Origin of the sequence: Flammeovirga pacifica (assembly GCF_000807855.2) — a bacterium.
Lineage (GTDB): Bacteria > Bacteroidota > Bacteroidia > Cytophagales > Flammeovirgaceae > Flammeovirga > Flammeovirga pacifica.
The window spans coordinates 3,859,961-3,917,631 of sequence record NZ_JRYR02000001.1; the positions used below are offsets into that span (position 1 = coordinate 3,859,961).

The window sequence follows — 57,671 nt, forward strand, 5'->3', positions numbered from 1 at the left end:
CAATGGAAGAGATCGGAAATATCTGAAAGAACACCTTGGAGATTTTAAAGGTTATGCCCAAACCGATGGTTATAAAGGGTATGATTATTTTGAAAACACTACAGCAATTACACATTTAAATTGTTGGGCACACGCACGTCGATACTTTTTTAAGGCCTATAAAGGGGGCTATAAACCCGCTTCCGAAGTAGTTAACCTTATCTCAAAGCTCTATGAATTAGAAAAAACGTTTCAACCAGATACAAAAGCAGAAGAAATTCAATTAGAGAGAGAAAAATATGCTACTCCAATTATTAATAAGCTCTTCCAATGGGCAAAGGAGCAAAAGGTATTACCTAAAACTGATATTGGTGTAGCTATTACTTACTTTCTCAATCATGAAAAAGGATTACGTGAATATCTCAAGAACGGTGAACTTCTCATTGATAATAACCCTATCGAAAATAAAATCCGACCACTTGCAATAGGTCGAAAAAACTATATGTTTGCAGGTAATGAACAAGGTGCTGCACAAATTGCAATGTTTTATTCCTTTTTCGCTACAGCAAAAATGCATGACGTAGAACCCTATCAATGGCTGAAAAATACACTTGAGATTATTGATGATTACCCTATCAATAAACTAGAGGAACTACTGCCTGTTAAATAGTTGGTGTAGACAAGTGCGGGTTTGCCGACTGCTTACGATAAAGAAGAAGTAGTAGCTGCAACAACTTCAACTACGGATGAAACACCTCAAGAAGACAATGGATTAAAAGGAACTTCAATAACTCCTATAAAGGAAAAGCAAGATATAAAGAAAACTATGTCTACCTATATGCAAAGTAAAGAGTACAAAGAGTATTTGGAGACTCAGAAACCAGTACCTGACGGTTTTTTTATGACAGGTAATTATTATGCATTTAACCAAAGAACTACTGATTTTATATCTCATGTTGAATTTTTAGTTTTATCAAAAGATTATATCAAAGTAGCTATTAGATTAACAGATAATGATGGTACAATGAGAGATTACGGTAACGACTATCTTTCTTTTGACTATTCTGAGAAGACAAAAACGATTTCATTTATCGCTATGGGACGCACTTATTCTTGCCCAGTAAAAGAATTAAAGAGTATACAAAAATAAATTCTTTACTCATGTGTTTAAAAATAAACTCGTGAAACTAGATCAAATAAATCATCTTCTTAAAATATTAATTGACTAAAATTATCATGAAAAACTCAATCAAATTCATCGCACCTTTAGCTATTTTATTATCGTTAGCTTCTTGTAATAAGGATAAAGATCCTGAGCCAGTAGCTCAAACACCAAAAGTGGAAACTCCAACTGCAGCAGTTGTAGATTCAACCGAAACACAAAATCCGGATCAAGTAGCAAAACCGGAAACACAAGACAAAGAAGAAATTACTTCTACTTCAAGTACAGATACGAAATCACCAGAAGAAGGGTCTTCAAAAGTAACAGATAAATTATCATCTAAATTTAATAAGACCAATAAAAATGAAGATGAGTTATGGAAGAGTAAAAAAGAGAAGGGACTTCAATCACTTCCAATAAAAGATAAAGGTATTGTTAAAGAAAACTCCAAAAGTGTTGTAGAAACTACAACAGCTGTATCAATTAAAGAACAAACAGCTGCTGATGTAACATCTGACGGTAAAAAATTAGATAATTTTTGGCTAAAAGGAGAAGCACAATATCATATGGATGAAAAAAGACCATATGATCAAGAAATTCCAAGTAATTTGATAGGGCAAACTTTTAAGTTTGGATATCAACACACATTCGCAGACGAGTATGTAGAATGTAAAATCACTTTTACTGGAGCAAATAGAGCAGATTTAGTAGAAAGTGCTAACGCGTCTGCTGAGTATATGTATGTTAGATATGATAAAAGAGATGAGACTATAAATTATAGAATAGGAGAAGAGGATTTTAGTATTCCAATGAAGGATCTTCGTTTAGTTAAATAATTAGTAGATTATTATATATAGTTAAGCCTGTTTTGATTTTTTCAAAACAGGTTTTTTTATTGATGAATTTGTACTCAAGTATATCAAAAAAGGGATTAATGGATAAAGAAAACGACCATCCCAATTTTCTGATGTGAGTGAGATAACGCCTCCTTGAAACAGTATGTACAAAAGGGAAGAAGTAGATATAAATGTCCAATGGTCTTTATTGAAATTGTTTTTAATCAATAAAAAATAAAGTGGATATAGAGTAAAAGCAATGATTAGGTTGTGAGTGAAAGAGTAATAGGGCTTCATATTTCCCCAAAATAAAAGTGATTTAATAACCATTAATTTGACCATATAACCAAAATTGCCAAAAAAAGTAAGTAGAATTTGAATGATTATATTTTCTTGATTAGAAGGAAGGTAAGGGTTTTCTAAAGGAGAGATACCCAATGTATGTTTAGGGTAAATAATTTCGGCATTTAAATATCCATCTATCATCAAAGGGCCATAAAACTGCAGCATTTTATTAATAACGCACAAAAGAAAGAAGAATATTAATGAAGATCCCACTAGGATAGTTCTTCGATAATTAATTTCATTTTTATACAAGAAATAAATTTTAGAGATAATTAAAGCGGATAAAAAAATAATACCGATTGGTCGAATGAAAAATGTAAAAAATAATAGAGGTAAAGCTATTCGGTGAATTTTTTTGATATAACAATAAAAAAATAGAATAGTAAAGGAAGTAAAAAAGGACTCTCCATAAACGATATAATGCCATTCTATTGAAATTGGGAAGAACAAGTAAGTTGCGGTTCCTAAAAAAGCGATATATTCTTTTTGAGTTCTATCAATTAATAGTTGATAAAAACAATATCCACTCAATAGATTTATGAAAAGCTGCCCTAGAATAATAGGGCTTATATCTTCTGTGAAAAATCTGAAAATACTAATAAATAATCCGTAAGAACTATACCATAAGCTTCGGTCAAATAACCATTTCCCATTTAATATGTTATCTGCAATTGATATATAAAATGAAGTATCAGCACCTTCTTTAGGCCCTATTTTAAACCATAATATAAGATGTATACTAACCCATAAGAACAATAGGTAGTTGAAATTAAGTCTTTGATTTTTAAAATAATCAAGCAGCTTCATCTAGTCGTTTAATATCAAAGTTATTAAATCCTTCGTGTACTTCGATTGTTATTTTATTTTGAGAGAGAAGTTCTAATACGGCTAGGAAATTAAAAACAATTGCTACATTATTAAAATCAGCTTTGATCAAATCCATAAAACTAAACTTTTGTTTAGTTTTTAAAGTCACCATGATATCATTCTGACGATCTTCTTGAGAATAGGGGTATTTTACTACTTGATGTCTAGGTGCATTTTCTTGAGCATCAAGTTTCTTTAAAGCACTTTGATAAAACTTTAGAAGGCTAAATAAATCTACGTTCTGTAGTTCGGCTTCTACACCAATTTCTTTTTCTTTCTCAGCGACTTCTTGTTGGATGTTTCCTCTTTTTTCACGGTTTAACATCTCTATTTCCCATTCTTCTAGAGTTTGAAGAACAGACTTATATTTCATATACTCCAAAAGATGTTTTACTAACTCATCTCTTGGGTCTATATCATTTCCTTCTTCATCTTTTTCTACTCTAGGGAGAAGCATTTTTGCCTTAATACGCATCAGAGTAGCTGCTACAACAATAAAATCACTAGCCAATTCTATATTCAGACGTTCCATTTCATTCATGTAACCCATAAAATCATTGGTGATATTAGAAATAGGAATATCATGAATATCTAATTCATCTCTTTGTATAAAGAAAAGAAGTAAATCAAAAGGTCCTTCAAATATTGGGATTTTAATCTCGAAGCTCATTGTTATATGTTTACTTTAGTCTTTCCAGACTCTTGAAGTTCAATTTTAATTACTTTTCCAAAACCAAATTGAATGCGGAAGAGATTCTTTAAAGGCATTTCTAGTAAGTAGCATAAAATAATTCTCATTACAACCCCATGAGTAACAATAGCAATACTTTTACCTTCATCATATGAAATATTGTCTTGCCAAAAATCACATAATCTAGATTTTACATCCATCAAAGATTCTCCATTGGGAGCAGCTTTATGGTCAAAGTATTTGGTCCACTCTTTCAATTCATTGCCTAATTCCTGGAAAGTTTTCATTTCCCAATCACCATAACTAATTTCAAATAAACGAGGGTCTTCTATTCTTAAATCACCATTTAGTTTCCTTGCTAGTAGTTTACATCGTTTCAGAGGACTGTAATAGATATTACTAAGCATAACATCACCAATTAATTCTTGAACATCTTTTGCTTCTTGTTCAAAATTAATATCTAAATCTAAATCAGTTTGTCCGTACAAAATTTTACTTGCCTCAACATCTGGGGTTGTATGTCGAACAAGATAGATAGTCATGCTCATAGTATATTATTTAGTTTCCATCGCTGCTTTTAAATAGCCTGCTGTAAAACCATTTTTAGTTTTAATGATTTCATCTGGTGTTCCTTCAAATACAATATCTCCGCCATTTTTTCCGCCTTCAGGACCGATATCAATCATCCAATCTGCAGTTTTAATAACTTCAACGTTGTGTTCGATAATAATAGCGGTATGTCCTTTATCAATTAAAGCATTAATGGCTTTCATTAATTTGTCTATATCTTGGAAATGAAGTCCCGTAGTAGGTTCATCAAAAACAAAAAGGACTCTCTCAGATTCTTTTAGCGTACCTTTAGCTAAGAAAGAAGCCAATTTTACTCTTTGTGCTTCTCCTCCAGATAAAGTATTTGAAGATTGTCCTAATTGGATATAACCTAATCCAACGTCAAGTAATGGCTGTAATCTTTGAATTATTTTCTTTTGACCTGCAAAGAATTCTATTGCTTCGTCAACACTTAATTCTAAGATATCAGAAATACTTTTGTCGTTATATTTGGCTTCAAGAATTTCATTTTTGAAACGCTTACCTCCACAACTTTCACAAGGTAGGAAGATATCAGCCATAAATTGCATTTCAATTTTTGCCGTTCCTTCTCCCTGGCAAGTTTCGCAACGTCCTCCATCTACATTAAAAGAGAAAAATGCAGGTTTGTAACCTCTGTTGGTCGATAAAGGTAGCTTTGAGAAAAGTTCTCTTATCGGATCGTATGCTTTTACATAAGTCACAGGGTTTGATCTAGAAGATTTACCAATAGGATTCTGATCAACAAACTCCACTTTTGTAATACTACTGATGTTGCCATCAATTCGATCTATTTTTGCTTTTTCATCTGTATGATTTCCTAATGCTCGGTTTAAGGCAGGGGTAAGACACTTTTTCACTAAAGTGGATTTTCCACTACCCGAAACGCCAGTGATACAGGTGATAACTCCCAATGGGAATTTCACATTGATGTTTTGGAGGTTATTTTCTTTAGCCCCAATTACTTCAATATATTCGTTCCAAGTTCTTCTAGTTTCTGGAGTTGGTATACTTGATAAACCACTAAGATAACGAGTCGTGTGAGACACATCTGGTGTAGCAATGGCTTCTTCGATACTACCTTGAAACTGAAGATGACCACCATAACTACCTGCATCGGGGCCAATATCAATAATCTCATCAGCAGCACGCATTACTTCTTCTTCGTGTTCTACTACAATTACTGTATTACCTAAACGTTGTAACTCTTTTAACACCACAATGAGGTTCTGAGTATCTCGTGGGTGTAATCCAATACTAGGTTCATCTAAAATGTACATTGATCCTACTAAAGCAGAACCTAAAGAGGTAGCTAATTTAATTCTTTGGTATTCTCCCCCAGATAGAGTGCTTGTTAATCGGTTTAAGGTAAGGTAACCTAAACCAACTTTATTCATGTATTGCAAACGATTTTTGATCTCTGCCAATAATCTATCTGCAATTTTGTGTTCGTGTTTGTTTAATTCAATTTGATTGAAAAAGATGCTTGATTCTTCAATTGGCATTAATACTACATCAACGATAGATTTACCATTGATTTTAACATAAGAAGCATCTTTTCTTAATCTTGATCCGTGACAATCAGGACATACTGTTCGGCCTCTATACCTAGATAGCATGACACGGTATTGAATTTTATGTGTTTTTGATGCTAAATGATCAAAAAACTTATTGATGCCTTTGAACTTTCCTTTACCATTCCAAAGTATGTCTTTCTCATCATCAGAAAGTTCGTTGTACGACCTGAAAATCGGGAAACCGTTTTCATGTGCATTATCTGTCAGAGGTTTGATCCATTTTTTCATGGTTTCAGTTCTCCAAGGCATAATAGCATCATCGATAACGGATAGAGATTTATCAGGAATTACTAAGTCAGGATCAATTCCTAATACTTTACCAAAACCCTCGCATGTTTTACAAGCGCCGTAAGGGTTGTTAAAGCTAAATAGATTAACGCTTGGTTCCTCGAAAATTACCCCATCAGCTTCAAACTTATCTGAGAATGTGGTGCTGATTTTCTTTTTTCCTTTCTGTATAATTTCTATTCTACACTCACCAACTCCTTCAAATAACGCAGTTTGAACTGAGTCTGCTATTCTAAACTGATTTTCTTCGTCCTCTTTCTTAACAGCATTTCTATCTATTAGCATTTCTAAGGCTTCAAAATCAATTTTATCACCTTTTTCTATACTTTCTACCAATTCCTCTATGTAAACAATTTGTCCATCGGCTATCACTCTAGTGAAACCTTGTTGGAGAAGTAAGTTAAGAGCAATTTTTGGTTCACGTCCTTCAGGAATTCTTAAAGGACAAGAAATGATAAAACGAGTACTTTCACCGAAGGTGTAGATATAATTAACAATATCTGTGACGGAAGATTTACTAACAATCTCTCCAGAAATAGGAGAGTATGTTTTCCCTACTCTAGCAAAAAGTAATTTGAGATAATCATAGATCTCTGTAGTAGTACCAACTGTTGACCTTGGGTTTTTTGTAGATACTTTTTGTTCTACAGCAATGGCAGGACAAACACCCCTGATGTATTCCACCTCAGGTTTTTCCATTCTTCCCAAAAATTGTCGTGCATAGGAGCTTAAACTTTCAACGTACATTCTTTGCCCTTCAGCAAAAAGTGTATCAAAAGCTAAAGAGGATTTCCCTGATCCTGATACCCCGGTAATAACAACAAAGCTATTACGAGGAATAGAAACGTCAACATCTTTTAGGTTGTTGACTTTGGCTCCTTTAACAATAATGTATTCTTTGGGATTGAGTTGGTCTACTGATCGCATAAAAAGCTGATGGATGATGTATAATATACAGATTATAAAATTAGAGAAATGCATCAATTATACATCAAAAATGCCGAAAATATATTGTGATTTGCTTAAAAAATTATTGAATGTTTATTCATCATTTAAAAAAATATCTCATTTTTGTAATGTTTCATTAAACTATCATATTTACTATATTCAACTATTATGCTGATGATTAATATATTAAAGTCATCATTTATAATACATAAAGTTAGAAGATGTTTTTATTAAGACTTTACAAAATCTGGGGGGCTAGCATATTTTTGTTAGGCTTGTTGATATTGTATCCTTTGTTTGCCATAGTTATTTGGGTTCCTAACAGAAAGATCCTGCCATTTACCTATTACCTCAATAAGTTGTGGGCTTATTATACTTATTTCATGATATTGATACCTATCAAAAGAGAAAGAGAAGTAGAATTATCTAAGTCACAATCTTATGTATTTATTGGCAATCATACCTCTTTTTTAGATATCCCAGCTCTTCAACTTGTAGTAGATCAACTTGTTATTTTTTTAGGAAAAAGTAGCCTAGGGAAAATACCTATTTTTGGTTGGATGTTCAGAAACATTCATATCACAGTCGATAGAAATAACCATAAGAAAAGCGAAGATTTATTTCAAAAGTCTATTGCAACATTAGAAGAAGGATATAGTTTAGGAATTTTTCCAGAAGGAACACAAAATAGAAAACCTCCAGTTTTAAATTCGTTTAAGGATGGAGCATATATCATCGCAATTAGAGCACAAAAACCGATTGTACCTATTACCATTGTTAGTAATTGGAAAATTTGGCCATCATTAAGCCCATATTTAAAATGGACCCCTTTGCTATTGGTACAACATGCTCCTATTTCGACAGAGGGACTTACTCTAGAAGATATTGGGCAATTAAAAAATAAAACGAAGTCGGTGATTGAGAATGAACTGAAAAAACACTATCCACAAGAGTATTTATCATCAAAAGGTGAGTAGTGTTGATATTTTATCAATAAAAAGACTTAATTTGTGAGATATTGATAAATAATTGATTTGTAATTATGATTATTGATAAAGATACATTAGAAAAAATGGCTCATTTGTCTAGACTAGATTTGGACAAAGACAAAGAAGAGAAAATGCTGAAAAGCATGAACGATATTGTGGAGTGGGTTGCTAAATTAGAAGAGGTTGATACCGATGGTGTAGAACCACTGACCCATATGACAGGAGAACAATCTGTCTGGAGAGAAGACAATGCAGCAAAAACATTATCTCATGAGGATGCTTTAAAAAACGCACCTAAGAAAGATGCGGACTTCTTTAGAGTACCAAAAGTATTAGAATAAAAAAAGACCTTGAAGCGATCACTTCAAGGTCTTTTTATTTATAATCACTCCGTATTACAAGTTATTGATTAACGGAAGTTCTTGTGTCATACTTAAATCGATTACTGTATTTAATTGACCCATGATTTGAACAAAACGAGCAGCAGTTTGAGTAGAAACTACTTTTTTCATTTGCTTGTAATATTTAGCATTTAAGTCAATTTCTTTTTTATTCAACTTCATCGCTAATTTCATTAACTCATCTGTTCTTTTTTCATCAAGAGTTTCAAAGTTTTCAGCATATTCTTTTAGTAAAGCGTATTGCTGATTCATTAGCTGACTGTTTTCGTATTCGTATTTATCATAAACAGGCCAAAAAAGATCATTTTCGTCTTCAGCTAAGTTCATGTTTTCTTTCAAAACACCTCTTTTCTCTGCTTTGATTAATGTCTTAATTTGCTCAAAGTCCATATTTTGACCTTGAGGTGAAGCAGTAAGTGCAGGAGTTTGAGCGTAAAGGCTAACAGTTGCTAGTAAAGCGAAGATAGTGAATAAGAATTTTTTCATGTTTTAATTATTTGTTGTCTCAGATTGAACGAGATTATTTTCTATGAGTTGGCTTTTAAACTCTTAAAAAAAGTAAAAATCAAATAAATGTAATTATAATTGATGAAGATTAAAGATTATTTAAGATTTAATTGATCAAAAAATGAATACATCATATGAGTTTATTGATTATTAGATCAATAAAAAAAGGGGGGATTTTGAGAAATTAATCTTGGATTAACCATTGTTCTGGATCCAATTTTTGATTATCAGTATTCCATATTTGAAACTGAACTTCATAGAAACCGTCTTTATTTTTAGCTACAACCCCTATAGATTTATTTAAAGGTAATCGATCTCCTTTTTTGACATAGACCTTTGATAATTTAGAATAGACGGTAAAGTAATTATCATGACGTAGAACCACCACATTTTGAAGGTTAGGTACTTTAGATACTGCGGTAACAACACCCTGATGAACTGTTTTTATCTTTGTATTTTTCTTTACTCTTATATCTATTCCGTGATTTTCGATAGTGACTCCCTCTAATACAGGATGGGGGCGAATACCGAATCTATTAGTAATGACACCTTCTGTTACGGGCCATTGTAATTTTCCTTTTAATTCATTAAAAGATTTTGAAGTATTATCGACCACCACTTTTTCACTTTTGGTAAGTGCTTTTTTTGTTTTAATCTCTGTAGTCATCGCTAACATTTGGCGTTGAATTTCTGCAAGTCCTTCTCTTTCTTGGTTTAATTGATTCTTTAAATATTCTTCTTTATTCCTTAAGTCAGCAATTAAATCACTTTGTTTTTTTTCTAATAACCTTAATTCAGTTAGCTGTGCTTTTTCTTCTGCAAGTAAAGTTTCTTCTTCCTTGTTTCTAGCTTCTAATTCCACTTTTTTATTAGCAAGTAATGCTTGAGTTCTTTCAATTTCTATAATTTGTTTCTTTCTAATCTCTTTATAGTGTTCAAGGTAGCTTGCCCTACGTACAAATTGAGAGAAGTTTTCGCTGGCTAATAAATAAGCTAATTGCTCAAAATCGCCTCCGGTTTTATAGGAAGCATATACTAATTGAGCATATTCTTGCTTTAAGATTTCAACTTTATTACTTAGAGAATCTATATTATGAGAGGCCAATAATGCTTCTTTTTTTGTAATAATTACTCTGTTGTTTATTTGATGAAGTAAATGTTCTAGTCCTTGAATTTGAGCTTCAATATCATTTAATTCACTTAAAGAGGATTCTTTTTTATCCGTAGTATTTTGTAAGATAGCGGTCGTTTTGGCTATTTTGTTTTTAGCCTCTTGAACGCTCTCTTGCGCATAAATTGACTGTAATATACAAGTCAGGAATAGGATGGTAAATAAACGCATTTACTACTAATAAAATCTCAAAAAATTAGAAAGGGGAGTGTCATTCCCTGAGTGTTATAGGTGCTAATCAATATACAAATTTGATTCCGTACTCTAATAGTTCAATCAAAAAATATTAACTTTCCAATATATTTAGATACTCAAGAGTTTTGAATTTTTTATTGGAAATCAATACCAATAAGGTAACCTCAATAGTTAAGATAGTTTGATAAATACATATACTTTAGAACGATACACCTCTAAGAATAAAAAGGAATGGGATGATTTTGCATTAAAATGTATGCAGCAACATTTTTTCTTTCAAAGAGACTTTTTAGAATATCATAAAGATAGGTTTAAGGACTATTCTTTGATTGTTCGAGATGATAAATCAAAAATTGTAGCCTTATTTCCTGCTACTATATCAGCAAAGATTATTACCTCTCATGCTGGGGTAACATTTGGAGGGTTGCTATATAGACCAAGAACATTCGTTCAAAAAGTTATTGTAATTCTTAGTCTCATTGAGGAATACTATAAATTAAAAGGTGTCTTTAAATTAAACTATAAAGTGACACCTTATGTATATAAATCAGAGCAAGGGGAAGAAGATGTTTATGCATTGTTTAAAAATGATTGGAAATTAATAAGGAGGGATTTTAGTACAATTATTAATATTAATAACACAGTTTCTATAGATAGAAGTAGAAATAAAAATTTAAAAATAGCAGAGAGGGGAGGTGTTGAGGTAAGGGAAAGTAATGATTTATCTGAATTTTGGAATTTATTAAATATTAATCTGAATAAAAGGCATACTGTCAATCCAACTCATTCTTTAGTAGAATTACAATTATTAAAAACACTTTTCTCTAAAAATATTTGTTTAATTGGGGGTTATAGAAATGGGATTCTCTTAGGAGGAGCATTATTATTTATAACAGAAAGAGTATGTAAGGTCCAATATTCTGTCAATTCAGAAGAAGGAAGGAAATATAAGGTATTAGATGCTATTTTCATGTCAATTATCAATAAAAACAAATTAGACTTTATTGATTTTGGTCATTCTTGTGAAAACAATGGTAGCGTTTTAAATGTTGGTCTAAGTAGATTTAAATATCAATTTAGAGGTGAATCCTTAGTTCATGATTTTTATGAAAAAGATTTACGAACTTTACCATAATCTTTTGTAAACGATATATCATTATTAAAATGGATGAAATAGTAAATAGAGTTGCACAAAGTGCTTTGGTTTCTTTCGATTTAGAAGATATTAAACCCAAAGGAGATAGGGTGCTATTCGATATTAAAGATCAACTTTTTCAAGGTATTGTACTTCGTGAAAAAGATTTTAGGTTATTCTTAAAAGAACATGATTGGAGTATTTATGAAGGTAAACATATTGCAATTACATGTTCGACAGAAGCAATTATACCAACATGGGCTTATATGTTACTGACAACAAGGTTCGAAAAGTATGCAGAAACTATTGTGTTCGGTGACCTTGATAGATTAGAAGAAGCTCTTTTTGAAAAAGCGATTAAAAATTTAGATACGTCAAGTTTAGAGGATAAACCTATAGTAATTAAAGGTTGTTCTAAAGAAGCTGTACCTACTTCTGCATATTTAAATATAACAGAGAAATTAAGACCAATAGCTAAGACTATTATGTTTGGAGAGCCTTGTAGTACAGTGCCTATTTATAAAAAACCGAGACAAAAATAAAGTATACAAATTGATGTATAAAAAAACACCTACTAATTAAAGTAGGTGTTTTTTTTGAAAACGAAAATGGATAAATATGGTACAGATAATCACTTATCAGATTCTCAATTGTAATTGTGCTATAAATAAACCTGCGTGATGATCAACTGTATTTTTATTGTCTTGTATCATGTAGACTGGACGAAGTGAATAGTTAGCCGTTACTTTTACATTTTGACCAATTATTGCCCAGTTTACACCGAAGTCGCCATGCCATGAGGCTTCGTCTAATCCTTCTAAATCTTTCCAAGAAAGACCTACGTAAGGTTGTATTTTCTTTTCTGAATTATAAATTGTTTCAGGTAGCGTATAGGCAAGTTCTGTGTGGAATATATGTCCTGTGCCGTGAGAATAAAAAGCAAAACCAGCACCTTGAGGAGAATCTCCGCCAGAAGCAAACCCTCCTAGAACATTGGCATTTCTTAAATAATTATCACCGTATTGGTAATTATAATAAACACCATAAGCGGTAATTCCTCCGCCTTTATGTCCTAATGGTAAACTTAGAAATGCGTCAACAGCAACTTTAGTGATATCATTTTCTTGAAGTGCCCAATCATTATTTACATCTTTAATGTATGTGGCTGTTCCACCCGGTTGGTACTGAAAACCGGCGCCAATATTAAATACACGTTTCTGTCCAAAGTAATTCATCTGTGAGGCTCCCGATACAGATTGAGATTCGATATCCCAGAATTGCCAATAGAAATATCCATTGTAATTGTAGTTCGTCTGTTTAAGAAGGTAGGTTTCTCCTTCTTTTACTCCACTTGGAGGAGTAGGACTATTAGCGAAACCTAACATTTCTGTTTTAGACATTGGTTTTCCACTAATAGATGGAGCACCCGCATCTGCAGTAATAAGAGGTTTATTTAAAGAGATCTGATAACCTAATTTACCTAATGTAACACCTCTAAAGAATACTCCCATCTGACGAACAATAGCATCTGTTCTATTTACCTCAGGAAAGTTAAATCCTGGATTATCTAAAATAAGGTAGTTATTAGAACCTACTCTAGAAAGCCTTGAAAGACCTTGCCAAAAATGAATTCCTGAACCAAAATAATTTTTTGGTGCTATTCTAATTTGACCTTGGAAATCGTGGACATATACATTTTGGTATATATCAGAATAGGTACCGTCTGATGTTGCTCCAATTTGAGCAAATAACAGGTACTTATTCTCCACATTAAGGTAAAACATGGTACGTATACGTCTCATGGCAAAATCAGAAAAATGATCCATAGGTTCTTCAGTAATTTTATTGATTGAACCAGGATTAGTTTCTCCATAACGCCACCAAGATTGCATACCAAGTATAAACTTGAAATAAGAAGTTTTATCTTGGTTTAAGTCTAGGCGAATACCTCTTTTAAAAACATCTACAGTTTTTTGATATTCTGTTTTTTCTATAGCAGGAGAAGGAGACTTTTCGACTTTTGTAGAGTCAAAATTTTGTCCCCAAATATTTAAGCTAATAAGGGTGAAAAAAGTTAATGATATTTTAAATCGCATTCTATGAAATAAGTTCTTGTGACGCTACAAAGGTAAATTAAGAATTTTTATTAAATAGAATATTCATCACATAGATTTAGTGAAATTATATGATTTCAATCATACATGTCTTCTATTTCAATATCGTAAAGTGAAATTTTGTAATTTTTTATTTTTTCAGTGTGAAATTGAACCCATTCTTCTTTAGTGATTTTATAATCGGGATGTTGATCATCATAATCTAGATAATGAAGGTCTAGTTCAAAAAATTCATTTCTAAAGTGATCTTCAATAATCACAAAGTTTGTAAGTAAATTTTGACTCAGGTTTTCTATTATTTCTAATTCTTTATTAACGAATTCTCTTAAAGTGATTCTCAATTGTAGAATCTCATATTTCTCATTGTCGGTTAGTTGCTCCAATTGACTTTTAAGAGCATATGATTTTAAATCATTCCAATTTCTTTCTGAATCATCTAGATGGTCCGTATTATTTTGACCAAATGAAGTAAAAGAGAAGAGAAGAAAACTGATGATAATAAGTTTTTGGGCGAAGTAATTATTCATAATATTTGGGTAAATTGTTGTAGGGGAAAGAAATTAATAAAAAAAGTCACTGTCCCAAAATGTGGAACAGTGACTTTTATATAGATTACTATATCTTCTTTATATCTTACAAGTGGATACACTCGTCATATGCTAATGCTGCCGCTTCCATTACCGCTTCTGATAATGTTGGGTGAGGGTGAACAGCTGTGATGATCTCATGACCTGTTACTTCTAATTTACGAGCAACAACTGCCTCAGCAATCATTTCTGTAACGTTAGAACCAATCATATGACATCCTAACCACTCTCCGTACTTAGCATCAAAGATTACTTTTACAAAACCTTCTTTATGACCTGAAGCAGATGCTTTACCAGAAGCAGAGAATGGGAATTTACCCACTTTCACTTCATAGCCAGCTTCTTTAGCCATTTCTTCAGTCATACCTACAGATGCAACTTCAGGAACTGTGTATGTACAACCTGGGATATTACCGTAGTTCATTGGTTCTGGAGTTAATCCAGCTAATTTTTCTACACAAATAATACCTTCATGAGAAGCAACGTGTGCTAAAGCAGGACCTTGAACGATATCACCGATAGCGTATACAGAAGGAATATTTGTTTGGTAGTAATCATTTACTAAAACTTTTCCTCTGTCATGAGCAACACCTACTTCTTCAAGACCGATACCTTCTAAGTTAGTTTCAACACCAACTGCAGAAAGAACTACATCACATTCGATAGTAGTTTCTTTATCTTTCTTGTTATCTTTTACTGTAACAACACATCCATTACCAGAAGTATCTACAGTTTGTACTGCAGCATTAGTCAATACTTTAATACCTTGTTTTTTGAAGTTACGCTCTAGTTCTTTAGAAACATCAGCATCTTCATTAGGTACGATGCGAGGTAGGTATTCAACTACTGTTACTTCTGTACCGATAGAGTTATAGAAGTAAGCAAACTCAACACCAATAGCACCAGAACCCATAACAACCAATTTCTTAGGTTGCTCAGATAGTGTCATTGCCTGACGGTAACCAATTACTTTCTCACCATCAATTTTGATATGAGGAAGTTCTTTAGCTCTACCACCAGTAGCTAAAATAATATGTTCTGCGTCATAAACAGTAGCGTTACCATCAGCGTCAGTAACTTCTACTTGTTTTGAACCTACAAGTTTACCGAATCCAAGAAGTTTTTCGATTTTGTTCTTTTTGATCAAGAACTCAACTCCTTTACTCATGCCAGCAGCCACTCCACGAGATCTTTGTACCATGGCAGGGAAATCAGCAGAAGCTTCGCCTACATTAATACCAAAATCTTTTGCATGGTTGATGTATTGAAATACCTGACCACTTTTTAATAAAGCTTTCGTTGGAATACATCCCCAGTTCAAGCAAATACCACCTACTTCAGCTTTCTCTACTACGGCTACTTTTAGACCAAGTTGAGAAGCACGGATAGCGGCAACGTATCCACCAGGACCGGATCCTATTACGATTAAATCAAATTTTGTTGCTGACATAACTTTGTTGTTAATATATAATTTTTCGTTTTTCGTTTTTGAGGATTTCCCACATTTAAATGATCATCAAATACATTCAATATGGAAATATTATAAAATCCCCTGCAAAAATACACGTTCAAGTATAAAATAAAAACGTTTCTGAAAAGGGTTTACAGAATTGATTCTGAAAAGAGGGGAAATTGAGTGAAATTATCCTATATTTTTAAAAGAAAATAAATACGATCTAGAGATGATAGGGTGTAGTCTCTCTATTAGGTTTAATCGTTTTAAAATTTAAAAATGGTATTAACCATTTAAGAATAGGGCCACAATTGAAATTTTGGAGAAGTGGAATTTAAATTTACTTCCATATTGAAAATTACTTTCTTCTAATAATGATCGATAAGACGTCATCATTTTAAGACACTATAATAATATTATCTGCTTGGTCTCTTTTTCATATACTATATTTTCAGTAGTTTTGTAATAGCCGTTAATTGATTTTCTTTAACGGTCAATAGTTGAAATTCAGCAATTTATGTGTTTGATTGCGAGAGTTAAAAAGAGAAGAAGATGAAGAGACCTACAATGTTTAAACTGTTATCTTATAGACAGTTTGATTTTACCACCCGTTACTATGATGCTGATAAAGAGGAAAGAGACGCACGTCATAAAGCACTTTACAAAAAGTATCAAAAACAAGAGGATAAAGAAAAAACAATAAAGGGAATTCAGGATAGTTTAGATTTCTCAGCTATGAGACATAGAAGAACTGAAAAGAAACCTGTTATTATTCGAGCTATGATTGTAGCAGGATTATTTGCCCTGTTATATTTTATATTTAACTAGCTTTAAAGTCAGTTGGTATTTTTAACAGACTTTCTTCAATATCATCTTTTTACACGAATCAAATATTTTATATTTGCACCCTTGTTTAATTTGAGTAGAAACCCAAATTAATTTTTATTAAAATCACGTCATACTTCTTATAATAGAATTATATGTATATCGCTATAGCAGGAAATATAGGTTGTGGAAAAACAACATTGACTAGACTACTTTCAGAGCGTTTTGGATGGAGAGCATTGTACGAAAGTACTGTCAATAATCCTTATCTTGAAGATTTCTATCAGGATATGGAAACATGGTCGCTTCACCTACAAACCTACTTTTTAAACCATCGGTTCGAGCAAGTTAAAGATGCTACTGTGGATAATCCTGTTATTCAAGATCGTTCTTTATATGAAGGTACTTACGTTTTTACAGAAAATTTAAGACGTTCAGGCGTATTGAATCAAAGAGATTTTGAAAACTATACAGCCTTATCAAAATTATACGAAGCAAAAGCAAATCCTCCTCATCTATTAATTTACCTTAGAGCTGACATAGATAAGCTTCAAAGAAATATTGAAAAAAGAGGACGTGATTACGAAAAGACTATTCCAACTGAATACTTACAAAACTTGAACGACCTTTACGAAGAGTGGATCGACGGTTATGATAAAGGTGGATTAGTTGTAGTTGATGTAAATGATGTGGATTTTGTATCAAATGAACATGATTTTGAGCGCATAGCTTCTGCAATCGAATCTGCAATGCGTATTCGTAAAACTCCAACAGGAACACTAGTATAATTCTCTAACAACTAATCTAAGAAAAAATGTATATCGCAATTGCGGGAAATATTGGTAGTGGTAAAACTACTTTAACAGGAAAACTTGCAGCTCATTTTGGTTGGGAACCTCGTTATGAAAGTGCAGACGATAATCCATATTTAGAAGATTTTTATGAGGATATGTCTAGATGGGCATTCCCTCTTCAAGTATATTTCTTAAACAGTCGTTTCCGTCAGGTAATGGAAGTTTCAAGAACAGAACAACCGATTATACAAGATAGATCGTTGTACGAAGATGCTAAGATTTTTGCTAGGCAGTTAAATGCAGATAATCATCTTACAGATCGTGATACTGAAACATTTAATGCAGTATTTAATTCTGTGACTGAAAATGCACCTGCACCAGATTTGTTAGTGTATTTAAGAACATCTGTTCCTCAATTATTAGATCATATTAGAAAACGTGGTCGTGAATATGAGCAAAGTATTTCAAGAGCCTATTTAACTGGCTTGAATGAATATTATGAAGAGTGGATTTCTAACTATGATCAAGGGAAATTACTAGTTATTGATATGGAGGATATGGATTTTGTTGAAAATGATAAACATCTTCAGCAAATCATCGGAAGTATTGATGCTGAATTACATGCTCAAAAAGCAAGAGTATAACCTAAGAGTTTTAAGAAAACGTGTGTTATACAGTAAATTATAGCACACGTTTTTTGCTGCTTTATAGTATTCTATTTATCTCTAGGGTAGAATACACCTAATTAAATACCATTATTAAAGAACTTCATCGATCATAATGCAATATATTGCCATTGCAGGAAATATTGGATCTGGTAAGACAACACTTACCAAAATGTTATCAGAACATTTTAATTGGATTCCTGAATTTGAAAGTACTGCTGATAATCCTTATTTAGAAGATTTTTACAAAGACATGTCTAGATGGGCATTTCATGCTCAAGTGCGTTTCTTAGATAATAGTTTTCAACAAATGTTGGACTTGAAAGATGCACCTAAATCTATTATTCAAGATCGTTCTTTTGATGAGAACGCTTATATCTTTGCGAAGAACTTACATGCTTCTGGTATTATGGATGACAGAGACTTTGAATCTTATTGGAAACTATTTAAGAGTATGTCTTCTCAACTTCCTAAGCCGGATTTATTGATCTATTTAGACACAGACTATGAACGTCTAATAGCTCAGATTCAGAAAAGAGGTCGATCTTATGAACAAACTATTCCAGAAGATTATTTAAAAGGATTAAATACTCTTTATAATCAATGGATCGATCAATACAGTGGGCCATTATTAAGAATTAAAATGTCTGATTATGATTTTGTAGAAAAATCGGTAGACTTCTATAGAATAGTCAATCAAATTGATGAAAATCTATCAGTTACGAAATAAGTAAGGATAGCGAATATAAATAAGGCGGCAAGAGATTGCGGCCTTTTTTTTATCTCTATACTTTTTTAAACTATTTAGAAATATCACTTTCAGTGATTCATAATTTTTATCAAACATAGATTGTCAGACTCTTTTTTATTATTTGAACATTCATTATAAAATTGCTAATGTGTTGATTTAAAGATGTTAATGAATTTAATTCAGTTGGTTGATATGAGAAATAATTGATTCAAAATATAGTATTTCAAAACATAATTCTTACCTTTGTCAGCCGGTGATTTGAAGTGCAGTATGTTTATGTGAACTTAACGATTGATAATCACCATATTCTAATTGAAATATTACGGTTAGTTGTTGTTTTATTGTAAGGATTAAAACACCTTTTGATACTCAATTATGTTAATGTGATTGAAATTAAAAGGATAAAATTCGTTTTATTCTGTATTTACAGTAAAATAGCTTGTCATTTTGCATAAGTATTTTTACTTTTGCAAGCCGAAAAATTCTAATCTTACATAGTACGATGAAAAGAACATTTCAACCTTCGAACCGCAAGAGAAAAAACAAACACGGTTTCCGTCAAAGAATGCTTTCAGCAAACGGACGTAACGTTCTTGCAAGTAGAAGAAAAAAAGGAAGAAAGAGCCTTACAGTTTCTGACTCTAGAAAACACAAGGCGTAGTTAGCATCCTAAAGTAGGATGTGTTTCAGAACACTAAAACATTATTGTGATGAAAACTCGTATCGCAAAAAAAATCTTGAAAAATCAAGAGAAATTGAATTACAACAAAGGCCAAGTTCAAAAAGCTGAGCGCCAAGTTGCAAAAAAACAAAAAGCTGCCGCTAACGCATAATTGACACTCTGTGTCTAGCAGCTTTTATCTAGCGTCTCTGCGAAGTACCTTTGGGTACTTCGCGGAAGCCCGCAAAAAAGGTTAAAAGCTGGAGGTCTGGCGGCAGCAAATGCGACGGACCTTCACTTTTTTTTTGCCCTTTTTAAAATCAAATTATGGAAAAAAAGAACTTACCTACATACGAACGTGCCACTTTTCCTAAAAATGAGCACCTTAAAAGTAGAAGTCAGATAGAGCAGATGTTCAAAGATGGGCAGTCTGTTTTTTGTTTTCCATTCAAAATCTACTATTCTTTATCTGCAGATGTAGAAAATGCATCTATTCCCCCACAAGTACTATTCTCAGTCTCTAAGAGAGGCTTCAAGCATGCCGTTGATAGAAATAGAATCAAAAGGCAACTAAGAGAAGTTTATCGATTAAATAAAGGTATTTTGAATATTGATATTCCACTAGATAAAGTCGAACAACTTGCTTTTGTGTATGTATCAAGAAAAAAGGAACCTCATGCTTTCTTAGAACGAAAGATGAAAGCTAGTTTGTATAAGGTGAATGAGGTTAGAAAAAATCCTTCAAGTAAAGATTAAGAATAGCGTTTTTCAACGCTTTTTTTATGCTCAATTCAAAATGCTACCGCTAATTTTAACTGATTTTAGATAATAAACTTTAACATCTTTTACAGGGTGTTACTATTCACTCTTTTCTGAAAACTGTTTTAGCATTTTTTAAGTATACTAAAATGTTAATTCACTATAGAAAAGATACTACGATGAAAATTATACCTAAATACCTATTTGCTTCACTGCTGTTATTATCAGTTTTTCAATTAAAGTTATTTGCTCAAAATCAACGTTTAAAAAAGCATCCACATATAACTGGAAATGAAGTTGTTTGGAATGGTAGTCAAAATTCAGATTTTAATAATAGTTTGAATTGGACACCCAATATAATACCTAACCAATATAATCATGATAAATATCAAATACCAACGTATAAGATACCTGCCAATACCCCAAATATTTTAATTATTAGATCAAATGATATCATGTATGGTTCTAGATTAATAGTTGAAGGAGAATTAGAAGTACAGGATGGGGGAATAGTGAGAGTGAATGATTGTGATATTTCAGGAAAAGTAACTGTGGGTGATAATAATAATTCAAATTTAAGGGTGGGAAACTTTAGTATTTATGTTCACTTAAATATTCTCAGTGGGGGGCTTTTAGATCTACAAACAAAATCGTTATTATGGGGAATTTATAATAATCCATATGCTCCTTCAAGTGAATTAAACATTCATAAAAATGCAACATTTAAGGCTAATAATGCAGATGTTGAGATTGAGAACTTAATTAATAATGGGACAGTTACAATAGAAGGAGATACTGAAATTAAATTACATGAAAGTCTCATTAATAATATAGTAAATGGCTTTTCTTTTACAGATTCATCTAGACTTATTCTAACTTCAAATAGTGATCATAATTTGATGTCTTCAGGTTTAAAATTTAATGAAATTGAATTAAACACAACTGGAGCTGTAATTTTAAAAGATGATCTACATTTATCAGATGAAATTACTTTTGGTAAAGGGATAATTACAGCAGAAAATTCTAATATTAAATTTATTTTTGAAGACGGTTCAGATTATGATATTCATACGTCTCCCTCCAGTAATTCTCATTTAGCTGTAAAAGTAATAAAAGAAGGCTTCACAGATACTTTTACATTCCCAGTTGGTGATGGAACCAAATATCACCCAATAAAAATCAGTAAACCTGGAAAAGTGTCAACAATCTACGAAGCACAATACAAGAATAATAATTTAAGAACTGCTCATTTGACAGGTAATGGTCAAGATATCGCAGCAAATGAATATTGGGTTTTAAATGCTACCACAGCAAATCCATCTCCAGTAGTAGTTTCTTTATACAAAAAATTTACAGAATTTTCTTCAGTTGATTCAACTAAATTAGATGTGATTGAATATGATTCATCTAAACATGAATGGATTTCAGATGCTCATGAGCATACATTATCAGATTTTGTTTCTACTGATGGTCCTGTAACTGAATTTGGTGTTTTTACTCTTCATGATGAAACAATAGGAACAAACCTACCAATCAAACTTATATCATTTAATGCCACACTCAACCAAAAAGAAGTAGACTTAAAATGGTCAACAGCTTCAGAAGAAAATAACGAAAAATTTGTGGTAGAAAGAAGTTTTGATCAAAGACACTGGGAAACAGTGAAAGAAATACAAGGAGCTGGTAATAGCAATACACAATTAGATTATGAAGTATTTGATGAGCTATCAAATACAAATGAAAAAGTATATTATCGTTTAACTCAAATTGATTTTGATGGAAATAAAGAAATATTCTCTTCAGTATCAATTGGTCAAAATGACGATTTGAATAACGTAGTTAGTGTTTTTCCAGATCCAGTAAAAAGAGGTAATGAGATTACTATTCAATCGACTACAGACGAAGTTTTATCAGTGAAAATTTTATCTCTTGATGGAAAGGAAATGGATCAATTTAATGTTGATCATCTAATGACATATAAGGTAAATACTCAAGACCAAATGATCTTTGTAGAGATTGTAAATGGTCAAAATAAAGTAGTTAAGAAAGTGATTGTTCAATAGAATGACATTATAATTTTCATCAAAAAAATACCTACTCGAAATGGAGTAGGTATTTTTTTATATTTCTTTTTTAGCCCTTCTGATATTCTTTAATTTCTTAGCAAATTCTTCTAAACTATTTTTATTACTGGCTCTATACTTCCAAACCAAATCAAATGACTTAAGTTCATCAGGGTTTTCAGGGCCGAAAGTAATACTAAAAAATCTAGATCCTTTTGATTGAGCTTTCCTTTGTTTATGTAATAAAGAAGTATCAAATGGGGGAATTTTACCATCAGTGATTAATACTAAATCAGCATTTTTATAATCATCTGATTGCATTGTATCTATTGCAGTAGATAGGGCAGGGCCTGCATTGGTGCCAGCACTAAAAGACATTGATAAAAATTGAATGAGAGGTTCAAGACCTTCGTGAAGGTTACTTAAATCTATTTTCTTTATCTCATCTTCCGTTGCTCCAAAAGAGAATAAAACACACTTACGCTTATTTTCTAAGGCCATTTTCATAATGGCAAAGCATAAAGTTTTTGCAATTTGTTCTGGTTTACCTAACATAGAAGCACTTGTGTCAATACAAAGAACTACTGGTCCGGCAACATCTTCTGTTGTGCTTGTTTTTTCTTTTTTAGTACCCTTGTCGTCTTTTTTAGGATTTCTTTCTTCAGTCTTTAACTCGAAAGTTTGTAGTTTTCGTTCAATAAACTTTTTGTAAAAGATAATTTCTGTTTCTTCTTTTCCTAAAAAAGCAGCTTCCGATGGAAGTATCTGAGATAAGTCGTTACTTTCATGAATACCAGTTAAGGATTCTTTACCATGCGTAACTGTTTTACGGTAAGGTTGAATTGCAATTTCTTGTAATTGCTCTCTTTCCTCTTGTAATTCAGCACTTGCATACCTTCCTAGAAGGTCGACTAACTCTTTGAGCATTTCCTCATCTTCTAATAATCTCTCGTATTGAGTGAGTACTTCAAAACCTGTTGATTGCCAACGCCCTTTTGCTTTTTCATAACCTAATCCAAGATGATCCATCAATTGACTGATCATACTTTGGGATTTATCGAATTTTACAGCGTTATCAGAAAGCTTCTTGATAAGGTCATCTTGCCTTTTTTGAGTTTTACCACCAAGTATTTTACGCATGGTTTCAACCATTTTGGACATCATACTTTGTCCTTTACGGCCTTTGTCACCATTAGCTTTCCCCGAACGCATTCCAAAAGGAAGACTTAATTTCTTTCTTTGTTTATCAATTTCAGGGGGTTGATTGGTCGTCTCTGCAATAGCTTCGATATGAGTTATCAATTCTTTCACAACATGCTCTCTCAAAGAGGCATGTCTACGAATAGAATCTTTAAGACCAGGTGTTTCAAGAACATCATCAATAATATTCTTATAGCCTAAAGCCATATCAGAAAAATTAGAATTAAGCGCATCAGGTTCATGACCTTTAGCAATATCTGTTAAGTAGATTCCTAAAACTTCTCTGTCCTCTGCCTCACCTAAAGCGGAGAACATTTTAAATTTTTCTATTTTTTCGAAGGAAGATTTAACCTCCATAACTACGTTTTAATTTTTCCGTTTGGAGCTTGTAATTTAATACCTGCTTCCAAAGGTCATTTAATGATTCATCTATTAGAGATCGCCAGTTTTCTGATAAGAAAATATTTTTACCAACACCTTCTTCTCTACTTAATCTTACTTCTTCTACCTCTTGTGAGATCTTGTCAAGATATTTTAATAGTAGATCGGCTTCTTTATTTAATTGTTGTTTGATCTCATCAGAGATACTAATAGAAACTCTTCCGACTTTATGTTCCTTAGCAGACTTTAATTTGTATTTGTGATAGTCATGACCAATACGTACTTCAATTTCTGTATCAGAAATACGACCAACAGTAAAAGCTTCTGTTCTGCCAGTAGAAGTATATAGCATGATTTCGTTGGTGCCTCTGCCCATCATTTCAAAATCATCTGCAAGAATACGGTTGTTCATACTACTAAACCCTTCGATTAAATAGTACTCACCATCTATCATTGTAGGAGCTTCTACATAAAGTTCTTTTTCCTCTTTTGTTTTATTATCTACGTCTCTTTCGAAAGTTTCTAATTGAGAGCGAACTGTTTCCATACTGTATTTAGTACTCCAACCATACTTTTGGATAGATCTTGTAACCCATTGCCTAACCATATCAATCTGATCTGGTGTGTGCCAAATACAATTGGCAATAAGGAAGCAATCGGAAAGATCTACACGTTCTCTGCCGTTCATAAATGCAGAAGTACGTAAGAGGCGGACAATTTTATGCCACCTACGATCAGATACATAAATGTTATTTTCTGGTTCAGGACCAGTAGATTGATTATATCTTTCTATGTATTTTCTAACAATAGCAATAACACTTAATACCTCGTTGGGTACTTTCAAAGAGTCGATCATTGGACTCCAAGAATCTACTTCTTTTTCGTTAAATTTTAAATCTTCGCTAACGACTGGGTTAGCATATTTAGAAGAAGTGATCATATCGAAGAACTTTTGCTCATCGATAATTCTATCTACATAAACACGAACTAGGAAACGATCCCAAATAGCTTCTAAGCCTTCACCTCTTGCAGGAAGTTCATTAGATGCAGACAAAAGAGCATGTACTTTTACTTCAATTTCTTGATCTCCATTTCTAAATACTTTCTCATTTAATACAGTTAAAAGAGCATTTTGAATGGAAGGACCAGCTTTCCAGATCTCATCTAGGAAAACTACAGAAGATCCTGGTAGATAGTTATCAGTAAGACGTTCGTATTTATCTTCCTTACTTAATTTTGATATTGAAATAGGACCGAAGATTTCATCAGGAGTACTGAATCTGTTCATCAGATACTCAAAAGAATCTCCACCTGTAAATGCATATTTTAATCGGCGGGCAATCATACTTTTACCCACACCTGGAGGGCCTAACATGAAAATACTTTCTCCAGCAATGGCACTAAGCAAAGCTAGTGAAAGAACATCTTCTTTTTCATGAAGATCTTCACCTAACAATGCTAATAATTTCTTGGATCTATCACATACACTCAATGATGTAGTAGAAAAATCACTCATCGTTCCGCTTGTATTCATTTTAGTTCGTTGATTAGAGACAGATAGTGCTAATCAGAGCATAATATTCTAAAATGCTCTATTATGAAGTTAACTTAGCTCAATTTAAAAAGAAACACTCTATCCTTGTGAATAGTAATTAATTTGACCGCTTCTATGAAGATGTAAATTAATGCCCTAAAATATTGAATATTTTTTATTTCGACATCAAAATGAAGATTAAGTCAAGTTAATTTTTCTGATTAAAATATAAAGAAGGGTGATTTTTATGAGAAATAATAAAAAAAGCAGCCATATAATTATGACTGCTATCTTAAAAAAATACGATCAACAAAGATTTTACATTCTTTTCAATCCCTTTTTTACTTGTTGATAATCCAAGAAATACATCAATCTTACAGATACAGTATTGACTTGAGGTTCTTTCCATAACTCATCAATGTTTTCTCTGAAATTATAATGAGAGTTATGTGTATTATGACCTAATTGATTTCTCCACATAGCTGTAAAAAAGCTACCTGGAAGGAACTCCCAGCTATAAGTCAATTCTACATTAAAGTTATTATAGTTGGCGTCATGTTCTTTTTCTCCATCCTCGTTTATATCATTATAATCAGTAGGAAATAAATCACCTTCTTTAGAGAGGTTATAAAATTGATCATAATTTACTCTTCTCCAATAATGTCTTAGTCTGAATGTGAGGAACATTTTAGGGTTGAAGATATATGAGGTCCAAAAGTTATTCTCTAATGTTTGTACATCACGATTTCCGTAAATAACAGACTCTACATCGTCATTTTCGTCCTTTAGAGTGGTAGTGTATCCTTTTTCATTCTCATGGGTATTCCAAGATATTTGATGATTAAGGTCGAGTTTATCGTTCACTCTTAAAGTTTGACCATATCTATAATAATTATCGAGTTGATTAAAGTCAGGTCTTTGCCAAACTGAAGCTCTTACGCTGATGGAATATTTCTTACTTCCGTTTGAACTAATAGTTACTCCTGCATCTTGAGAAGGTAAACGTTTAAATCTATATCCCTCTTCTCGAGGATCAAAATAATCATAGCTTAAGCCCGGTGTAACTGATGCATTTGCATATACACTCCAAAAATTCTTGAATAACATGTCTCCATCCGCCCAAACTCTTCTTGAGGTAAAAACTCTAGGATTATAAAGGTGGTCTTGGTCATAACCCACTCTACCCCAAAATCTTTGATAAATACCTCTAGCTTTAAATTGATTCCATTGTGTATTTGCACGGAAATTCATGGAATTGTTAGAACCATTGTAACCCATATCATTAGGGTTGTAAGTGTCTGATTCTACATTGGTAGAAACCCAATATCTCCAATTACCAGATACTTTACCGTGTCCAACATCAAAACGATGTCCTAATACAGTATTTGCATTTTCAGTAATATTCCCTTCATCATCTTTTTGAGCAGAAAAGAATTCCTGACTTAATGCTCCCATTGCCCTAAATCTGAATTTATTATTTCTGTCATATAAATCAGTATGAGCAGTTGTTACATTAGAGTTTTTATATCCTTCGCCTCTATAAACATTGGTATTGATTACACCAATTGTTGAGTTATTTGGGAGGTTTTGATCAATGGCGATAATATTAAAATTGGTTACAGGGTCAGCATCAACGGTTCTTGTTGTTCCTGATAAAGTATCTTCTATTATGCCAAAAGTAGAATTAGTAACAGAGTTTAATATACCTACACCAAGACCTTTCTCAGTTCTACCAGTTAATTTAACAGAGTTGACTAAGGGTGCATCAGTAGGTCTATATTTATATTCTTCATTAGCTTGCAGTAAATCATCAGACGGCGTATTATGATTTTGACCAATCCTTCTAGAATAAAATTGATTCCATCGATTAAAAATGGTCGTTCCTTGAGTAAAGAAGTTTCGAAACTCTCCAAATCGAACCTCATAAGCGGAAAGGTTTAATACTTCATTATCAGCTTGTACTTGAGAAAAATCAGGAACTAAACTCACATCTAATGTGAAACTTTGTCCTAGTCCTAGTTTTAAATCAGCACCACCAGAAAATGTATTGGCTACTTTTGATGAACCTTGTTTACCTACTACCACATTACTCACATAAGGAGATAATGTTAATCTTAATGGAGGTTTGATGTCGTATAAGCCACGCAAAGAACCAAATTGATTAACATAGCCTTGTTTTTCAGCATCAACATTATTCCAATAAGAAGTTTCGTTGTAACGTTGTATTACACGACCAAAATTAACACCCCATACTTGTTCTTTGGCATTGGGCATTCTTAAAGCTCTATAGGGTATGGCAATTTCACAAGCCCAACCATTTTCATTTTTTTGAACAGCAGAAGACCAAACCTCATTCCAGTTACCATCCCAACCAGAGGTACCACGAATTCTATCACTTTGTACACCAGAGGCAGAAACAACAAACTCAAAACAATCTTGTTGTTTGTTATAAGTATCAAAAGAAACAAAAAAAGCATCTGCAGCACCGGCACCAGAATCTCGACCACCCAAGTTGGTTCTAATAGAATCAGGGGCAGTATCATACATTTGTGCCATTATATAAATAGCATAATCATCAAACGCTACTTGTACTCTAGTTTTCTGATTAGATTTTTGATTATTATTGGGCCAATTCTGAGTAAAATTCCCTTCAAAAAAGTATTTCTGAGCTTCCTCATTATTTAAGAAATGACCATTTAAACTAGCAGTTAGATTGGTCATATTTAATGGATCTTTCCAAACTTCATCATCTAAAACTCCATCAATTTTTGGAGCATGATGAGTAGGCCAGGCATGAAGATTCATTCTGTGTAATTGTGCAAATAAGATATTAGGTAATAATATCACACACACTAAAAGGATATATCGTTTAAAGGCAGTCAAGTGATTAGAAAAGTTTATTTTCAGTAAGTTAATAGTGATTATACTCGTAACTTATTTAGCGTTTGAAACAAATTATTTAGACTATAGTTTAGCACTTACAATTTGTATATTTAAAGGTATTAAATCAAGCACGTTAATCAATGTTAACTAATTTTATCAATTGACGTACTCAAAGGTTGGGTTCTTTAATATTCATTATGAATTTAAATTGTAAGTAGATGAGATTTAGTGAGATATGGAAGTGTTTTTAACCTCATAAAATTAGATGAAAAGTAAGTTTGAATCACAATCAATTCTAAACAAAATTGTTGATTGTAGATGGAAGTAGTATTTTTGCTAGTTAAACACTTACTGTTAGAGGTGGTATGCAATGTTTTATTTCAGATAACTACATGTGCACCTACTCTAAAAAATCAAAAAATGAATCATTAAGCTCAGAAATAGGAGGACTGAAAATCCTCAACCTTCTGTCTTAAATTCCTAAAGTAATGAGCGATTTAATTAAGGATATCAACTTTGTAGGAGACGATGTTGATAAGAAAGCAGTGTCTTGTGATATGAAAATTACAGAAGATACTGCTAAAGAAGGGCAACGTAAGCTTTACATAGAAAGCTACGGTTGCCAAATGAATTTCTCTGATTCAGAAATTGTAGCTTCTGTTATGCAGGAGAACAATTTTGGAACAACAAAAGATGTAGAAGAAGCAGATTTAGTTTTCTTAAATACCTGTTCTATTCGTGAAAAAGCAGAACTAACGGTTAGAAAACGTTTAACGGTCTTCAACAAAATTAAAAAGAGAAAGCCCGGAATGATTATCGGAGTGCTTGGTTGCATGGCCGAACGTTTGAAAACTCAATTATTGGAAGAAGAAAAAATGGTAGATATCGTGGCAGGACCTGATTCTTACCGTGATCTTCCAAAACTTGTTGGCGAAGTTGATGAAGGAGATAAAGGCGTAAATGTATTTTTATCGAGAGATGAAACTTATGCAGATATTGCTCCTGTTCGTTTAAATTCGAATGGCATTACAGCATTAATCTCTATTATGAGAGGTTGTGATAACATGTGCTCGTTCTGTGTTGTTCCATATACAAGAGGTAGAGAGCGTTCGAGAGATCCTCATTCTATTGTAAAAGAGGCTCAAGAATTATTTGATCAAGGGTATAAAGAAGTCACTTTATTAGGTCAGAATGTAGACTCTTACAAATGGTCTGATGAAGAAAACAATAAAGCTCGACTTGAAAAGAAAGAGAAAAGTGATAAAGTAGAAGAGGTGGTTAATTTTGCTAACCTATTAGAAATGGTAGCTAAAGTATCTCCTGAACTTCGTATTCGCTTCTCGACATCCCACCCAAAAGACATTACTGATGATGTGCTTTACACTATAAAGAAGTACGAAAACATCTGTAAGTTTATTCACCTTCCTGTTCAATCGGGTAATTCAAGAATTTTAGATTTGATGAACCGTACTTATGATAGAGAATGGTACATCAATAGAATAGATAAGATTCGTGAAATATTGGGTGATGAATGTGGTGTTTCTTCTGATATGATTTCTGGTTTCTGTTCGGAAACTGAAGAAGAACATCAAGATACATTATCTCTTATGGAGTATGTTGAGTTCGATTTTAGTTATATGTTCTTCTATTCTGAGCGTCCTGGTACTTTGGCCGAGAAGAAACTTGAAGATGATATTCCTGAAGTAGTAAAGAGACGTAGATTACAAGAAATTGTAGATCTACAAAGAAAACATGCTGCAAAACGTAATGCTTTGAACATCGGACAAACGCAAAAAGTTTTGATTGAAGGTGTGTCTAAACGTTCTGAAGAACATTTCCAAGGAAGAAATTCACAAAACAAAGTGATTGTTTTCCCGAAAGGAGATGCGAAAATCGGAACATATGCTAACGTAAAAGTGCATGATTGTACAACAGGTACATTATTAGGTACAATAGTTTAATTGATACAAACACTATAATAGTAGTGTTACTAACCTAAGTTCGGTAAAAAATATTTTTATTCGAACCCTAGGTGAATATAAAATACGATGTTCTAAAATTAGGGCATCGTATTTTTTTGTATATTCGGTAAAGCATATAGCCCCATAAACAGCATTTTATCACCCCATTGGTGTAAACCCATAAATGATATGTTGATCGAATTCTCAGTGACCAATTTTAGGTCTATTAAAAATGAACAAACACTATCTCTTTTGCCCTCCTCAAGAGTTAGAAAAAATACCTTGGATAATAGATTATTAGTACATAAAAGATACCCTCAAACAGAGACCTTAGCTTCGGCGGTTGTTTTTGGTGCGAATGCCTCAGGGAAAAGTAATTTATTGAGAGCATTAGAGGCGTTGTCTGTTATTGTACAAGAAGGACATGAAAGTGCCATTGGCGAAGGGGCAAAAGCCTATGTTCCTTTTCGATTAGACCGCTTTTCAAGAGATTTGCCCACTGAGTTTTATATCCGGTTTATTGCAATTGATGGTATTCAATATGAATATGAACTAGCTAGAGATGCAGAAAATATAACAAAAGAGGCTTTATATGCTTACCCTAAAAATAGAAGAGTAAAACTTTTTGAAAGGGAACAAAATATTCCAGTTGTTTTTGGTAAAAAATTAAAAGGGGATAAGCAATCTATTGCTCGTCATGTAATGCCTTATCAGTTATTCTTAGCAAAAGGTGCACAATTAGGATTGGAACAGTTAAGAGCCCCATGGGAATTTTTCAAGAATCATTTAAGGGCATATATTTTATATAAATCCGTTTACGATGATGCTCTTTTACAAGGTATTGCCAAACATATTGTAAATGATGAAAGTGGGCGTTTTCTAAATAATCTGAGTCAGCTTGTAAATAATGCAGATACAGGTATAAAAGGGATTGATGTTATACAAGAAGATTCCGAATTAATGGGGCTTTTTGAAGGTAGACGTCGATATCAAATAAAAACAATACACCATTCCGAAGATGAAGATCAAAAAGTACTTTTTGATTTAAAAGAAGAATCTATTGGTACAAGAAAGTTGGTTGCATTAGGTGGATTAATCTTAAGAGTTTTGGAGGCAGGTGATACTTTAGCAATTGACGAATTAGATCAAAGTATGCACCCTCATTTGACTAGGGCATTAATTAAACTATTTCATAATCCTAGAACTAATCCAAGGAGAGCACAATTGATTTTTTCTACACATGATGCATCATTGTTAAATAACGATTTATTTAGATTTGACCAAGTGTTTATTTCTGAGAGATCAGAAGAGGGAGTAACAGAAATATCGTCTGTTTCTGATGTTCCAAACTTGAAAAAAGAATTGCCATTAGAAGAATGGTATTTAACAGGGAAGTTTGGAGGTACACCTGCGATTAATCAGTTTGGTTTGGATTTCGATTTTAACGTGGGAGGGGATCATGAGAAATAGAAGAAGGGATAAGACTAGAGCATTAAGACAGAGAGTATTAATTCTTTGCGAAGGTGCTAAAACGGAACCAAATTACTTTAATAGTTTAAAGCAAGATTCTTCTAAAAAGAGGTACCTAACAGCTGTGGATGTAGAAGTTTATCAACCTAAAAGTCATTCCCCTTTAGGATTGGTAAGAGAAGCCATTATAAAAAAGAAAAGGGCATTAACAAAAGGAAATCCTTATGAAACGATATGGTTGGTGTTTGATAGAGATTATCATAAGCATATAGAAGAGGTAATTATGATGGCAGGGCAAAATGACATCCGTGTGATAATATCAAATATATGTTTTGAAATTTGGTTCCTCCTTCATTATGAGAATATAGATATCAATAAACATTTCCTGAAGTGTGGGAATGTGATCAAATATATCCAACAAAAATATGTCCCGAGGTATCATAAAAACGGAAAGAACTATCACCAGTTAAAAGAAATGACACCTACGGCAATAGATAGAGCAAGAAAGATGGAAGATGTTTTTGAAACAGGTGTGTTGTCTCATTTGAAATTTCATGAAAGAGAACCTTACACCAATGTGTATATTTTAGTAGAATACTTATTAGATCTTTAGCTCAATCCGAAAGTTTGCCAAATCATACTTTTAACAAAATAACCCACTGTTATGATAATTCCGCTCAAGATCAAAAATATAAATGCAGTGAAAATGATTAACCCTGTTGAGTTTTTATTGACTTGATGAATCGCTTCTGGATTTTTCTCATAATACCCTTCCAACATTTTTAAATTGTTTCTATTGGCACGATAAAAAATATCTAGAAAATCGCCTAATGCGGGTACTAATCCTATTAAATAATCAATCAGTAAATTAAAGGCCATAGCCAGAATTAAACGTATTGGTAAGCCATTTCTCGCTACACTAAACAAAGCAATACCAGAGACTATCACAGACACCGTATCTCCAACCACAGGAAGCATTCCTATTAATGCATCTCCACCAATAGAAAACTTAGTACCAGGGATAGGAATCGCTTCATCCATGATACTACTAATTCTTTTTAGTGTTTTGTAGGAAGGATCGTTTGTATATTCTTTAGATTGAGTTGTCATATTATTCAAATAGTCTTTTTTTTTACTTAATTTGTAATAAAAATAACATAAACACCTAAGATGAAAAACTTATTCGGAGCAATAGCTTTATTTTTTACACTTTTTTTCTCTATCTCTGTTTCTGCACAAACTTATAATTATGTTGATGATTCAGATGAAAAGAAAGAAGAAAATCAGAAACAATTAAAAGAACCCACACAGGAAGAAGTGAATGCTTTGAAACAGCAAAACGAATCTGGAGGAAGCCTTAAAGATAAAATATTCTTTGGAGGTGGTTTAGGTTTTGGTTTTTCTAATATCTATACTCAAGTAGCTGTATTACCAATGGTAGGTTACATGGTGACAGATAACTTTCAGGTAGGTTTAGGTTTTGTATATGAGTACTACGAAAGAAAAGATATTACCTACAAAGAAAATAATTATGGTATCAGACCATTTATGCGTTACATGATTCCTATAAGAGATGGTCTAAGAATATTTCCACAAGCAGAATATTATGGTTTTAGTAATAACTATAAATACCGTAATACTAGAGGTGAATTAGAAGAAGGAAGTGTTTGGAGAGATCAGTTTTTAATTGGTGGTGGTGTTTCTCAAGGTATAGGTCGAAAAGGAGGCGTAAATATTATTGCTCTTTATGATTTATCTTGGGATGATGATTCCTATTATAATTCTCCATGGGTGATTCGTTTAGAATTTGCGTTCTAAGCACATTTAAAATGTGAGAAAATATTAAAGAATTTGTAAAGCGGCTATTTAGTCGCTTTTTTTGAAGTATGAATGTTGAAATAAAAGAAATTAATGCAGCTCAAACATGGGCTATTCGACATAAAGTGATGTGGCCTAATGAACCTTTATCTTATGTAAAGATTCCTGATGATGATAAAGGGCAGCACTTAGGCTTGTTTGTAGATGATCAATTAACATCTGTCATCTCTTTATTTATGGATGAAGATAGAATGGTACAGTTCCGAAAATTTGCAACTTTAAAAGAGGAGCAAGGAAAAGGATATGGTGCTATTTTATTAAAAAAAGTAATTGAACTAGCGAAGGAAAGAGGAGCGAAATTATTATGGTGTAATGCTCGTGCCTCGGCAACAATATTGTATGAACGAGAAGGATTGAAACAAACAGATACCTCATTTATTAGAAAGGGGATATTATTTGTTCGAATGGAAAAAAAGCTAAGTTAGTATAAACAAACAGCTCCATTACTTTTAAGGTAATGGAGCTGTTTGTTTTTATTTTATGATTAAACTGCTTTCTAAAAACCTGCAGCTAATATTAAATCTAGATTCTTTAATGGTAAATCAAATTTTTCAGCAATTGCTTGATTAGTGATACTACCTCTATAAGTATAGACACCTTTAGCAAACCAAGGGTGACGGCGCATCATAGTATCTACTTTACATTCATCGCTTACTTTTAACAGAATTGGAGTAAAAATATTACTAATAGCAGCAGTGGCTGTTCTTGATACTCTAGAAGCAATATTTGGAACACAATAATGGATCACACCATGTTTCTTATATACAGGGTGTCTGTGGTTTGTAGGTTCAGAAGTTTCAAAACACCCTCCTTGGTCAATACAAACATCGATTATGATAGAATTTTCTCTCATGCCCATCACCATTTCTTCAGTTACGATAGAAGGAGTTCTAGATCCATGAGTATGAATAGCACCAATTACAATATCAGCTCTGCTTAAAGCTTCATCGATAGACGTACTATCAAAAGCAGATGTAAAAAGGTGGGGGTTATTTAATTCCTTTTTTAAACGTCTTAGTTTATAGATGGCATTATCAAAAACTTTTACTTCAGCTCCCATGCCAATTGCTGTTCTAGCGGCAAACTCTGCAACGGTACCCGCTCCAAGAATAACAACCTTTGAAGGAGGAACACCAGTGATACCCCCTAATATAATCCCTTTACCTCCATTGTAGCTACTAAGATATTCAGCAGCAATCAACATCACAGTACTACCTGCAATTTCACTCATTGCACGAACAAGAGGAAGTCCACCTACTTTGTCCTCGATCAATTCAAAACCTAAAGCAGTTACTTTTTTCTTATTCAATGCTTCTAGTACTTCTTTTTTGATATCACGTAGGTGAATGGCGGAAATAATGGTTTTACCTTGTTTCATGTGATTGACTTCTTCCACTGTAGGAGAAGAAATCTTGATCACTAAGTCACATTCCATGACTTCTTTATGAGAATAGACGATGTTTGCACCCGCCTCTGAATATTCTTGATCGTCATGATTAATGTGTTGTCCGGCTTTGGATTCCACAAACACCTCACAGCCATTATTCACTAAAAGGGATACCGCACCGGGTCGTAACGCACAACGTTTTTCGTCGGGGTCCAATTCTTTAGGAACCCCTATTTTTAGAGGATTTCCTTTTTTATGAAGAGGACCTTCCATCACCTCTTGTGGGTGATATTGAAAATAACTTTCAGTGGCTTTATCAAAACCTTCACGTTGCTTGCCCATGTTTCTCCGTCTTAAAAAATTAAACGATGCGAATACTTATTTCCCTAGATGTTTCATCAATAGGAACAATAGTTACTTCTGTACAATCTTCAGGTAATAATCTTTCTACTTTTGAAGGCCACTCGATAAGACATAGGTTGTCGCTATAGAGATACTCTTCAAATCCGATATCAAATGCTTCTGAAGGGTCTTTAATTCTGTACATATCAAAATGATAAACGGTGTCTGCCTTATCGGTCATATACTCGTTTACCAAAGCGAATGTTGGACTATTGACGTGGTCCATCACTCCCAATACTTCACAAATGGCTTTAATGAAAGTGGTTTTTCCTGCTCCCATTTCTCCATGAAATAACCAAACTTTCGATGAACCTTGTGCAAACTCAAGTATTTGTTTTGCAGCACTGTTCAGATCATCTATTGAGTTTGTGGTTATTTTTAACTTTTTCGTTTCCATAAGTGTCAAAGATAAATTATTCCATTGATCAAGAGTAATGATTACAGCTTATTTAATATTCATTTTCACTTCAAGGATATCAAATATCAGGTATTTATAGTGATTTATCGCTTAAGTATAAGTGGGGATACTTAAATATTAAATAGATTACTTTCATTAATTGCTTTGTTCGGGTGATGAATTTACTTAAAAATTTTGTTTGAAAGATCATCAATAGGTAAAATATTGACGTTTACCGTCTTCATCAATAAAAAAAGCCTTCAAATCTTAAAGAAATGAAGGCTTTTTTTATTTTTTTGATGGATTAGAAACTAGAGAAAGTAATACCTATAGTATAAGGAGTACTATCTAATGTTACCGGTCCGTTTGTATTTACAACTGCATTTTCTTTAAACGTTTCAGTAAACCCGTAAGCACAGAAGAAGTTGATCCATTTGTATCCAATTCTACCTACAAACTGACCTCTGAAATCATTTAAATTAAAGTTTCCTTTATCTTTTGAGATTCTTGTATCTCCGTTGGTTTCATGCTTTACTTTAGTATGACTAGCGAACATGTAACCAAATTTAGCACCCACAGCTAAACGGAAGGCGTCTTTTCCTGGGTGTGTTCTAAACCTAAATTCTAATGGGATCTCAACATAGTTGGCTACCATTTTCGATTTTTTAGTATTATCGTAAAATGAATTGGTGTCAAGTATTTGAGTTTCATCCATACTCTTTCCTATTGTTTGACCATTTTTAAAGAAAAAGTTATCAGCTGAATAGCCAATACCAGGGTTGAATGTAAATTGTCCACTACTCGTTAAAGTAAACTCATACATATAAGAGATTGAAATTGATCTTGATTGAGATTCAAGAGGTAAGCCGCTATCATCAGCCCAATTAGTAAGGCCAAGATCAATGTATATATTTCCTGGGATTTTAGATAAAGGGTTTTGGCCAAATAAATGGATAGATATTAGGCAAAAAAAGAATGCTAGACTGAGCTTTTTCATAATTTGTTTTTTGATATGCTAATCAAAGATAAAAGATCGTAGCGAAAAATTTATAGAAGAGATGTATTTTGTATGACTTTCTTTACTCTTTAAAAGTGAAGTCTATCTATCGGCTACAAATGATATACTTTGAACAGGGAATTAATTTGACTTTAACAATAAATGATATTCTATCACTTTCTTCTTTTTAGAAAATTGAAAATCAACTTTGGACAATTTTATCCATATTTTACTCAGAAAAAGGCTAAATATCAGATTATTAAGGAAGATTTAGAAAATCAACACTAAATAAAATAGATTGATTTACAGTGAGTTATAAAAATAAAAAGAGATATAGTGAAATATAAATGTTTTTTCATTGCGTTGAATAGAAAATTTGACTAATACTTTCTATATTTGCAAGTTCAAGAAAACCGCAAATTGCAAATGGCGTTCAGAAAAAACAAAAAGATCAACAACGATTTTACTTCGGTAACCGTGAGTTTGGCATCTCCAGAGTCAATCTTGGAGAGCTCGCATGGTGAAGTAACTCAACCAGAAACCATCAACTACCGTACTTACAAACCGGAGATGGGTGGTTTATTCTGTGAAAGAATTTTCGGTCCTGTGAAAGACTGGGAATGTCACTGTGGTAAATACAAGCGTATCCGTTATAAGGGTATTATTTGTGACCGCTGTGGTGTAGAAGTAACAGAGAAGAAGGTTCGTCGTGAGAGAATGGGTCATATCCAACTTGTAGTGCCTGTAGCACACATTTGGTACTTCCGTTCTTTACCGAACAAAATTGGTTACCTATTAGGTTTACCAACGAAGAAACTTGATCAAATCATTTATTACGAGCGCTATGTAGTTATCCAAGAAGGTGTAAAAGCTGCAGATGGTATCGCTAAAATGGACTTCCTTACTGAGGATGAGTACCTAGATATCATGGATAAACTTCCTAGCGAAAACAGACAATTAGAAGACGATCATCCAGATAAATTCATCGCTAAGATGGGTGCAGAGGCATTAGAAATGCTATTGTCTCGTACAAAATTGGATGACATGGCCGCAGCATTGCGTGACCAAGCAAATAACGATACTTCACAACAACGTAAGGCAGAAGCTTTAAAGCGTCTTCGTGTTGTTGAGGCATTCAGAGATGCGAGAACGAGAATTGAGAACCGTCCTGAGTGGATGGTAATCCGTATGGTTCCTGTAATTCCACCAGAATTACGTCCATTAGTACCTCTAGATGGTGGTCGTTTCGCAACATCAGATTTGAACGACTTGTACAGAAGAGTAATCATCCGTAACAACCGTCTGAAGCGTCTGATAGATATCAAAGCACCAGAAGTAATTTTACGTAACGAGAAGCGTATGCTTCAAGAAGCAGTTGACTCATTATTTGACAACTCTCGTAAAGTTAATGCAGTGCGTTCTGATGGTAACCGTCCATTGAAATCACTTTCAGATATGTTGAAAGGTAAGCAAGGTCGTTTCCGTCAAAACTTATTAGGTAAGCGTGTGGACTACTCAGGTCGTTCTGTAATTGTAGTAGGTCCAGAGCTTAAATTACACGAGTGTGGTCTTCCTAAGAATATGGCAGCTGAATTATTCAAGCCGTTCATTATTCGTAAGTTGATCGAGCGTGGTATCGTAAAAACGGTAAAATCAGCGAAGAAAATCGTTGACCGTAAAGATCCAGTAGTTTGGGATATCCTTGAAAACGTATTGAAAGGTCATCCAGTACTACTAAACCGTGCCCCTACTCTTCACAGATTGGGTATCCAAGCTTTCCAACCGAAATTAATCGAGGGTAAAGCAATCCAATTACACCCATTGGTAACAACAGCCTTCAACGCCGATTTCGATGGTGACCAGATGGCCGTTCACGTACCACTAGGACATGAAGCAGTTTTAGAGGCATCTCTATTGATGTTAGCATCGCATAACATCCTTAACCCTGCAAATGGTAAACCTATCGCCGTTCCTTCTCAGGATATGGTATTAGGTCTTTATTATATGACAAAAGGTCGTCGTACTACTGACACAGAAACTGTGAAAGGTGAAGGTAAGACGTTCTACTCTTCTGAAGAGGTGATCATTGCATTGAACGAAGGAGCAATCTCTCGTCACTCATGGATCAATGTCAAAACAAAAGTATTGAATGACGAAACTGGCGAGTTAGAGGAGAAATTCATCGAAACTGTTGCTGGTCGTGTGTTATTCAACCAACACGTTCCTGAAGAAGTAGGTTTCGTTAACGAACTACTTTCTAAGAAAGCTTTACAGGTAATTATCGCGAAAGTGGTAGATATCGTAGGTATGGCACGTGCAGCTCAATTCTTAGATGATATTAAGCACGAAGGTTTCCAAATGGCCTATAAAGGTGGTTTGTCATTCGGTCTTGATGAAATCATTATTCCTAAGGAGAAAGTTGATTTAATCGAAAGTGCGAAAGGTGAAGTTGATATTATTCGTAACAACTTCATGATGGGTCTTATCACTGATAACGAACGTTACAACCAAGTAATTGACGTTTGGACGAAAACCAACAACACGTTGACGTCTACAGTAATGACTCAAATGGAAGAGGATAACCAAGGATTCAACTCAATCTATATGATGATGCACTCAGGAGCCCGTGGTTCAAGAGAGCAAATTCGTCAGTTAGGTGGTATGAGGGGTCTAATGGCGAAACCTCAAAAGAACTTGGGTGGTGCTTCAGCAGCCAACATTATTGAAAACCCAATTCTTTCAAACTTTAAAGAAGGTCTTGACGTATTAGAGTACTTTATCTCTACTCACGGTGCTCGTAAAGGTCTTGCAGATACAGCCTTGAAAACAGCCGATGCGGGTTACCTAACTCGTCGTTTGGTAGATGTTGCTCAAGATGTAGTTGTAACAGAAGTTGATTGTGGTACTCTAAGAGGATTGACAGTAACAGCATTAAAAGAGAACGATGAGATTAAGGAGCCATTGAGCGATAGAATCGAAGGTCGTACTTCTTTAAATGATGTAGAGCATCCTGAAACTGGAGAAATCATTGTTTCAGCAACTGGTTTGATTACTCAAGAAATTGCTCTTGAAATCGAAGAAGCAGGTATTGAAGAAGTAGAAGTACGTTCTGTACTTACTTGTGAAACTCGTAAAGGTGTTTGTGAGAAATGTTACGGTAAAAACCTTGCAACTGGCGGTGTAGCTGGTAAAGGTGAATCTGTAGGTGTAATCGCAGCACAATCAATTGGTGAGCCTGGTACTCAGCTTACACTACGTACGTTCCACGTCGGTGGTGTGGCATCCAACATTGCAATTGATGCTTCATTGAAAGCGAAGAAAGGAGGTAAAGTTACTTTCGAAGAAATGCGTTCAGTGAAATCAAAAGATGCAAACGGTGATGCTAAAGATGTAGTAATGGCACGTACTGCTGAAGTGAATGTTATTGACGAAGAAGGTAAAGTTGCTTTCAATGCTCACGTTCAATATGGTTCTTACCTTCACGTGAAGGAAGGTGATACTATTGAAGAAGGTGATGTAATCTGTAACTGGGATCCATTCAACGCAGTAATCCTTGCTCAGTACAACGGTGTTACTGAATTCGAAGCAATCGAAAAAGATATTACTTATCGAGTAGAAACAGACGAAATGACTGGCTACGAAGAGAAAGTAATTATTGATACTAAAGACAAGACGAAAAACCCAATCATCCATATCGCAGGCGATAAAGGTGAAACGGTAGCGTCCAACCTTCCAACTGACGCTCGTATGATCGTTGAGGATGGTCAGAAAGTACAAGCAGGTGATATCCTTGTGAAGATTCCTCGTTCTGCGGGTAAATCACGAGATATTACGGGTGGTCTTCCTCGTGTAACGGAATTATTCGAAGCACGTAACCCATCATCTCCAGCTGTAGTTTCTGAAATTGACGGTATTGTTTCTTACGGTGCAGTAAAACGTGCTAACCGTGAGTTATTCGTAGAATCACGTGACGGTGTTAGACGTCGTTACATGGTGAACTTGTCGAAACATATTTTAGTGCAGGAAAATGACTATGTGAGAGCAGGTATGCCTCTTTCAGATGGTGCAATTACTCCTGCAGACATCTTGAAAATCTCAGGTCCTACTGCAGTACAGGAATACCTAGTGAATGAAATTCAAGATGTATATCGTTTACAAGGTGTGAAGATCAACGATAAGCATATCGAGGTGATTGTACGCCAAATGATGCAAAAAGTAGTTATCGAAGATAATGGTGATACTACGTTCTTGCCAGGTCAGGTAGTAGAGAAATTTACTTTCCGTGAAGAAAACGACAAAGTGCTTAGCATGAAAATCGTTACTGATGCGGGAGACTCGGCAAATTACAAAGCAGGTGCTCTTATCTCATTCCGTGAAATGAGAGATGAGAATTCTACTTTGAAACGTAGAGACATGAAAGAAATGAAAGTGCGTGATGCACAGCCAGCAATTTCAAGACCTACTCTTCAAGGTATTACTCAGGCATCATTGGATACGAAGTCGTTTATTTCAGCAGCCTCTTTCCAAGAGACAACTAAAGTGTTAAGTGAAGCTTCTATTAGAGGTAAGCGTGACGAACTAGTTGGTTTGAAAGAAAACGTAATTGTAGGTCACTTGATTCCTGCAGGTACTGGTCTTCGTGACTATGATGCGATCCGTGTAGGCTCTAAAGAAGAGTACGAAGCGTTGATCGATTCTAGAGAAAGACACACTATAAGCCATTCTGGTTTATAAAAATTTGCAAGCGGTTTTAAAAGCCTCTCATCGAAAGATGAGAGGCTTTTTCTTTATGTAATAGTTCATATTACGATAGAGTATATATGTATCACCTTTCTCTTTTATTTATTCAATAACAAATCAACTAAATTTTAATATAGTGTTGAATTTTATGAATGATCTGAACTTGAAGTGATGGATTAGAATTGTGGTTTACTGATAATCAGTGATATATGATTAAATAATGCAATTAAGGGTGATAGTGAATTTTATTTAAAATTGATACTATCATCCTTCATCTTATAATTATCTAAAGATGAAGTAAATGGAATTAAGTTCGGTGAAAAAGTATTTTAATACTGCTTGAGAACGTCATTATCAACAGATTATGATCTATTATTAAAATAAATCAATTAATTGATAGGCATAAATGAGAGATTTATAATTACACTGCATGCATACTATATTTGTACTATTCTAATAATCGACATTAATATTAACTCAAATCATCATTTTGAAATTAGACCTCATTATCATTACTCTATACTAAATTTTTCAGCTACTTAACTTTTATTGGGTGAAATCTTAAACCACTTTTTTATGATTTGTGTTATTTATAACATAAAACTACTTAAGACAAAGTTGTATTATCAAAGGTTGTAATTCACTTTCTTGAATAAGTGTAATTTTGAAACTTTTACAATAATCATACTATTAAATTTAAATAGTTTTAAAAAAGACGATCTTTTATTGTATATTTGCTAAACTATAGAATTCTAAAACAGTAGTTATTTGAATTCTTCGACAGACAAACTAACAATGTTAAGTAGGGTAGGGTGCCCTGCTCTATTAGAATAATACTATTTAAAATCGCATTGGTATGCTATTTGGAATTTTAAGAGAAAATGATCAACGTGTTGCAATTACACCAGAATTAGCAAATAAGTTTATTTCTGAAGGTCATCAAGTGTGTTTTGAAAAGGGTGCTGGTGAAAGTGCCTATTTTGACGATAGTACTTATACAACTATTGGTGCAGAAGAAAAATCAAGAGAGGAGGTTTTAAAATCTTCAAATGTTTTGATTACTATTTCACCGTTAGAAGAGAACGAAGTAAGCCAACTTCAATCTGGAGCGTTCTTATTCTCTTCTTTTCAACCTTTCCAGGATGCTTCTATTTGTGAGAGATATGCTAAAAACAACATCTCAGCATTTAGTTTTGATATGATCCCTAGAACAACGATTGCTCAATCAATGGACATCTTGTCTTCTATGGCATCAATTTCTGGTTATAAGGCGGTATTAAAAGCAACTGACTATTTACCTCGTTACATGCCAATGCTTTCAACAGCAGCAGGTACAGTACCTCCATCAAAAGTATTAATTATGGGTGCGGGTGTAGCTGGACTTCAAGCAATTGCTACTGCAAAAAGATTAGGAGCTCAAGTTGAAGCTTTTGATACAAGAGCAGCAGCAAAAGAAGAGGTACAATCATTAGGTGCTAAGTTTGTTGAAGTAGAAGGTGCTACTGATGATACTAATGCTGGTGGATATGCAGTAGAGCAAACTGAAGAATATAAAAAACGTCAAGCAGAATTAATCGCACAAAAGGTTGAAAAAGCCGATGTAGTGATTACAACAGCACAATTAAGAGGTCGTCCTGCACCAACTCTTATTACAGAGGATGCAGTGAAAACAATGAAACCAGGTTCTGTGATTGTCGATTTGGCATCATCAACAGGTGGTAACTGTGCAGTTACTGAAGATGACAAAGTAGTGAAAAAGCATGGAGTAACTATTATTGGTAACTCTAATCTTGCAGCTGAAATCAGTGAACAAGCATCAGTACTTTACAGTAAGAATATTCAAAATTATTTAAAATTAATGTTGACTCCAGAAGGGTTAAACTTTGATTTCTCTGATGTGATTATTCTTCAAAGCTGTATTGTTTATAAAGGTGAAGTAGTTTACGGTAACGAAGACAAACAAAAGTCTTTAGTTCCAGCACCAAAAGCTGAAGAAGCTACTGAACAAGCTGAAGCTTAATTTCTACTTAACAAACAAATCGGAAGACAACAATGGAATTAATTATAAATTTTCTAGATCAAAATACTCTAGCAATGTTATCATTGTTAGTATTAGCTTCATTCTTAGGAATGGAGATTATTGGTAAGGTACCAACTGTTTTGCACACGCCATTAATGTCTGGTGCAAACGCAATTTCAGGTGTCGTTGTAATCGGTGCAATTATCCTTATTCGTAAGGCTAATGCAGATGACTACTTAACTTTATCGTTAGGTTTTATCGGTATCGCTTTAGCAATGATCAACGTAGTAGGTGGTTTTGCAGTAACCAACAGAATGTTGGATATGTTCAAGAAAAAAGAACGTAAAGCTTAAGTTGAACTCTATAAATCTGAAATTTTACAACAATGGAATATACAAATATTGTCGACTTTTTTTACTTAGTAAGTATTGTCGTATTTATTATAGGTCTTAAAGGACTTTCTCATCCAGAGTCAGCACGTAAGGGTAACTTAGTAGCGGCTTTAGGTATGGGTATGGCTATCTTAATCTCTTTAGTAGCTCCTCAACAGAATGGAGATAATAATTACATCTGGATTATTGGAGGTATGCTTGTTGGTGGTACTATTGGTATAGTATCTGCTAAAAAAATTGCCATGACAAAAATGCCAGAGATGGTATCTTTATTCAATGGTTTAGGTGGTGCATGTGCCATGTTAATTGGTATTGCCGAATTTAATAATCTACCTGCTGGAACTGAAATGATGAGCGGTGCAGTTTTCATTAACATCTTCGCTATGTTTGTTGGTGCTGTTTCATTAACAGGTTCATTAGTTGCTTATGGTAAATTAAATGGATCATTAAGAGATAACTTCTCTTTACCAGCTCCACAAATTATCAACCTTGCTTCGTTATTAGGTATCATTGTTCTTTCAGGATTGATCATGACTCAACCTGAATTAAACATGCCTTTAGTATATGCTTTATTGGGTCTTTCGTTATTCTACGGTATTGCTTTCGTAACACCTATTGGTGGTGGCGATATGCCAGTAGTAATTTCATTACTAAACTCAGTAACAGGTATCGGTGCAACAGGTGCTGGTCTAATCTATTCTAACAACATTATGATTATTGGTGGTATCCTTGTTGGTGCTTCTGGTATTATCTTAACAGTAATGATGTGTGAAGCGATGAACCGTTCTCTAGTAAATGTACTAGTAGGTAACTTAGGTGCCTCAGGTGGAGGATCTGGATCAGGACGTGAAGAAATCGTAAAAGAAGTAAATGTTTCTGATTTAGCCATCCAATTGAAATATGCTGACAGAGTTTGTATCGTACCAGGTTATGGTCTTGCAGTAGCTCAAGCACAACATATTTGTCACGAAATCGAAACTGTTTTAGAGGCAGAAGGCGTAGAAGTGAAATATGCTATTCATCCAGTAGCAGGTCGTATGCCAGGTCATATGAACGTACTATTAGCAGAGTCAGACGTATCGTATGACAAGCTATTAGAATTAGAGCCAGCAAACGATAGCTTCCCATCTACAGATGTTGTACTTGTAATTGGAGCGAATGATGTTGTTAACCCATCTGCAAAAGATGATAGCTCATCACCAATCTACGGTATGCCTATCTTAGACGTTGAAACAGCTAAGAACGTAGTTGTATTCAAACGTGGTATGAGTACAGGTTATGCAGGTGTTCAAAACCCATTGTTCTTTGGAGACAGAACAAAAATGTTATTCGGTGATGCAAAAGCTTCATTGGGTAAACTGAAAGAAGAAATCGCTAACGCGTAATTAAAATATATATACAAGGGTCATTTTCACCTATTTCTATCGTATCCTTGAACTAACATTAAAGGTCATCTTCCTATCGAAGATGACCTTTTTCTATATCAATAAATTATTTTCTAAGTAGAACTTTCTAAAGTTGTTTCTACTTGAGCGATAAAGTCTAGTAAGTTTTCTCCTTTTTCCAGATTTAATTTCTTTCTGATTCGATACCTAGATGTCTCAATTCCTCTAACTGATAAATTTAATGCATTGGCAATATCTTTTGTCGACATATTCATCTTGATATAAGCACAGATCTTTAACTCCTGAGTTGTTAATTCGGGATAATGCTCTTTAAAATATTCGAAAAAATCAGAGTGAATTAAGTTGAAGTGATCTTTAAACCTAGCCCAGTCTTTTTCATCATCAATTTCCTTATTGATTCTTATAGCTAATTGATGAATTTCTTTAGAGGTTTTTACATCATTTGTAGCAGTAGATACTTTGATAAGCTCCGCTTTTATAGAGGTCATCAAAGCATTTCTTTGTGATAAGTGAAAAGCAGATAATGCCAATTCCTTATTCTTAAAGTCAATTTCTTGATGATGTTTCTCGTGAATCAACTGCTTAATAGTTCCATCTTGATCTACAATTTGTTGTTCTTTTTGGCCAACGATACTTAACCATTTTTTACTATATCTAATTTTAGAAATTCTAGTTACCAGATATATAATTAAGCAGGAAGCAAGTAGATAGAAGAAATAAGCAAGCGTGGATCGATACCATGGAGGCAGAATACTAAAATGAATTTCCTGCACTTTACTTATTTCTCCGTAGATATTTTTGGCCTTTACTTTAAAGGTATAATCACCTTCTTTTAAGTTGGTATAAGTAATAGTTGAAGTAGTAGACCAATCCTTAGGTAGTTTATCGAATCCCTCTAAAAATGTCTGATAAGTATTGTATTCAAGACCATCAAAGAATGGACAAGCATAGGAAAAACTCACATCATTAAAGTTGTAAGTAATTTGATGATCCATATCAGAAAGAGAAGTTTCATTGATTAAATCAATACCATTGCTACTCGAGAAACTAGTCACACTTAACGGTATTTGATTATGTACCACTTGCTTAAAACGTGGGTTGAATCGGATAAAACCTTCCTTAGCCGTAATCAACACATTAGAATGATCGATGACGATTATACTTTCCAAATCATCTGATATATACTTGTTGATACGTTCAAAAAGCTGCCTTTCAACATAAGGATTTTTCGATTTGGTATCATATAACAACCCTACTTTGTTCTTTTGTATAAAATATACATTTCCTTCTTGGTCATTCACTAAACTAGAGATCCTTTCTTTTCCTAAAAGTTTATTGTAAAGTGTATGAGGTTCAAATACATCTTTCTCTGCATTGTAAATAAATACACCGTTCTCTCCACAGAAAACCAATTCATCGTTCACTTTAAATAAATTGATCAATACATTAGTATAAAAGCCTTTTTCCTTCCCGTAGAAATCAACTTTAGATATTTCATTACGTTCAAAGTCCACTTTCAATTTATAGACTCCTTTAAAACCATGACTCATCCAAATATTATTTTCATTATCGAGTTGAATAAGTCGTGATGACTCATTAAATCCTTCCAATTTTTGAGAAACCCATTCATTATTGTGTATTCGATGAATATAAATTCCATCATAAGAACCTTGAATATAAGCATCTACAGAAGGAATGTAAACCACATTCCAAGCTCCTTTATGAGATGAAATGAGTTGATTGTGATTTCCTTTTAATGAATAGAATCCTTCATGTTGTCCTTGAAAAAGCTGATTGTTTAATACTGTTAGATTATAGGTGTGTCCTATATTCATTTTTTGATAAAAAGGTTCTTTAAAATGACCTTTAGGATCGTATTGGAATACTCCATTTGATGTTCCTAAATAGAGTAAATTATTAAAATAGGTAGCTGAATATCCTCCTCCTTCGATGCCCACCTTTTCATTAATCAAAGAAAAAGGAGAATGTAATTCTAAATAGGATAAGCCATTTCTATGGGCAATCCATAAGTTTTCTGAATGATCCTGGAAGATATTATAAATGGTCATATCCGATAGACCGCTTTTTTTGTTGATATGAAGCTTTACTTCTCCATTTTCGTCTAATATATAAACCCCATTGTTTTGAGTACCTACTGCAATTGTATTGTCTTTTAATAGTATTGCATCATTGATCTTATCCCTTTCAAAAGTTTTCCAAGTAGATGTGGCCCAAGGTTCAAATCCTTTTCCTTTATTCATAAGAAGAACACCATCATGACTTAAAGCTAAAAGCTGGCCATTTGGAAAATTGATGATTGATCTGACCATGTGTCCCTTTAGAAGTTCAATCCCTTTATACTGTGGTAGAATTCTCATGTTGTTCCAACTTAAAAGACCTAAAGAAGGACTACTTGATAGAAAATCATCATTGACATAAAAACTATAATGTATGTTTTCTGGAGGAGTTATGCTTTGTACTTTCTGACCATCATATTTATAAATTTTACGATGTGAACAGAAGACAATTTCTTTGTCGTTTTTACCTTTATAGATGTTCCATATTTCATCAAAGGTATCGCCTTGATCAATAAATTGTAGTAAAGAGTGGTACTTCAATTCATGTTTTTTATTACGCTGAAAATATCCAAACTCATGCTGCCCACCTACAAATATTTTCTCACCAATAGCTAAAACAGAAAGTAAGTTATTGTTGCCTTTGTTCATGGTGTGTACTTTCCAATTCACTCCATTAAATTCTAATAATCCAAAGTTGTTAGCAATGTAGATGAACCCATCTTCATTCTGTGTAATACTCCAATTTTGAGAGCCAGCCCCATAAACAGTAGCAGAAAACTGATTAACGATAGGAATACCTAACTGTTTGTTGGTAGAAAATGAAGGTTGACTTGTAAGTGTCGTGATGATTAAGAGTAGTAATAAATTCCATTTCATAAACAAGATTTTTTATTTGATCTAGCTGTGGACAATCCGAAAGTTAGTGTTGTAATAAGAAAAAAAGTAGTTCTACAATATCATTAAAAATATTGAAAATTGTTTACGTCAGTGGTTTAAAACGGTACTTCAAAACTACGTCATCTTCAAAATTCACCTACTTCTCTATCATTTATAACAAAATCGTAGGATGGAATGATGTATTATCGAATATGAACTATAGGTAATATTAATTTTTTAGTTTGATTACTCACTTTGGTGATCGAAGACTACAATTAATAAAGTATAAATGATATGAAAAATAAAAATATTCTCTATTCTATAATGGTATCATCCATTGTAGCAATAGGTGGTTTTCTACTCGGTTTTGATGGAGTAGTAAATTCAGGTGCTATACCTTTTTACAAACACACATTTGATATTGTAGAACAGCCATTGCTTATCGGGATTTCTACAAGTATGATTATTCTTGGAGGATTCTTAGGAAATCTAATGGCGGGCTTCATTAGCGATAAATACGGTCGCAAGAAAAGTTTGTTACTGACGTCTTTATTATTTTGTGTTGGAGCATTAGGTACTGCTTTGGCCACAAGTATCTACTTCTTTATATTATGTAAATTCATCGCTGGTCTGGGAGTAGGTATTGCAATATTAGTAGCCCCTATGTATATCTCAGAAATTGCGCCTTCAAAACATAGAGGGTGGTTGGTGACTTTTAACCAATTGAATATCGTACTAGGGTTATCAATCGCTTACTTTTCTAATTACTATATCCTTCAGTTGGTAGAAGATCCAAATCTTAATTGGCGATGGATGTTAGGTGTAGGAGTAATTCCCGCAATAGTATACCTTTTACTTTTAATGATTATTCCTGAAAGTCCAAGATGGCTGATTCAAAACGGTAAAAAGGAATATGCAAAAAATGTATTGGTGAAAGTAGGAGGTATTGAATACGCACAACAAGAACTCGCACAAATCTCAAAAGCAATCAATACTAAAACACCAAATAAGAGAGGAAAGAGTTTACGTAAAGAATTCTTTTCTTCTAAGATGAAGTTGGTCTTATTTATTGGTTTAGGTTTAGCAGTATTCCAACAAGTATCAGGCATTAACGCGATACTTTATTACGCTCCTATGATTTTTGAGATGACAGGAGAAGGACAAGATGCTGCTTTTATGCAATCCATTATTATAGGGTTGGTATTTGTAGTTATGACGGTCATCTCTATGTTTATGATCGATAGAGTGGGACGTAAACCATTGCTAATTGCAGGATCAGCCATTATGAGTATATCTTTATTTATCACTTGTTACTTTTTCTCAAGTGCTACTTTTAGTATCAGCCAAAGTGAAAGTAAGGGCCTCACTGAGGGAATGGCACATCAAATTATTTCAGAAACTATAAAGACAAAAGGTCTAGCAAATGTAGATTTCGATCATTATCAATTTATTGATGAGGATTTAGTTTTAAATAAAAATGAAACTGAGGTTTTAAGATTGTCTGAAGGAGTGGATGCATTGGTAGGAAAGCTTGGTCAAATCAAAACTTTAGACTATGCCTTGCTCTCATTAAAGAGTACAGAATTTAACTCAGACGTCTATTTCTTTGATACCATCAAAGAGAAAATGCTGACAAAGTTTTTATCAAACTCTACTGAAGTAGTACCAAATTCCCCAAAGGCTCCTTTCTTTTTGGTCGCTAAAAACGATCTTTTAAAGGGTGTTGATTATCAATTAGCTTTTGAAAAAGCAATCAATAAAGTATTCGTATCAGAATATCAATCGAAAATTTTAAATACAAGTATTCATATTAATGCCTTGATGGTGTTGGTGGGAATTTTAGGATTTATTACTGGGTTCTCTATTTCATTGGGACCAGTTATGTGGGCAATGCTCCCCGAAATTCTACCAAATCATTTGAGAGGCCTAGGTATTTCCGTAATTGGGGGAGTAAACTCTGCTACAAGTTTTACAGTAGCTACTTTATTTCCTATGGAATTAGAATATCTAGGGGCAGCCAATACATTTATGATTTTCGGTATTGGCATGTTAGCCTGTTTATTATTCTCCATTTTTATCGTGAGAGAAACAAAAGGAAAATCTTTAGAAGAAATTGAAACGGAATTAATCGGTCAGACAATCAGTGACCCAAGAGATGTTTCGGATGAAATAACGCCATTGGCACATTAGTACTACTACAATGACAAACAAAATTCAAAACCCAATTTTAAAAGGGTTTAATCCTGATCCATCGATTATAAGGGTGGGTGACGATTATTTTATTGCCACATCTACTTTTGAGTGGTATCCTGGAGTACAAATTCATCACTCCAAAGATTTAATACATTGGAAATTAATTGGGCATCCTTTAAAAAGGTTGTCCCAATTAGACTTAAGAGGGGTGCCCGATTCTTGTGGAGTCTGGGCTCCTTGTCTTTCCTACCATGAGGGCACTTTTTATTTGGTGTATTCTAATGTGAAAAACTTTGATGGTCCTTGGAAAGATACACCTAACTATTTAGTGACGACTGAAAATATTTTTGGTGAATGGTCAGAGCCGACATATCTCTCTTCTTGTGGCTTTGATGGTTCTTTATATCATGATGATGATGGGAAAAAATATTTTGTCAGTTTACGTGTTGATCACAGAGGAGGAAAACTGTTTGGAGGGATTGTTTTGCAAGAATACGATCATCAGAAAAAATGTTTGATTGGTGAAATGTCTGATATCTACGCAGGATCTGATATTGGTTTAACCGAAGGGCCTCATATCATTAAAAAAGATGACTATTACTATTTGATAACGGCAGAAGGCGGTACAGAATATAATCATGCAGTAAGTATAGCAAGATCAAAAGATATTTTGGGTACTTATGAGACTGCTCCCAATAATCCTGTGTTTACAAGTAAGCATTCACAAACAAATACTTTACAAAAGGCAGGACACGGAGATTTTGTACAAACAAAAGAAGGGAATTGGTATGCTGTTTTCTTAACTGCAAGACCTTTAACCAAAAGAGGAAGATGTACTTTAGGTAGAGAAACGTCTATTGAAAAAATAGTGTGGGAAGAAGGAGAATGGCCAAGGCCATATTCGGGGGATAAAGCCCCAAGAAATGAAGTAGAAGGAATTGGTTTACATTTTCCTTTTGAAAAAGAGTCTTCTCATTTCGATTTTTCATCCAATATTCTATCTCCGCATTTTGCCTCCTTGAGGGAGCCATTTAGCGATCAATGGATGAAAATTGAAAATGGACAACTTCAATTATTGGGTAGAGCGTCACTGTCATCATTCCATGAGCAAAGTATGATGGCCCATAGGGTGCAATCGCATTATGTTGAAGTAGTTAGTAAAGTACTATTTTCACCAGAAAACTTTCAGCAAATGTCGGGTTTAGTATGTTATTACAATACTGCCCACTTTCATTACTTGTATATCACAACAGATGATGGAGGAAAGAACAAAACGCTGAAAATTATTTCTGCGGATACTTTTAAGGTTGAAGAAGTAAGATTAGAGAAATTTGTGTTTAATAAAGATCAGAAGCTCTATTTAAAAGTCATTTTTGATCGTGCAGATATTCAATTTAGCTTTTCGTTGGATGGCGAAAAGTTTGTAGAAATAGGTCCAAGTTTAGATGGATCAATATTATCTGATGATTATATTCAAGATGATGGCACTGGTAGATATCGACCAGCATTTACAGGGGCTTTTATTGGTATGACTTGTCAAGATTTATCGGGAGACAAACACCCTGCTTACTTTGATTTTTTTGATTATAAAGAGACGGTCGATGTGCTAGAAAGGGTAGAAAATGATGCTTAAAATACGGTTGCTATAATTGTAAAAAAAGAAGTAAAGCATATTAGTGAAGAGTAGAATGATTGAATTTTGCTCTTCACTTTTTTTATTGTCTCAAGATTTTGAGATAGTTAGTCAATTATTATGAACTCGATATAATGGCTATCATTTTTCTATTGTGACATTGCTAATCTCATAAAATCAAAAAAACTTCTTTAGAATAATGTATTTGATAGAAAATCGCTAAAAAAGTGTCTTAAATACACCTGATGTAGAATTGAGTAGTGCTTGACGTAGCTGTGAAGTAGTGTTTTTTTTGAGTTTTCACCCTAAAAGCAGCAACATTGTATCAACGAAATGAAATAAACTTGTCTAAAATGTCTAGCGGCTTTTCGAATCGGTCGTTCAATCTTATTCAACTATTATAAGATTTTAATTTAACAAAAAATGGATGATACTATGAATTACAAATACCAACTAGGTACGTCATTCAAGCTACTAACTAAGTCATTCCTTCTTGGAATATTTTTTAGCTTATTTTCTCTTCAATCTTTTGGTCAAGATCAAATAATTAAGGGAACAGTCAATGATGATGTCAATCCTATCCCAGGTGCAAACATTAAAATACAAGGAACTTCTATAGGTACAGTCACAGATTTTGATGGAAATTTTAAAATCGTAGCCAAAAGTGGAGAAGTACTTGTATTCTCTTTTGTTGGTTATAAAGACCAAATTGTAGAAATAACTAATCAAACTACATTAAACATTGTTTTACAAGAAGATGTAAAGCAAATGGAAGAAGTAGTCGTTATTGGTTACGGTACACAAAACAAAAAAGATGTTACAGGTGCTGTAGCATCAGTAGACAGCGAGGCATTGGCTATTGCTGTTGAACCAAGTGCGGAAATGGCTATGCAAGGTAAAGTTGCAGGTGTTACGGTTTCTCAAAGTTCAGGTTCTCCAGGTTCTGCTTCAACAATTACCATTCGTGGTCAAGGTACTATTGGAGATGCGTCTCCTTTATATGTTGTTGATGGTATTCTTACAACTAATATTTCTTTCCTGAACCCGAATGATATTGAAAAAATGGATGTATTAAAAGATGCATCTGCAACAGCAATTTACGGTTCTAGAGGTGCCAACGGGGTAATTATTATTACTACCAAAAAAGGGAAGGAAGGACATATGAATGTTTCTTTTGATGCTTATGCGGGTGTTCAGCAAGTAGGTAATAAGATTCCTTTAACGAATCAATATGAATTAGCGTTCCTAATTAATGAAGCAAGAATTAATGACGGTCTTCCAGAAAAATATTCATTTGATGAATTACAAGAATTAAAAAAATCTCCGGGAACAAACTGGCAAGATGAGGTATTTAGTAAACCATCTGAAGCTTCAGTACAGAATTATCAATTTACTGCAAGTGGAGGTAATGCTAAATCTCAATACCTAATGAGTTTGAACTATTTTGATCAGAAAGGTATTATTGCTCCATCTGGTTACAAACGTATCTCGGGAAGGTTAAATGTGAAATCTCAAGTTACTGATTTTCTTGCTTTAGGATCAAACATTGTGATTACGAATTCAAGTCAAGAAGTTATCCCTCAAAATAATGAATACGAAGATCCAATTATGCATATGTTGGCAATGGATCCTATGGCACCCGTTTATGCTCCAGAAAATGATGAAGGAAAAGTATACGGTGCATCACAGATTTCAGATCAGTTTACTAACCCTGTTGGACGCTTAGATCTGAACAATGATAATATTGGAGTGGATAGATACATGGCGAATGTATTTGCAGAGTTGGAGCCAATTAAAGGTTTGACATTTAAGTCGATGTTTGGTTTTGATAGAGTGTACTTAGAGAGAAAAGTTTTCAATCCTAAGTTCGATGATGCCAACAACTTAAAATTATCAAGAACATCGGGTAACTTATTTATCAGCCAAGAAAAGCACTTTACTTACACTTGGGATAATACAGTTACTTTCAAAAGAAACTGGAATAATAAACATGACTTAACTGTATTAGGAGGTTTCTCTCTATACAATGAGTACCATGAGTTCTTCAATGGAGGTAAAGGTGGATTGTCTAATCAAGAGTACTTAAGGTTCCTTGATGCAGGTATCGATCAAGAAACAGATACAGCACCAAGAAACTTCGCTCAAGATGCTGGAATTATGTCCTTTTTAGGTAGAGCGATGTACAGTTACGATGACCGTTACTTAGTTACAGCTACTTTCCGAAGAGATGGTACATCAAGATTGTCAGAGAAAAACCGTTGGGGTACTTTCCCTTCATTTGCCCTAGCTTGGAAGATTTCAAACGAAGGTTTTATGAGCGGAGTTGATTTTGTAAAGGACCTAAAATTAAGAGGTGGTTGGGGACAAGTAGCCAACGATAAAATGCCAAACAACCTTGGTTTTTATCCTACAATCTCTACAGTAACCAATGGACTAAGATACCCTTCAGGAACAGGGGCAATTATGGACGGTGCATCTTTAACAACAGGTCCTACAACTAATTTGGTTTGGGAAACTTCTGAACAACTAAACATAGGTTTAGACGCTGTATTCCTAAGAAATAGATTATCTACTTCAGTAGATTTGTACCAGAAAAAGACATTAGATATGCTTTTCCAAGCAGATATCTTAGGATCATCTGGATTTACTCAAAACCCTTGGTCTAATGGTGCTTCTGTTCAGAACTCAGGTATTGAGTTAGTATTAGGCTGGGCAGATGAAACAAAAAGCGGGTTTGCTTACAGTATTTCAGGTAACTTCTCATACAATAAAAATGAAGTACTAAGTACTGGTGCTAAAACACCATTTTATACAGCTCCATTTTTCGGAAAAGATGTCTTAATCACTAAAGAAGGAGAATCAATTGGTTCTATTTATGGATACGAAACTGATGGTGTATATCAGTCTGATCCAACTGCTGATGATGCTGTGTTAAACAATTCTGTATCTGCAGGTGACTTGAGATATAAAGATTTGGATGGAGACGGTAAGATCACACCAAACGATAGAAAAGTTTTAGGAAATACTATCCCGGTATACACTTTTGGTTTAACCACTAATCTTAGCTATAAAGGATTTGATTTAATCATTTTCCTTCAAGGAATGGGTGGCCATAAAATCTTCAACGGTATCAAGTATAACTTAAATGCTCCAAATACCAACTATATGTCCTTAACTATGGAAAACAGATGGACAAAGGCAGGTTCTACTAATGAGCATCCAAGAGTAACAGGTACAGCAAATAATAAATTATACTCTGATTATTATGTAGAAGATGGAGACTTCTTAAGATTAAGAAACTTGCAATTAGGTTATACAATACCTAGTAATATCACGAATAAAATTGGAGTAAAGAAGTTTAGAATTTATGTAGCAGGACAAAACTTAGTGACACTTACGAAGTACACTGGGTTTGACCCAGAAATTGGACAGAACTTATCTTCAGCACAAAGTGCCATTGATTTCAGTATTGATAGAGGAAATTATCCGGTACCAAGAGTATATACTGCAGGTGTAAACATTAGCTTCTAATTAGAATTTGATATGAAAAATATATATAAAATAGTCATCTTTTTATCTCTATTGTTGGCAGGTTCAGCTTGTTCTAACTTCTTAGATCGTGAGCCTTTAGCAAGAGAAACAACGGAAACATTTGTTTCTGATCCAGAGAATCTAGAATTAATGGTTATTGCTGGGTACGACCCAATGCAATGGAGATTTGAAGGAACGCAATTCTATAACTATTTCATTTTTGGAGATATTGCTTCGGATGATGCTGATAAAGGTGGTTTATCAGAAACTGATTTAGATTATATGACAATGGTGCAGAAGTTTCAATGGAATGCATCAGAACCGTTGTTTGAGTCTGTTTGGAAAAGACATTTCGCAGGGGTATTTAGAGCAAACACAGTTCTATTTAATGTAGAAGTAGGCAAGGCTTCTGTAGATGAAAATACCTATAACCAGGTAAAAGGAGAGGGTTTATTCTTAAGAGGATGGCATTATTTTCAGTTAGTTAAAATGTATGGAGGTGTTCCAATGTTCACATCATTGGAAGATTATGAGAACCTTAATTCGACACCTAGATCATCAGAAGCAGAATTGTATGAGCTGATTTTGAATGATTTTAAAGCAGCAGGAGCTTTATTAAAAACAAAAGATCAATACGATGCGGAGTACTTAGGAAGAGCCACTTCAGGAATGGCGTATTCTTATTTTGCAAAAGCAGCTTTATACTCAAACAACGAGTCCACTTATGAGGAAGCGTATACTTATGCCAAAAATGTAATAGAAAGTGGACAGTATGCATTAGTAGATGATTACGCTAATATTTGGCGTTTAGAGGAAGAGAATGGAAAAGAATCTATTTTCGAAGTGCAGTTCGAACCTTCTAATTTCAATAACTGGTCTACTCAAGGAGAAGGAGCCGGTGAGAATATGATGCAATCTCCAAGAGCAGGAGGTAATTCAGGTAACCCTGCATCCATTGGAGAAGGTTGGGGTTTTAATTTACCAACTGTAGTTTTAGAAAAAGCATTTAGAGATGCTGGTGATGATATTCGAAGAGAGCAAACTATCATTTATGATGGTGAAGAAGTTTACCCTGGTGAAGGTACAATTCGTGTAGCTCAACCAGGAGACACGAATAGTGATTGGTACAATACTACAGGGTTTGCACCTCAAAAGTATTTCCTTCCACAAAGAGAGTTAACAACAAATTTTGGTGATAACCGCTACAATGGTCATTCTAACTATAGAATGTTTAGATATGCTGATTTATTATTGTTTGCTTCTGAATTAGCAATACGTACTGGTAAAGGAGGTGCAGCAGATTATTTAAATCAGGTGAGAGCAAGAGTAAATCTTGCACCAATTGCATCGCCAACTTTAGACGATGTTTATAATGAACGTAGATTAGAGTTGGCTATGGAAGGACATCGCTTCTTTGATCAAGTGAGAACAGGACAAATCACAGCTGAATTAGTGGGTGAGGGCTTTGTTCAAGGGGTGCACGAAAAGTTCCCTATTCCACAATCAGAAATTGATCTAACTGACGGGTTGATTACAGGTAACCCAAGTAACTAGTGTGTTATATCCGTTAGCTCATAGTTGAAAATCTATGAAGCTGACGGGATTACTATAAAATACTTCTTTCGTTCGTTTGGTAATTTTTTACCATGCTGGCATCGTACTGCCCAAACTTTTTAAACAGAGCAATTTTGCTCCAACATTTATTTAAAATTTGAATTGAAATGAAAAATTTAAACTTTATCAAATGGCTTTTGATAGGCTTTATTGCACTTACTTTTGGTGCTTGTTCTGAAGAAGATAAAAATAATGACCCTTCAGATCCAACAGGTCCCTCTGGAACATTAACTTTTGTACAAACAGAAGGAGCAGATTATGAAGTAACATTTACAGTTGAAGAAGCTCAAAATGTAAACTCATTCAAATTTGATTTTGGTGATAACACGTCTGAAACTACAACAGAG

The 57,671-nt window shown here is 33.7% G+C and carries 46 protein-coding genes (1 of these 46 cut by a window edge); 29 read left to right on the forward strand and 17 right to left on the reverse strand.

Annotated features, from left to right (window positions below; all coding sequences use genetic code 11):
• From tnpC to NH26_RS15140, 3 genes are all read left to right on the forward strand, one after another.
• Window positions 1-649: IS66 family transposase (gene tnpC, locus NH26_RS15130; RefSeq protein ID WP_139263199.1), on the forward strand; the 649-nt coding region annotated here is incomplete at its 5' end.
• 21 nt (window positions 650-670) lie between these two features.
• Window positions 671-1,129 carry a hypothetical protein gene (locus NH26_RS15135; protein ID WP_044227411.1) on the forward strand — a complete coding sequence of 153 codons (459 nt, stop codon included), beginning with the start codon at window positions 671-673 and terminating at the stop codon, window positions 1,127-1,129.
• A gap of 86 nt (window positions 1,130-1,215) precedes the next feature.
• Window positions 1,216-1,977 carry a hypothetical protein gene (locus NH26_RS15140; protein ID WP_044227414.1) on the forward strand — a complete coding sequence of 254 codons (762 nt, stop codon included), beginning with the start codon at window positions 1,216-1,218 and terminating at the stop codon, window positions 1,975-1,977.
• Window positions 1,978-1,998: 21 nt separating this feature from the next.
• Here NH26_RS15140 and NH26_RS15145 read toward each other — a convergent pair whose 3' ends face one another.
• The 4 genes from NH26_RS15145 to uvrA are packed head-to-tail and all read right to left on the reverse strand — an operon-like array spanning window position 1,999 to window position 7,260.
• Window positions 1,999-3,129 carry a hypothetical protein gene (locus NH26_RS15145; RefSeq protein WP_044227417.1) on the reverse strand — a complete coding sequence of 377 codons (1,131 nt, stop codon included), beginning with the start codon at window positions 3,127-3,129 and terminating at the stop codon, window positions 1,999-2,001.
• Window positions 3,116-3,859 carry a segregation and condensation protein A gene (locus NH26_RS15150; protein ID WP_044227420.1) on the reverse strand — a complete coding sequence of 248 codons (744 nt, stop codon included), beginning with the start codon at window positions 3,857-3,859 and terminating at the stop codon, window positions 3,116-3,118. The genes NH26_RS15145 and NH26_RS15150 overlap by 14 nt, the downstream gene beginning before the upstream one ends.
• Before the next feature lie 2 nt (window positions 3,860-3,861).
• The gene (cobC, locus tag NH26_RS15155) at window positions 3,862-4,422 is read right to left on the reverse strand and encodes an alpha-ribazole phosphatase family protein (protein ID WP_158021946.1); all 561 of its coding nucleotides are present in this window, start codon (window positions 4,420-4,422) and stop codon (window positions 3,862-3,864) included.
• 12 nt (window positions 4,423-4,434) lie between these two features.
• Window positions 4,435-7,260 (reverse strand): excinuclease ABC subunit UvrA, encoded by a 2,826-nt coding sequence (uvrA, locus tag NH26_RS15160; protein ID WP_139263099.1) that lies wholly within the window; start codon window positions 7,258-7,260, stop codon window positions 4,435-4,437.
• A 404-nt stretch (window positions 7,261-7,664) separates the two neighbouring features.
• Between uvrA and NH26_RS15165 the strand changes: the two genes are divergently transcribed.
• Window positions 7,665-8,258, forward strand: coding sequence for a lysophospholipid acyltransferase family protein (locus tag NH26_RS15165; RefSeq protein ID WP_052432222.1), 594 nt, complete (start codon window positions 7,665-7,667; stop codon window positions 8,256-8,258).
• Window positions 8,259-8,323: 65 nt separating this feature from the next.
• Window positions 8,324-8,611: an Asp-tRNA(Asn)/Glu-tRNA(Gln) amidotransferase subunit GatC gene (gatC, locus tag NH26_RS15170; protein ID WP_044227432.1), complete on the forward strand. Its 288-nt coding sequence runs from the start codon at window positions 8,324-8,326 to the stop codon at window positions 8,609-8,611.
• A 54-nt stretch (window positions 8,612-8,665) separates the two neighbouring features.
• Here gatC and NH26_RS15175 read toward each other — a convergent pair whose 3' ends face one another.
• Together NH26_RS15175 and NH26_RS15180 are read right to left on the reverse strand one after the other, a co-directional pair.
• Window positions 8,666-9,157: a hypothetical protein gene (locus NH26_RS15175; protein ID WP_044227435.1), complete on the reverse strand. Its 492-nt coding sequence runs from the start codon at window positions 9,155-9,157 to the stop codon at window positions 8,666-8,668.
• A 205-nt stretch (window positions 9,158-9,362) separates the two neighbouring features.
• Window positions 9,363-10,520 (reverse strand): murein hydrolase activator EnvC family protein, encoded by a 1,158-nt coding sequence (locus tag NH26_RS15180; RefSeq protein ID WP_044227438.1) that lies wholly within the window; start codon window positions 10,518-10,520, stop codon window positions 9,363-9,365.
• A 280-nt stretch (window positions 10,521-10,800) separates the two neighbouring features.
• On the opposite strand from NH26_RS15180, the gene NH26_RS15185 reads away from it, so the two are divergent.
• Complete coding sequence (locus NH26_RS15185; RefSeq protein ID WP_044227441.1) at window positions 10,801-11,679, forward strand: hypothetical protein; 879 nt, start codon at window positions 10,801-10,803, stop codon at window positions 11,677-11,679.
• Between the two features lie 29 nt (window positions 11,680-11,708).
• Window positions 11,709-12,221: a DUF2480 family protein gene (locus NH26_RS15190; protein WP_044227444.1), complete on the forward strand. Its 513-nt coding sequence runs from the start codon at window positions 11,709-11,711 to the stop codon at window positions 12,219-12,221.
• 96 nt (window positions 12,222-12,317) lie between these two features.
• Here the strand turns inward: NH26_RS15190 and NH26_RS15195 are convergent, their stop codons facing one another.
• The 3 genes from NH26_RS15195 to lpdA form a co-directional block, all read right to left on the reverse strand.
• Window positions 12,318-13,775: a hypothetical protein gene (locus tag NH26_RS15195; RefSeq protein ID WP_044227447.1), complete on the reverse strand. Its 1,458-nt coding sequence runs from the start codon at window positions 13,773-13,775 to the stop codon at window positions 12,318-12,320.
• A gap of 95 nt (window positions 13,776-13,870) precedes the next feature.
• A complete protein-coding gene (locus NH26_RS15200) occupies window positions 13,871-14,320 on the reverse strand; it encodes a hypothetical protein (RefSeq protein WP_044227450.1) in 450 nt (149 codons plus the stop codon).
• A gap of 106 nt (window positions 14,321-14,426) precedes the next feature.
• Complete coding sequence (gene lpdA / locus NH26_RS15205; RefSeq protein WP_044227452.1) at window positions 14,427-15,830, reverse strand: dihydrolipoyl dehydrogenase; 1,404 nt, start codon at window positions 15,828-15,830, stop codon at window positions 14,427-14,429.
• Between the two features lie 555 nt (window positions 15,831-16,385).
• Here lpdA and NH26_RS15210 point away from each other — a divergent pair.
• The 8 genes from NH26_RS15210 to NH26_RS15240 all read left to right on the forward strand — a co-directional run bounded on the left by NH26_RS15210 (window position 16,386) and on the right by NH26_RS15240 (window position 22,351).
• Window positions 16,386-16,661 carry a hypothetical protein gene (locus tag NH26_RS15210; protein WP_044227454.1) on the forward strand — a complete coding sequence of 92 codons (276 nt, stop codon included), beginning with the start codon at window positions 16,386-16,388 and terminating at the stop codon, window positions 16,659-16,661.
• Window positions 16,662-16,813: 152 nt separating this feature from the next.
• Entirely contained in the window at window positions 16,814-17,446 is a 633-nt protein-coding gene (locus tag NH26_RS15215; RefSeq protein WP_044227457.1) for a deoxynucleoside kinase, read from the forward strand.
• A gap of 26 nt (window positions 17,447-17,472) precedes the next feature.
• A complete protein-coding gene (locus NH26_RS15220; RefSeq protein ID WP_044227460.1) occupies window positions 17,473-18,096 on the forward strand; it encodes a deoxynucleoside kinase in 624 nt (207 codons plus the stop codon).
• A gap of 136 nt (window positions 18,097-18,232) precedes the next feature.
• Window positions 18,233-18,847 (forward strand): deoxynucleoside kinase, encoded by a 615-nt coding sequence (locus NH26_RS15225; protein ID WP_044227463.1) that lies wholly within the window; start codon window positions 18,233-18,235, stop codon window positions 18,845-18,847.
• 523 nt (window positions 18,848-19,370) lie between these two features.
• On the forward strand, window positions 19,371-19,529 hold the full coding sequence (gene rpmH / locus NH26_RS15230) for a 50S ribosomal protein L34 (protein ID WP_044227466.1): 159 nt from the start codon (window positions 19,371-19,373) through the stop codon (window positions 19,527-19,529).
• Window positions 19,530-19,578: 49 nt separating this feature from the next.
• Window positions 19,579-19,701: a hypothetical protein gene (locus NH26_RS25805; protein ID WP_262494283.1), complete on the forward strand. Its 123-nt coding sequence runs from the start codon at window positions 19,579-19,581 to the stop codon at window positions 19,699-19,701.
• A gap of 155 nt (window positions 19,702-19,856) precedes the next feature.
• Window positions 19,857-20,285, forward strand: coding sequence for a ribonuclease P protein component (gene rnpA / locus NH26_RS15235; protein ID WP_044227469.1), 429 nt, complete (start codon window positions 19,857-19,859; stop codon window positions 20,283-20,285).
• Window positions 20,286-20,467: 182 nt separating this feature from the next.
• Window positions 20,468-22,351 (forward strand): hypothetical protein, encoded by a 1,884-nt coding sequence (locus NH26_RS15240; protein ID WP_139263103.1) that lies wholly within the window; start codon window positions 20,468-20,470, stop codon window positions 22,349-22,351.
• 57 nt (window positions 22,352-22,408) lie between these two features.
• On the opposite strand, the gene NH26_RS15245 is transcribed toward NH26_RS15240, so the two are convergent.
• The 3 genes from NH26_RS15245 to NH26_RS15255 all read right to left on the reverse strand — a co-directional run bounded on the left by NH26_RS15245 (window position 22,409) and on the right by NH26_RS15255 (window position 28,271).
• Window positions 22,409-23,908, reverse strand: a complete 1,500-nt coding sequence (locus tag NH26_RS15245; RefSeq protein WP_052432223.1) for a VWA domain-containing protein — start codon at window positions 23,906-23,908, stop codon at window positions 22,409-22,411.
• Window positions 23,898-25,466 carry an AAA family ATPase gene (locus NH26_RS15250; RefSeq protein WP_052432224.1) on the reverse strand — a complete coding sequence of 523 codons (1,569 nt, stop codon included), beginning with the start codon at window positions 25,464-25,466 and terminating at the stop codon, window positions 23,898-23,900. The genes NH26_RS15245 and NH26_RS15250 overlap by 11 nt, the downstream gene beginning before the upstream one ends.
• A 318-nt stretch (window positions 25,467-25,784) precedes the next feature.
• Window positions 25,785-28,271 carry a DUF5916 domain-containing protein gene (locus NH26_RS15255; protein ID WP_052432225.1) on the reverse strand — a complete coding sequence of 829 codons (2,487 nt, stop codon included), beginning with the start codon at window positions 28,269-28,271 and terminating at the stop codon, window positions 25,785-25,787.
• 566 nt (window positions 28,272-28,837) lie between these two features.
• Here NH26_RS15255 and miaB point away from each other — a divergent pair.
• The 3 genes from miaB to NH26_RS15270 all read left to right on the forward strand — a co-directional run bounded on the left by miaB (window position 28,838) and on the right by NH26_RS15270 (window position 32,393).
• Window positions 28,838-30,310 carry a tRNA (N6-isopentenyl adenosine(37)-C2)-methylthiotransferase MiaB gene (gene miaB / locus NH26_RS15260; RefSeq protein ID WP_044227474.1) on the forward strand — a complete coding sequence of 491 codons (1,473 nt, stop codon included), beginning with the start codon at window positions 28,838-28,840 and terminating at the stop codon, window positions 30,308-30,310.
• A 189-nt stretch (window positions 30,311-30,499) separates the two neighbouring features.
• Window positions 30,500-31,780: an AAA family ATPase gene (locus tag NH26_RS15265; RefSeq protein ID WP_052432226.1), complete on the forward strand. Its 1,281-nt coding sequence runs from the start codon at window positions 30,500-30,502 to the stop codon at window positions 31,778-31,780.
• On the forward strand, window positions 31,770-32,393 hold the full coding sequence (locus NH26_RS15270) for an RloB family protein (RefSeq protein WP_052432227.1): 624 nt from the start codon (window positions 31,770-31,772) through the stop codon (window positions 32,391-32,393). The genes NH26_RS15265 and NH26_RS15270 overlap by 11 nt, the downstream gene beginning before the upstream one ends.
• Here NH26_RS15270 and NH26_RS15275 read toward each other — a convergent pair.
• A complete protein-coding gene (locus tag NH26_RS15275; RefSeq protein WP_052432228.1) occupies window positions 32,390-32,890 on the reverse strand; it encodes a DUF4112 domain-containing protein in 501 nt (166 codons plus the stop codon). The genes NH26_RS15270 and NH26_RS15275 overlap by 4 nt on opposite strands.
• Before the next feature lie 60 nt (window positions 32,891-32,950).
• On the opposite strand from NH26_RS15275, the gene NH26_RS15280 reads away from it, so the two are divergent.
• Both NH26_RS15280 and NH26_RS15285 read left to right on the forward strand, forming a co-directional pair.
• Window positions 32,951-33,598 (forward strand): hypothetical protein, encoded by a 648-nt coding sequence (locus tag NH26_RS15280; protein WP_044227478.1) that lies wholly within the window; start codon window positions 32,951-32,953, stop codon window positions 33,596-33,598.
• A 68-nt stretch (window positions 33,599-33,666) separates the two neighbouring features.
• Complete coding sequence (locus tag NH26_RS15285; protein ID WP_044227481.1) at window positions 33,667-34,083, forward strand: GNAT family N-acetyltransferase; 417 nt, start codon at window positions 33,667-33,669, stop codon at window positions 34,081-34,083.
• Window positions 34,084-34,154: 71 nt separating this feature from the next.
• On the opposite strand, the gene NH26_RS15290 is transcribed toward NH26_RS15285, so the two are convergent.
• The 3 genes from NH26_RS15290 to NH26_RS15300 form a co-directional block, all read right to left on the reverse strand.
• Window positions 34,155-35,387, reverse strand: coding sequence for an alanine dehydrogenase (locus NH26_RS15290; RefSeq protein WP_044227484.1), 1,233 nt, complete (start codon window positions 35,385-35,387; stop codon window positions 34,155-34,157).
• Between the two features lie 19 nt (window positions 35,388-35,406).
• Window positions 35,407-35,844: a tRNA (adenosine(37)-N6)-threonylcarbamoyltransferase complex ATPase subunit type 1 TsaE gene (tsaE, locus tag NH26_RS15295; RefSeq protein WP_044227488.1), complete on the reverse strand. Its 438-nt coding sequence runs from the start codon at window positions 35,842-35,844 to the stop codon at window positions 35,407-35,409.
• A 304-nt stretch (window positions 35,845-36,148) separates the two neighbouring features.
• On the reverse strand, window positions 36,149-36,841 hold the full coding sequence (locus NH26_RS15300) for an outer membrane beta-barrel protein (RefSeq protein ID WP_044227491.1): 693 nt from the start codon (window positions 36,839-36,841) through the stop codon (window positions 36,149-36,151).
• 426 nt (window positions 36,842-37,267) lie between these two features.
• On the opposite strand from NH26_RS15300, the gene rpoC reads away from it, so the two are divergent.
• The 4 genes from rpoC to NH26_RS15320 all read left to right on the forward strand — a co-directional run bounded on the left by rpoC (window position 37,268) and on the right by NH26_RS15320 (window position 45,378).
• Entirely contained in the window at window positions 37,268-41,575 is a 4,308-nt protein-coding gene (rpoC, locus tag NH26_RS15305) for a DNA-directed RNA polymerase subunit beta' (protein ID WP_044227494.1), read from the forward strand.
• 862 nt (window positions 41,576-42,437) lie between these two features.
• Entirely contained in the window at window positions 42,438-43,601 is a 1,164-nt protein-coding gene (locus tag NH26_RS15310) for a Re/Si-specific NAD(P)(+) transhydrogenase subunit alpha (RefSeq protein ID WP_071397182.1), read from the forward strand.
• Window positions 43,602-43,633: 32 nt separating this feature from the next.
• Entirely contained in the window at window positions 43,634-43,954 is a 321-nt protein-coding gene (locus NH26_RS15315) for an NAD(P) transhydrogenase subunit alpha (RefSeq protein ID WP_044227497.1), read from the forward strand.
• Window positions 43,955-43,986: 32 nt separating this feature from the next.
• Window positions 43,987-45,378, forward strand: coding sequence for an NAD(P)(+) transhydrogenase (Re/Si-specific) subunit beta (locus NH26_RS15320; protein WP_044227499.1), 1,392 nt, complete (start codon window positions 43,987-43,989; stop codon window positions 45,376-45,378).
• Window positions 45,379-45,491: 113 nt separating this feature from the next.
• On the opposite strand, the gene NH26_RS15325 is transcribed toward NH26_RS15320, so the two are convergent.
• Complete coding sequence (locus NH26_RS15325; RefSeq protein WP_044227501.1) at window positions 45,492-48,353, reverse strand: triple tyrosine motif-containing protein; 2,862 nt, start codon at window positions 48,351-48,353, stop codon at window positions 45,492-45,494.
• 294 nt (window positions 48,354-48,647) lie between these two features.
• Here NH26_RS15325 and NH26_RS15330 point away from each other — a divergent pair, with 294 nt between their 5' ends.
• The 5 genes from NH26_RS15330 to NH26_RS15350 form a co-directional block, all read left to right on the forward strand.
• Window positions 48,648-50,543, forward strand: a complete 1,896-nt coding sequence (locus NH26_RS15330) for a sugar porter family MFS transporter (protein WP_052432229.1) — start codon at window positions 48,648-48,650, stop codon at window positions 50,541-50,543.
• Window positions 50,544-50,553: 10 nt separating this feature from the next.
• Window positions 50,554-52,179, forward strand: coding sequence for a glycoside hydrolase family 43 protein (locus tag NH26_RS15335; RefSeq protein WP_044227504.1), 1,626 nt, complete (start codon window positions 50,554-50,556; stop codon window positions 52,177-52,179).
• A 435-nt stretch (window positions 52,180-52,614) separates the two neighbouring features.
• A complete protein-coding gene (locus NH26_RS15340) occupies window positions 52,615-55,710 on the forward strand; it encodes a SusC/RagA family TonB-linked outer membrane protein (RefSeq protein ID WP_158021947.1) in 3,096 nt (1,031 codons plus the stop codon).
• Window positions 55,711-55,722: 12 nt separating this feature from the next.
• Window positions 55,723-57,264, forward strand: coding sequence for a RagB/SusD family nutrient uptake outer membrane protein (locus NH26_RS15345; protein WP_084812198.1), 1,542 nt, complete (start codon window positions 55,723-55,725; stop codon window positions 57,262-57,264).
• 167 nt (window positions 57,265-57,431) lie between these two features.
• Window positions 57,432-57,671, forward strand: partial view of a PKD domain-containing protein gene (locus tag NH26_RS15350; protein ID WP_044227515.1) — the beginning only. Its footprint extends 1,302 nt past the window's final position; the window shows 240 of its 1,542 coding nt (coding positions 1-240); its start codon is at window positions 57,432-57,434; its stop codon lies beyond the right edge, outside the window.

What these genes read in the sequence shown, in the direction of transcription:
- NH26_RS15185 (WP_044227441.1), top strand. Translation starts at nt 10,801, where the DNA reads ATGCAGCAACATTTTTTCTTTCAAAGAGACTTTTTAGAATATCATAAA.
- NH26_RS15300 (WP_044227491.1), bottom strand. Translation starts at nt 36,841, where the DNA reads ATGAAAAAGCTCAGTCTAGCATTCTTTTTTTGCCTAATATCTATCCAT.
- NH26_RS15210 (WP_044227454.1), top strand. Translation starts at nt 16,386, where the DNA reads ATGAAGAGACCTACAATGTTTAAACTGTTATCTTATAGACAGTTTGAT.
- NH26_RS15270 (WP_052432227.1), top strand. Translation starts at nt 31,770, where the DNA reads ATGAGAAATAGAAGAAGGGATAAGACTAGAGCATTAAGACAGAGAGTA.
- lpdA (WP_044227452.1), bottom strand. Translation starts at nt 15,830, where the DNA reads ATGTCAGCAACAAAATTTGATTTAATCGTAATAGGATCCGGTCCTGGT.
- miaB (WP_044227474.1), top strand. Translation starts at nt 28,838, where the DNA reads ATGAGCGATTTAATTAAGGATATCAACTTTGTAGGAGACGATGTTGAT.
- uvrA (WP_139263099.1), bottom strand. Translation starts at nt 7,260, where the DNA reads ATGCGATCAGTAGACCAACTCAATCCCAAAGAATACATTATTGTTAAA.
- NH26_RS15335 (WP_044227504.1), top strand. Translation starts at nt 50,554, where the DNA reads ATGACAAACAAAATTCAAAACCCAATTTTAAAAGGGTTTAATCCTGAT.
- rpoC (WP_044227494.1), top strand. Translation starts at nt 37,268, where the DNA reads ATGGCGTTCAGAAAAAACAAAAAGATCAACAACGATTTTACTTCGGTA.
- NH26_RS15330 (WP_052432229.1), top strand. Translation starts at nt 48,648, where the DNA reads ATGAAAAATAAAAATATTCTCTATTCTATAATGGTATCATCCATTGTA.
- NH26_RS15315 (WP_044227497.1), top strand. Translation starts at nt 43,634, where the DNA reads ATGGAATTAATTATAAATTTTCTAGATCAAAATACTCTAGCAATGTTA.
- NH26_RS15200 (WP_044227450.1), bottom strand. Translation starts at nt 14,320, where the DNA reads ATGAATAATTACTTCGCCCAAAAACTTATTATCATCAGTTTTCTTCTC.
- rnpA (WP_044227469.1), top strand. Translation starts at nt 19,857, where the DNA reads ATGGAAAAAAAGAACTTACCTACATACGAACGTGCCACTTTTCCTAAA.
- cobC (WP_158021946.1), bottom strand. Translation starts at nt 4,422, where the DNA reads ATGACTATCTATCTTGTTCGACATACAACCCCAGATGTTGAGGCAAGT.
- NH26_RS15285 (WP_044227481.1), top strand. Translation starts at nt 33,667, where the DNA reads ATGAATGTTGAAATAAAAGAAATTAATGCAGCTCAAACATGGGCTATT.
- tsaE (WP_044227488.1), bottom strand. Translation starts at nt 35,844, where the DNA reads ATGGAAACGAAAAAGTTAAAAATAACCACAAACTCAATAGATGATCTG.
- NH26_RS15190 (WP_044227444.1), top strand. Translation starts at nt 11,709, where the DNA reads ATGGATGAAATAGTAAATAGAGTTGCACAAAGTGCTTTGGTTTCTTTC.
- NH26_RS15140 (WP_044227414.1), top strand. Translation starts at nt 1,216, where the DNA reads ATGAAAAACTCAATCAAATTCATCGCACCTTTAGCTATTTTATTATCG.
- NH26_RS15220 (WP_044227460.1), top strand. Translation starts at nt 17,473, where the DNA reads ATGTATATCGCAATTGCGGGAAATATTGGTAGTGGTAAAACTACTTTA.
- NH26_RS15245 (WP_052432223.1), bottom strand. Translation starts at nt 23,908, where the DNA reads ATGGAGGTTAAATCTTCCTTCGAAAAAATAGAAAAATTTAAAATGTTC.
- NH26_RS15255 (WP_052432225.1), bottom strand. Translation starts at nt 28,271, where the DNA reads ATGAATCTTCATGCCTGGCCTACTCATCATGCTCCAAAAATTGATGGA.
- gatC (WP_044227432.1), top strand. Translation starts at nt 8,324, where the DNA reads ATGATTATTGATAAAGATACATTAGAAAAAATGGCTCATTTGTCTAGA.
- NH26_RS15150 (WP_044227420.1), bottom strand. Translation starts at nt 3,859, where the DNA reads ATGAGCTTCGAGATTAAAATCCCAATATTTGAAGGACCTTTTGATTTA.
- NH26_RS15310 (WP_071397182.1), top strand. Translation starts at nt 42,438, where the DNA reads ATGCTATTTGGAATTTTAAGAGAAAATGATCAACGTGTTGCAATTACA.
- NH26_RS15145 (WP_044227417.1), bottom strand. Translation starts at nt 3,129, where the DNA reads ATGAAGCTGCTTGATTATTTTAAAAATCAAAGACTTAATTTCAACTAC.
- NH26_RS15225 (WP_044227463.1), top strand. Translation starts at nt 18,233, where the DNA reads ATGCAATATATTGCCATTGCAGGAAATATTGGATCTGGTAAGACAACA.
- NH26_RS15275 (WP_052432228.1), bottom strand. Translation starts at nt 32,890, where the DNA reads ATGACAACTCAATCTAAAGAATATACAAACGATCCTTCCTACAAAACA.
- NH26_RS15320 (WP_044227499.1), top strand. Translation starts at nt 43,987, where the DNA reads ATGGAATATACAAATATTGTCGACTTTTTTTACTTAGTAAGTATTGTC.
- NH26_RS15240 (WP_139263103.1), top strand. Translation starts at nt 20,468, where the DNA reads ATGAAAATTATACCTAAATACCTATTTGCTTCACTGCTGTTATTATCA.
- NH26_RS15195 (WP_044227447.1), bottom strand. Translation starts at nt 13,775, where the DNA reads ATGCGATTTAAAATATCATTAACTTTTTTCACCCTTATTAGCTTAAAT.
- rpmH (WP_044227466.1), top strand. Translation starts at nt 19,371, where the DNA reads ATGAAAAGAACATTTCAACCTTCGAACCGCAAGAGAAAAAACAAACAC.
- NH26_RS15325 (WP_044227501.1), bottom strand. Translation starts at nt 48,353, where the DNA reads ATGAAATGGAATTTATTACTACTCTTAATCATCACGACACTTACAAGT.
- NH26_RS15265 (WP_052432226.1), top strand. Translation starts at nt 30,500, where the DNA reads ATGTTGATCGAATTCTCAGTGACCAATTTTAGGTCTATTAAAAATGAA.
- NH26_RS15175 (WP_044227435.1), bottom strand. Translation starts at nt 9,157, where the DNA reads ATGAAAAAATTCTTATTCACTATCTTCGCTTTACTAGCAACTGTTAGC.
- NH26_RS15180 (WP_044227438.1), bottom strand. Translation starts at nt 10,520, where the DNA reads ATGCGTTTATTTACCATCCTATTCCTGACTTGTATATTACAGTCAATT.
- NH26_RS25805 (WP_262494283.1), top strand. Translation starts at nt 19,579, where the DNA reads ATGAAAACTCGTATCGCAAAAAAAATCTTGAAAAATCAAGAGAAATTG.
- NH26_RS15165 (WP_052432222.1), top strand. Translation starts at nt 7,665, where the DNA reads ATGATATTGATACCTATCAAAAGAGAAAGAGAAGTAGAATTATCTAAG.
- NH26_RS15250 (WP_052432224.1), bottom strand. Translation starts at nt 25,466, where the DNA reads ATGAATACAAGCGGAACGATGAGTGATTTTTCTACTACATCATTGAGT.
- NH26_RS15340 (WP_158021947.1), top strand. Translation starts at nt 52,615, where the DNA reads ATGAATTACAAATACCAACTAGGTACGTCATTCAAGCTACTAACTAAG.
- NH26_RS15280 (WP_044227478.1), top strand. Translation starts at nt 32,951, where the DNA reads ATGAAAAACTTATTCGGAGCAATAGCTTTATTTTTTACACTTTTTTTC.
- NH26_RS15290 (WP_044227484.1), bottom strand. Translation starts at nt 35,387, where the DNA reads ATGGGCAAGCAACGTGAAGGTTTTGATAAAGCCACTGAAAGTTATTTT.
- NH26_RS15215 (WP_044227457.1), top strand. Translation starts at nt 16,814, where the DNA reads ATGTATATCGCTATAGCAGGAAATATAGGTTGTGGAAAAACAACATTG.
- NH26_RS15345 (WP_084812198.1), top strand. Translation starts at nt 55,723, where the DNA reads ATGAAAAATATATATAAAATAGTCATCTTTTTATCTCTATTGTTGGCA.